This window comes from Streptomyces sp. NBC_00083, assembly GCF_026343295.1.
Lineage (GTDB): Bacteria > Actinomycetota > Actinomycetes > Streptomycetales > Streptomycetaceae > Streptomyces.
Window position 1 is genome coordinate 225832 of the sequence record NZ_JAPELY010000001.1, and the last position, 57333, is coordinate 283164.

The window sequence follows — 57333 nt, forward strand, 5'->3', positions numbered from 1 at the left end:
GGGCATGGCCGAGCCCCCTCGGCCGGGACGGCGGGCCAGTCGAGAGGGCTCTTGTCGGTACTGCGGGTATCACGATGACGGGTGGCGTGGTCAGCTGAGGGAATCCCGGGTCACCTCGGCCACGAACGCGTTCCACGCGCCGGGGGCGAAGCAGATCGAGGGGCCCTCGGAGACCTTGGAGTCCCGCACAGCGATGGCTTCCATCACGGGGGACTTGACCTCAACGCATGCGCCGTTTCCGGTGGAGTACGAGGACTTGGTCCAGGTGTCCGTGGCGCCCTGAAGAATTGCCATGTTCGCTCCGGTTCTTGCGAGTTGGTCGTTCTCGGCCAGCGGTCTTCGTTGGCGTGATCGACGCTACTCGCAGCCTCCCGGGTGCGGGGCGGCCATTCACTCGACCGGATGGCATATTCCGGTTGGGCCTTCCACCGCGGTACGCGTGGGGTGTACCGTGCCGCGCTTCAGCCCTCAGCCGGCCGTTTCATCGGCGTACTCCTTGGCGATCGCGGTGATGAATTCCCGGGTCTGGTCCACATTCAGGGCCTGCGCCCGCAGATGCTCGTACATCACGCTGTATTTCTGGACATCATTGGCCTTCTCCAGATACAGATCGCTGGTGATGCCTTCGATGTAGACGACGCTGGAGTCCGACGCGTCGGGGAATTCCAGGATCGCGTACTGGCCGTTGATTCCGGGATGCGCGCCCATGCTGAACGGCAGCACCTGCACGGTCACATGGGGCAGCTGGGACTGCTCGATGAGGGATTCCAGCTGGTCGATCATCAGCTGCTTGCCACCGACCCTGCGGCGCAGCGCCGCCTCGTCGATGACCACCCACAGGCGCAGCGGGTTCTCCGCCGCCTTCACGCGCTCCTGTCGGCGCAGCCGGACGTTCACGCGCTTCTCGACGTCGGTCGGCGCCGTCTCCGGGAGCGCGCCGGCGATCAGTGCCTCCGCGTACTGCCGGGTCTGCAGCAGGCCGGGCACGACCTGCGGATCGTAGACGCGCAGGCTCGCCGCGTCCGTCTCCAGGCCGATGTAGACGCTGTACGGGATGTCGCCGAACGCGTGCCACCAGCCCTGCTGGCGGGAGTCCTTGGCCATCTGCATCAGCGAATCGACGATGCGGTGGTCCTCGACCTCGTACACCCCGCACAGATCGCGCACGTCGCGCTGGCTGATGGAGCGGCGGCCGTTCTCCAGGCGGCTGATCTTCGACTGGGACACCAGCAGGCGCTCGGCGACCTCTTCGGCCGTCATGCCCTTCAGCTCGCGGAGTCTGCGCAGCTCCTGGCCCAGTCGGCGCCGCCTGACGGTGGGATTGACGTTGGACGCCACGGGTAACGCACCTCCGGCTCACGGCTTTTCTGTTCTTCTGCTCAGCTGTTCTGCTCAGCAGACTGCCACCAACATCCGGGCGCGCGCTGGAAAACGGCCACACACAGCTACGACGCGAACGCGCGGGGCTGTTGGGACAGCCCCGCGCGTTCTGGTGCGGCTCCCGAACCGGGTCATGGGGACGACGGTGCGGCGGTGGTGCGGTGCGACTGGGTGGTGCGGGTCCTGCTGGGCGCGGGTCCCGCCGAAGCGGGTCCCGCTAGTGGTGAACCACGGCCCTGGCCATCGCCCCGTGATGCGGCTGCATCGGGACGCCGGCCGCCGCGGCGTGGCGGCTTCCGTTGTCCGGCGTGGTGGTGCTGCGGCGCGGCTGAGCGGCCACACCGTTCTGGACGTCCATCACCGCGTGCGCGACGAGGCCGCCCATCGGGTCGTGCCTGATCAGATCCCTGAGACGGGAGCGCGATGACCGCCCCTCGTTGCCGGGATACAAGTGCTTGCCGAGCCCGACTGCGTGGGCCAGCGCGGCAAGCGCCGCGGTCCGCGGGTCCGGCGGTACGCCGGTGCGGATCGCGCTGTCCAGCCGGGCCCTGATGTCCCGGCTGATCGCCGTGTCCGTCGCTTGGTAGCGAGTCGTCGGCAGCACCCCGCACATCTGGCCCGACACGGCATGGACCATGCCGCACCGCTCCAGGTGCGCGAGGTAGATCTGACGGAGCCCGAGACGGGGCCCGCCGATCCAGTGGACCGCCCGAACCGGACTGCCGCGCCTGCGCAGCAGTTCCAGTGCGGAGTCCAGTGTCGGATCTCCTGTCGGCCGTGCCATCACCACGGCGATACGATCCCCGTCTGGGGCTATCCGTCCTGCCAGAGCCAGCTCCACTAGCTGGGCTCCGGCGAGGCCGAGGTCGAGCGACTGCGGCTGCGCTGTGGTACCCGTGGCCGGGTCCAGAGCGAGCAGCAACAGCTCTTCCGGAATAGTTCTGCGGCTCCTGCCCATCCATGCCTCCCCGCGTGGATGAATGACAGGGTGACCCCTCTCACATTCATCTGTCGAGAGCGCCTGGGTGGTTCGTACGGGAACCAACAGGTATGTCGTTCTCGTCTAGCCGGGGGGTCCTACCCGGCACACAGGACACTGGTACATGGTTCGGACAGTTTCGGATGACGCCACCCGGCGTCTGGAGGAGGCATCGGTGGCGGGCGAGTCCCCCGACAAGTCGGAGCAGAAGCAGTCGTCGGGGGAGACGACTACGAGCGAACGCGATCCGCGTCTCGCGCTCTCCCACTCCCCGGCCCCTTCCGGGTCCCCTTCCGGCGAGGAGAAGGACGGCGGGGAGGCGGTGAACGGTTCCGGGGTGGCTGCGGGTTCCGACTCCGGTACGCGTGCCGGAACTCCCGGCGGCTCCGGCGACCGCGCGACCGCGGTCTTCCGGGCCCCGCGCCAGGAGGACGGCGACAACCGGCTCCGGGCGGCGGTCGCCGCGTGGGTCGACCATGAGGGCGAGGCGCCGGGCGCCGGTGCGGACGCCGACGAGCGCGACCCCGCGGGCTCCGGTGCCGGTGGGTCCGGCGCGGAGGGCGACGCCGACGGCGGCTCCGACAGCGATGTCATCGCACGCGCCGCGTCCAGCTCCGCCGCCGAGCCGGGCACCCCGGGCGGCGGGGCGGCGCCGGCGAGCGCCGAGAAGCGTGCCGCAGCGGGCCCGGGTGCCGACGGGGCGAGTTCGGGTGCCGACGGGGCTGGTTCGGCCTCTGGCAAGGCGACCCCGGGTGCCGATGCGGCGACCCCGGGTGCGGGCAAGGCGAGCGGCGCTGACGCCGGGGCGAGCCCCGCAGCGAACGCGACGAGCTCGGCCGCCGCCGAGGCGACCCAGGCCGAGGGCAAAGCGAGCCCGGCCGTCCCCAACAAGAGCGCCTCCGCCGACACGGCGGCTGACGCCGACGAGACGGCTCCCGCGAAGGCCGCCGAGATCGCCCAGGCCGCCCAGGTCGCCAAGGCCGAAGACACCACGGATTCGGACGCGGGCTCGCAGACGGGCCCGGACACGAAGGCGGGCGCGAAGTCCGGCCCGGACACGGAGGCCGGCGCGAAGCCCGCCCCGGACGCGAAGGCGGGCGCGAAGCCCGTCTCGGACGCGAAGGCCGGTCCGGGCGCCGGCTCGGTGTCGGAGCGGGCCGGGATCGACCAGCCCACCGCCGTCTTCAAGGCGCCCGCCGCGCCCGCCGTCGACCAGCCGACGGCCATGCTGAAGCTGCCCGCGCCCCAGCGGGAGCCGGCCGCCGAGCGCACCTCGGAACGGACCCCCGAGCGCGCCCCCGAGCGCGCCAGCCAGTTCGTGCCGCTGCGCTCCGACGACGCGGGGGCCGGCGCTCCCGCGAGGAAGCCCGAGCCCGCCGCGCCCGCCAAGCGTCCCGAGGCGCCGAAGGTGACCCCGCCGCCGCCTCCGCCCGTCGGTGCCGGCACCACCGCCCCCGGCGCGGGCCCGGCCGTCCCCGAGCGCGCCGAGCGGACCAGACAGCAGCCGCTGCCGCCCAAGCCCCCGCTCGACCTGCTCGCCGAGCTGACCAACACCCCGCCCCCGGCGCAGACCGCGGTCCGCTCCACGGTGCGGCGGTTCAAGATCTGGACCCCGCTGGCCCTGCTCCTGCTGGTCGTCTTTGCGGTCGTACAGATCATGCGCCCGCTTCCCGAGCCCAAGCTCGACCTCACCTCCGCGGCCTCGTACACCTTCGACGGCGGCGCGCTGAACCTGCCGTGGCCGTCCGACGGCCAGTCGGCGATCACGGTGGACGGCGTGGGCAGCCTCGGCACGCACGGGGAGCAGAAGCCCGCGCCGCTGGCGAGCGTCGCCAAGACGATGACGGCGTACGTGATCCTCAAGGGCCACCCGATCTCCGGGAAGCAGGAGGGCGACAAGATCACGGTCGACCAGCAGGCCGAGGACGACGCGAAGAAGCCCGACGAGTCGACGGCGCCGATCCGCAAGGACCAGCAGTTCACCGAGAAGCAGATGCTCGAACTGCTGATGATCCCGTCCGGGAACAACGCCGCGCGCCTGCTGGCCCGTTGGGACGCCGGGAACGAGGAGGCGTTCATCGCGAAGATGAACGCCACCGCCAAGGAACTCGGCATGACCAGCACCACGTACACCGACCCGAGCGGTCTGAAGGAGACCACGGTCTCCACCCCGACCGACCAGCTCAAGCTGGCTCAGGCCGTCATGCAGAACGATCTGTTCCGCGGGATCGTCAACACGCCCCAGATCAAGATCCCGGGCATCCCCACGATGATCTACAACAACAACAAGATCCTGCTCAAGCCGGGCGTGAGCGGCATCAAGACCGGCTCGTCCACGCCGGCCGGCGGCAACCTGCTGTGGGCGGCCGACACGGTCGTCGACGGCAAGAACCAGCGGATCTACGGCATCGTCATGGGCCAGCGCACCGGCACCACGCTCGACGCCAAGCTGACCTCCGCGATCAACAACAGCTACAAGCTGATCCAGGCGGTGCAGAAGGCCGTCACCTCCGCGACCGTCGTCAAGAAGGGCGACCTCGTCGGGTACGCGGACGACGGGCTCGGCGGCCGTACGCCGCTGGTCGCGGCCAAGGACCTCAAGGCGGTCGGCTGGCCGGGCCTGAAGGTCGATGTCCAGCTGGGCGCGGGCGGCAAGCCGGTCCCGCACTCGGCCAAGGCGGGTGACGTGGTGGGCGAGCTGTCCATCGGCTCCGGCAACGGCAGGCTCACCGCGCCGGTCGAGCTGAAGAGCGCGCTCACCGAGCCGGGCCTGGGCGCCAAGCTCACCCGACTGGGCTGACCACCCCGAAGCCGTCGAGGGCGCCCCCGACCAGGGGGGCGCCCCCGTGCTAGCTTCGGGCAACTGGGCGCGCGGGGACGGCGTCCTTGTATTCGGGGGAGAATCGAGTCCTTCCCGTGCACAGCAGTACGGCCGGACCGGGCGGCCCCGCGCCCACCGTGTGCATCTGCACACGGTGGCGCACATTCCAGGTGAGACAGCGTGAGGCGGGAGAGCCGCAGTGACCACCGCTGAGCCGACGCCGACCCGCGCCGACAGCAGCACGAGTACGAGCACGACCACGGGGACGACCACGGGGACGAGCGCGGACGCGGAGCCGGGCCCCAAGGGGCCGGCCCCTTCGGGCTCCGGCCCGGCGTCGAGCCCTTCGGGCTCGGGCTCCGGCCCGGCGTCGAGCCCTTCGGGCTCGGGCTCCGGCCCCACGGCGCGAATAAAGGGCCTTCTGGGCCGCCTGCGCCCGGCCCCGGACTCGTGGCCGATGCGCCACCCCGTCGCGTTCATGACGATCGCCGGGGCCGTCACCCACGTCCTGTGGTTCTTCCTCTTCGCCAACAGCGGCGGCGACCTCGCGGCGCAGGACGCCTGGACGGAGTTCGTCGGCCGCAACCCGGAGTCCGCGTACAACCTGGCCTGGTACGGCGGGATGCACCCGGTCTCCTACAGCGTCGTCTCGCCGTACCTGATGGCGCTGCTCGGCGTCCGTACGACGATGATGATCGCCGGGACGGTCTCCGCGGGGCTGACCACGCTGATCCTGGTGCGCGTCAAAGCGGTCCGCAACCCGCTGGCCTGCTCCTTCGCGGCGCTCTTCGCCTTCCTGTGCAACGCCATGTCGGGCCGGGTCACCTTCGGGCTCGGCACGATGTTCGCGCTGGGCGCGGTGGCCGCGGTGTTCTGCTGGCCGCACAACAAGCGCGAGAACCGCTGGCCGAAGGCGGCCGTGGCCGCGCCCTGTGCGGCGCTCGCCACCGCCAGCAGCCCGGTCGCGGGCCTGTTCCTCGGGCTCGTCGCGGCCGCCCTCTTCCTGAACAAGCGCCGCCCCGGCGCGTACGCGATCGGCCTGCCGCCGGTCGTGGTGGTCGCCCTGTCGGCGTGGCTGTTCCCGTTCTCGGGCACGCAGCCGATGTCGCTGGCGACCACGTCGGGCCCGTTCCTCTTCGCGGTCCTCATCCTCTTCCTCGTGCCGAAGGACTGGCGCACGGTCCGCACGGCCGCGGTGGTGTACGGCGTCGCGGTGCTGCTGTGCTTCGCGATCCAGTCGCAGATCGGCTCGAACATCACCCGGCTCTCGATGCTCTTCGCGGGGGTGGTGCTGCTCGCGGCGCTCCCGTACACCGTGCCGAAGACCTTGAAGTGGTACGCGGTGGTGCTGGCGTTCGTCGGCCTCAACGGGTGGATCGGCTTCAAGTCGGTCGACGACATCGTGCACACCGCCCCCGCCGCGACCTGGGCCCGCGATCTGGCGCCGCTGGTCGACCAGTTGCAGGGGCGCGACGCCTCGACCGGCCGCGTCGAGGTGGTCCCGGCCTCCAGCCACCGCGAGGCGTCGGCGTTCACCCCGTACGTGAACCTGGCCCGCGGCTGGAACCGGCAGGCGGACATGGAGCGCAACCCGCTCTTCTACGACGACACCCTGAACGCGGACAACTACCACGCCTGGCTGGACCGCTGGGCGGTGCGGTACGTGGTGCTGCCGCTCGGCCCGGCGGACCGCAACGGCGCCGTCCAGGAGGGCAAGCTCATCGAGCAGGGCCTGCCGTATCTGAAGCAGGTCTGGTCGAACGAGCACTGGCGGCTGTTCGCGGTCGACGACCCGACCCCGCTGGCGGACCCGCCGGCCACCGTCAAGCACGCCGGCGAGGGCGAACTCACCGTGGACGTCCGCTCGGCCGGCACGGTCCTGATCCGCATCCCGTACTCGCCCTGGCTGAAACTGGTCGACGAACACGGCAAGGGCGTCGAGGCGCCGCAGGAGACCCCGGAGTCCAAACTCCGCGGCCACGGCACGAAGACGTACACCAACCTGAACGGCTGCCTCCGCAAGTCCCCGGCGACGGCGTCGGGCGACGAGTGGACGGAACTGGTCGCCCCGAAACCGGGCACGTACCGGGTCGCGGCCCCGTACAGCATCCCCCGCGGATCGGGGTGCCCGGAGGGCGACCTCGTCGATCCGTGACCGGCTGACGGCGATCACGCCGGTGTGGCCGGCCGGAGGTTGTGCCGACCACGGGGCCCTCCGTACGTTGGGGCCATGGGACTGTTCGACAAACTCACCGGCACCCGGCGCCCGCCCGCGGAGGTACAGCCGGTCCCCGCTGACGAGCTCCGGGCCGCCCTGCTCGGCCTCAGCCGTCCCGAGGTCGCGTACGTGGTCCGTTACGGCGGCGGCGCGGGGTGCGACGTGCTGGCGGAGTGGCGCCTGACGGAACCCGCTTGGCGCCGGACCTTCGAGGAATCGCGGATCAGTCACGCCGTACGCATCCGCATGCGGCTCGACACCGCGAAGCACGAAGTGCGAGCCCTGGAGGAACAGTGGGAGCTGAACCGGACCGGCTCTCCCACGTCGCTGGGGATGTCGCGGCAGTACACGCGGGGTGCGAGCCGGACGGTCAGCCGCCAGTGGACCATCGGCGGCTCGGCCGGCCGCCCGGAACTCCAGGAATCCTTCCGCTTCGACAGCGCCCAACTGCGCGAGCCGCTGAGGGACATGGTGCTCCGGTCGGGCTGGACATGGCGCGGAGTCTGGCTCGGCCGGTCTCTCTGACCCGGGCCTGGTCCAAGGCCCACGGCTCGTACCTGGTTCCTTCACTTCCAGGTTCTGCCTGTGGTCCAGGGCGGGTGCAGGGCGTCTCAAGCCGCTTCGGCAGGTCGCTGAATCCGTCACTGAATCGATCACAACTGGTCGTCTAGGGTTCCGTCATGACGACTACGGAGCCCCGCCCGGACCTTCGGCCGCCCGGCCTGAACGCCGACGAGCGGACCACCCTGCTGGCCTTCCTGGACTACCTGCGCGAGTCCGTCCTGGTGAAGGCTGCCGGGGTTCCGGAGCCGGCGGTCCGCACGGCCGGTGTCCCTTCCGGGACCAGCCTGCTGCACCTGCTCAAGCACCTGACGGCGGTCGAACTCAACTGGTTCGTCTGGGCCTACGCCGGCGTCGACGGCGAGCCGTGGGAGGACGAGGCCGCGGTGACCGCCGACGACACCGCCTCGGACTTGGCCCACGCCTATCGCGAAGCGGTCGCCCGCGCCAACGAGGTCGCCCTCGCCTGCACCGACCTGGACCGCCCCGGCGCCCGCTCGCTGCGCGAGACCCCGCCGCCGTCCATGCGCTGGGTGCTGGTCCACATGATCGAGGAGACCGCCCGGCACGCCGGTCACGCAGACATCCTGCGCGAGCAGATCGACGGCTCGACCGGGCGGTGACGCACGGGCGGGCGATGCACGGGCGGCGATGCACGGGCGGTGACGCGGGTGAACCAGGCTGCGATCGCGCCCCGGGTGGGTCCGACAGCCGACGAACAGCACGCTCGGGTGCACCCTGCGCGCTCAGCTCCTCCGCTCACCCAGGACACAGAATTCGTTGCCCTCCGGGCCGAGGAGGATCACCCAAGGCTGCTCGCCCTGCGCGATGCCGGCGGGCCGGGCACCGGGGGAGAGCAGCCGGGCGACCTCGGCCTCCTGGTCGTCGGGGCGGAAGTCGGGGTGGAGCCGGTCCTTCGATGTCTTGCCCTCGGGGACAGGCACGAAGAGCAGCCCTGGCATCCGGTCCGGCTCGGCCGGATTCTCGATGATCTCCCCGGTCTCGTCGACTACCGGGACACCAGAACCCGGTCGCGGCCCACGCCGTGGCCACAAAGACCGGCGCGCCCACCCCGGAGAGGATGAGCGCGCTGGTCGGACCGTGTGCCCCCGGCAGGATCCGAACCTGCGACACCCGCTTTAGGAGTTCGATCGCAGCCCAGTGCGGCCTGCCGGAACGGGGCCTGCTGGTCGCCCATGGATCCGGCCGCAGCCACCGCCGTATGTCATCGTCCGCCATCGTTGATGTCATCTGGTGATGTCAGATCGGTAGACGGTCTACGCGCTGACGTCCAACTCTCGTGCGCGCTGCCGAGCTCGCTTAACTCGCCGCGGGATGAGACTCGTTCGCCGGGCCGGAGACGCCCAGCAGCCTCGCCGAGTGCAGTATGCCGTCCAGGGAGAGCAGCAGGCCCGTGCCGCCCTGCGACCGCAGCATGTGAGGGCGCGGCAGCTCCTCGTCCAGGGCGCGGAAGACGGCCGCGACCCGGGCCGTGTCGCCCCCGGCCGCAGGTATGCGCCACAAGGCGAGCTGCATCAGCAGGGCCGCCCCGGAGCGCAGCCACCGGCAGTCCTGAAGGAAGAACAGCGTCAACGAAACGATGGACTCGGGGCGTTGCAGGGATAGCTGTGGGCCGTGGCGCAGCAGCAGCCGGAACACCGTCCGCGAGCAGAGAGCCATCGCGGCCTGCGGGACGGGATCGTCCGGTGAGGCGAGCGCGGCATCGCGAAGGGCGGTCACCATGGAGCAGACCGAGCCGCCGACGGCCCGCGCCTGGTCGAGCCGGCAGAAGCAGACCGCGTCGAGGATGTCATGCCGGCCGGCGCACGACGTCGGCATGCGGGTTGTCAGGGAGCGGCAGTCGCAGGTGTCGCGCGCTGCGGTGAAGATGCCCGCGTCCAACGGGCGCCCCGCGTCGGCCGGGAACGGTGGGACGGCGCTCTCCCCCCGGGCATGTTGCCACTCCGGGGCGACCAGTTCGGCTGCGGCGAGCAAGGACTGCTCCTCCTCCCGGAGCATCTGCTCACGGGTGCGCGCGGTGAGCCCGCCCCACGCCGAGGCCGCCCGGTCCAGCCGGACGCGGCGTCTGGTGACGTGTTGTGCGGCAGCCGATTCCGCCGCGGCGAAGGCCCGGTCGAGGCCGGCCTCCGTAGCCTCTTCGGGAGCAGGCCCGTCGGGAAGAGGGCTTTCCGGAAGGGCGCCTTCGGTGAGGGCGGCGATGTGGTTGACGTCGGAGTCCGCCCTACCGATCTCGGTTCGGAACGCCCGGCGCAGCGCCTTCTCGTAGGTGGCATATGGTTCGTCGGCGCTCCCGCAGGAAGAGGGCCGCACCGCGCCGGCCAGGAACATGCCGAGGACCGCACGGTGCGCCGAACGTCCCTGCCCCGTCAGCGGGGCCAGCGCTTCCAGATAATTGACCAGATCCGCGGCAGGCTCGGAACGCGAGCCGTGTCCGCGGCCGAGCCCGTGCCGCGTGTTGCGTGGCAGGAGACCGGCGGTGCGCAGCCTTTCGAGCCGGGGGTAGGTCAGCGCGACACCGCGGTCGGCCACGGCGGCGAGAAGTGCCCGGTCTGTACTGCTCGGTGGGGTCCTCGGCATACGTGCCAGGTTAGAACCCCGCGAAATGAAAGGAGTTGGGCGTGTACCGACCGAGGACCGTGAAGGGCATGAGCGATGTGCATGTGATCAGAGCCCTTCTCGTCCTGGTCGCCCTGCTCCTCGGGGCCCTCGTCGGCGCGGTCGCCGGATTCCTCGCCCGGCTCGGCGGCGCCCCGCCTGCGGCAGCCGTCCGCCAGGCCGGCGTGGGTTTCGCCGCGACGGTGACCCTGGCCGTCGTCGTCGGCACCGCGCTGGGGTGCTTCTAGGGCCTGTCCGGCGGATCAGGTCGGCGTGCCAGACCCCGCGTCCGCGACAAGATCCGTCGGACAGGCCCTAGCCGCCTACCGAACGCCGCCGCTTTGTAAGGGCGGACGTGGTTGACGGCGTGTTCACCAAGTTCACTAAGGCTGTGGCGGCAGCCCCAGCGAACGGTGCATCTCGGCTGCGGTGGCTGTCGTTGACCGTGGTTGATCGCCCGAAATGGCACGACCCGACGACGGGCTCCCTGTACACGGGATCAGCGAACGTCTCTTCGGAAGCCCATCACTCCAGGTGCCGAGAGCTAGTTCCTAGAAACGGGCGAAAGTATGAGACCGGGAGGGATATCATCCGTCTCAAAGTCCCACTTGAGGGAGATAGTGTGATTCTGCGCGAATTCCTGTATGTAGATACCGACAAGGTGAGAGCTATGCTGGCTCAACTCGCCGGGGGAGTTGCGGAAGAAGAGCACGAAACGAGTCGACATGAGAAACGGAATACAGTCGGCCCAAGAAGTGTTGCGCAACACCTCCAGGTGACTGGAGGGGAGAGATACACGCAGAAGTCGCTAGGTGACGCAATTTTCCCCACCCTCGAAGATGAACTGGAAGCACAGGGTCTGTTGCGAGATATTTCGGAAGAAGTTTCCGAAGGCCTGGAATGGACTTCTGGGAACTTGAAGAAAATCGCTCCCCCCGGTTCCCTGGTTCGCGTCACGGCGATGGGGTCACTCACCGACGCCCGCTACACGGCAAGCGTCTTCGCTGGCTTTGCCTCAGTGGCTCTGGGCCTACAAGGGCTAGGGGTCGACTTCGGACCAGCAGCCCCTCCTATCCCTCCCGGGAAGGGAAAGTCTAAGGGTTCTAGTCCGCGACCTGGTAAGCAGGATCCGACATACCATGAACGCCAACTAGAGGACTCGATCCCGGATTTTGAGGGGCCTAGCGGCGCCGACGGGAAGTCGCTTCGCGCTATCACTCGCGTAGCAAGAGGCGTATTTACTCCTGGTCTCCACCTCAACCTTTTCCCGGTGGATTCCGGAGAGGCTCTGATTAGCGCCCGCCTGCAAGAAGGCCGACAGTACCTAGACACTGAGGCCGACGTCCTATTCGCTCGCTACGGAATGGAGCGACAGGAGTGGACGATGGTCGGCAGCATTGGAAGTTACGGCCCAGAAGACACATCAATGCCGGACATGGATTTCGTGCGGCCAGGTGGCGCCGTGGATCGTGGCAGTTTGGCCGAAGGGATCAATGCACTCATGAAGCATTTGGGAGGTCTTGGCTTTGTGGATCTCCCTCAGTACCCTGGATTTTCTATCATTCCGTTTGCCGTTTATCGGGGTATCCCGCGTAGCCCGGCCTTGTTGGCGCTCCGTGAGTGATAGGTCTTCGAAGTCTCAACGGTCGAGTCTGGTCGCAGACGGTCTTGAAAACCGCCGTGGCGCGAGTCACCGTGGGTTCAAATCCCACACCCACTGCCCCACTGCAGTGGTTGAAGGCCCCTGACCAAGAACATCGGTCGGGGGCCTTCGTCGTGCGTGGTCCCGCTCGTGACCGTGATTCCCCGTGAGTTCCCGGTCTATCGGGCACGCCGGGGGCACGGTCAGTCTTCGGCGGGGCTGGGTGCGGTGAGGTCGACCCATATCCACGGCTTGCTGTGCCAATCGCGTACCTCGCCTATGACTAGGTCGACAGTCGTCCCCACTGGCGGCAGCTCCTGTACGAGTCGCTTCATCCCCGGCCTTCGTGCTCGCCATCGCCATGAGACTGCGTCGTGGTGAGATCGTGGGCCTTCGCTGGTCCGACGCCGACCTCGACAACCGGGTGCTGTACGTCCGCAACCAGACGCAGCGCCGCCGGGGCGTGCTGTACGACGACGACCCCAAGAGCCGCCGGCGGCGGGCTGTACCGCTTCCTGGGCTGTGCATCGCTCCCTTGCGGTGGCATCGGATGCGGCAGGCAGCTGCTCGGACCAAAGCGGGGGAGAGGTGGCAGGAGTCCGGTTATGTCTTCACGACCCGCAACGGTCGGCAGGTCGAGCCGAGGAACGTCTACCGGTCCTTCACCCGCGTCGCCCAGGACGCCGGTCTCCGCGTGGTGCGTCTGCACGATGCTCGCCACGGCACGGCGACGCTTTTTACCGCAGCCGGCGTCGCGCCCCGCGTTGTGATGGAGATCCTCGGGCACAGCCAGATCAGCATCACCATGGACGTGTACACGCACGTCGTGAGGGACACACAGCGCGAGGCCATGAGCCACATGGACCGGCTGCTCAGGAAGCGACCCGGCCGTCGGTGACCGCCCTCGTTGATGTCATCCGTGGATGTAAAAGACCACACCTGAACGTTCAGGTGTGGTCTTTTTGCTGGTGCCCCCGGCAGGATTCGAACCTGCGACACCCGCTTTAGGAGAGCGGTGCTCTATCCCCTGAGCTACGGAGGCGTGCTGCCGATGGCAGACCTGGACAGGGTAGCGGATCAGGGTGTGGGCTCGCTGGCGGGGAGGGAGGGGGGAAGGAATTCGGGGTGTGGGGGCGTGCGGGATCAGGGCCGGCCCCGCTGTCGGACGGCGCCGGGCTCGGCCCGAAGGCCTAGGCCGGGCTCCCTCGGTGCCCGCTAGGCGACCGCGCTCCCCGCAGTCCACTGCGCCCACGGCAAATTCCAGCCGCTGAGGCCGTTGTCCGGGGCGACCGTGCCGCCGCCCGTGGAGTTCTGGACGATCACCACGTCGCCGAGCAGGGAGTTGGCGTAGAACCAGGCCGCGGGCGCGTCCGGGTCGGCGCCGCCCTGGGTGTCCTGGATGCCGATGCAGCCGTGGCTCGACGCGCGGGCGCCGAACGTCGTGGGCGCGGCCCAGTAGTTGCCGTGGATGAAGGTGCCGGAGTTGGTGAGCCGCTGGGCGTGCGGCACGTCGGGGATGTCGTACTCGTCGCCCAGACCCACCGTCGTGCTGTTCATCTTGGTCTGCCGGTCCTGCTCGCTGATGACCATCGTGCCGTTGTACGTGGCGTACTGCGGCGAACCGGTGGAGACCGGCACCGTCCTGATCGTGGCGCCGTTCTGCTGGACGGTCATCTCCTCGGTGGCCGCGTCCACGGTGGAGATCTGCTCGCGGCCCACCGTGAAGGAGAAGGACTTGTCCTGAACTCCGTAGATTCCCTTGGCCAGTTCGAGCCCGTCGAAGTCGAAGGCGACGTCCACCTTGGAGCCGGGTGTCCAGTAGGTCTCGGGGCGGAAGTCGAGGCGGCGGTCGCCGAACCAGTGGCCGACGGCCCGTTGGCCGCCGCTGGACGAGATCTTCACCGCGGACTCGGCTGCCCTGCGGTCGCTCACCGCCTTGTCGAACCGGAACGAGACCTCCATGCCGACGCCGACGGTCGAGGCGTCCTCCGGGGTGTAGAAGGCGATCGCCGAGTTGCTCGCGGAGACCGTCGTGAAGTGGGTCGTCACGGTCGCCGTCCGTCCGTCCTGGTCCTTCGCCTCCGCGGTCAGCGTGTACGCCGTGCCGCGGGTCAGCGGCGCCGAGGGGTGCCAGGAGGTGCCGGTCGCCGACGTGGCCCCGGGCAGCGCCGGGCCGCCTTGGGCCATCAGGGTGACGGAGGTGAAGGTGCCGCCCGCGACGCTCGCGCCGACGTCCTTGACGGTGATGCCCACATGGCCCGCGCCGTCCTTGGGGGTCGTGGTGATGCGGGCCTTGGAGACGGTGGGGCTCGGACTCGGGGACGCGTGGTCGCCGCCGCCCGACGAGCAGGCGCTCAAGGCCAGTGCCGCCGCCGCGAACAGGGCGGGCGCGGCGCCGCGCCGGGGCGGCCGGGGCCGCGCCGCCGCCCGGCCCGGCGTCAGGGTGGATATCAGCCGGGCCCGCGCCGTGGCCAGCGCTCTTGCCGTCGCGGTGAAGATCACTGTGGACGTCTCCCCTCGGCAGCCCGAGCTGCCCGTTATGCGGGGTAATGCACCTTTCTTGTAGTGTGCGGTAACGCCCTGTGCGTACGCATGCCGAGTTCTGAGGTCTGGGGCTCGCGGAGCTCCGGGGGAGTTCTCGGGGTTGCTCGGGTCGCCGACGGACGGAGTCGAGGGATGGCACACGGACCTCGCTGGGGCCGGATACCCCGGTTCGGCCGCAGCGCCCGCACCACCGGCGCCGGCCGGACCTTCCCGCCACCCGGATCCGGCCTGACCCCCCGGACCCGCCGGCCTCCCCGGGCCCACCGGTTCAGCCGCACCACGCGCATCGTGGTCTGCTCCCTCCTCGGGCTCCTGCTGATGGCGGGCGGCGCGGCCGCGTACACCTGGCACCGGCTGAACCAGAACATCACCGGTGTCGAGCTGGGCTCGCTGCTCACCCCGGCCGCCTCGGCCACCTCCGACCTCAACATCCTTGTCGTGGGCTCCGATTCGCGGGCCGGCAAGAACGGCACCCGCGCGGGCGGCGGCGACGACACCGGCCGTTCCGACACCACGCTCCTGCTCCACGTGTACGGCGGCCGCAAGAAGGCGGCGCTCGTCAGCATCCCGCGCGACACCATCGTCGACCGCCCCGCCTGCACCACCGCGTCCGGCCGCAGGCTGGAGGCGCGCGAAGGCGTCATGTTCAACTCCGTGTACGAGACGGGCGGCGCCCCCTGCACGGTCGCGGCGGTGGAGTCGCTGACCGGAGGGCTGCGCGTCAACCACTACGTCGAGGTGGGCTTCAACGGCTTCGCGGAGCTCATGGATGCGCTGGGCGGCACCGACGTCACCCTGGTCAAGCCCATCGACGACAAGGAGAGCGGGCTCCATCTCGCGGCCGGAAAGCACCACTTGAACGGCCAGCAGGCGCTCGACCTGGTCCGCACCCGGCACGGCGTCGGCAACGGCAGCGACCTCGGCCGGATCCAGCTTCAGCACCAGTTCCTGACGGCGCTGATCGGGCGGATCACCGGGGGGAACCTCCTGACCGACCCGGCCAGGCTCTTCGACGCCGCCGACGCCGCGACGAAGTCCCTGACCACCGACACCTCCCTCGCCCACGTCGGCAACCTCGCGTCGCTGGCGTACTCGATGCGGGGACTCGGCGCGCGGGACGTCCAGATGGTCACGCTGCCGGCCCAGCTGGAACAGGGCGACGAGGACCGTCTGGTGCCGGACGCGGCCAGGGTCGCGAAGGTCTGGGCGGCCCTGAAGGCCGACCGCCCGGTCCCGGAGGACGCCCTGACCGGCACGGCGTCGGTACCGAACGGAATCGGCCAGGTCGTGATGCCGGGGTGAGGGCGGGCGTCGGGTTCCCGTCGGCCGTCGGGGTGCCCGCCGTCGTCGGGCCGCGCGCCGTGGTCGTCCGGCTTCCCCTCGGCCGTCGGGCTTCCCGCCCGGCGTCAGGCTTCCAGTCCGCCGAGTCCGCCGAAGCCCTCGTGGCGGCCCTCCTCGACGACGGGCATGGGGGCGGGCGGGACCGCATCCCCGTGCCACTTCTCCAGGAAGGCCGCCTGCCGGGTCACGTCCACCAACTCGACGCGCGCGCCGATGCTGTCCAAGTGGTGGTAGGCGAACGGCCGGCCGTAGGGGCAGCCGGAGAAGTCCGCGGGGAAGCCGGCGCCCTCCAGCCGGCGCGTCCCCTGCTCGACGGAGCTGGTCCAGTAGCCCAGATGGTCGAACCGGGCTCCCTCCGAGGCGTCCCAGGGGCTGCCGGCGGGCCCCTCGATCAGCTCGATGAACGGCGGGCCGCCGCGGGTGAAGGCGATGCGGAAGTCCCACGCGCCGATCCGGTCGGCCGCCGGGTCGCTCCACTCCGCGCCCACGGACCGGCCGAGGTCCGCCATGGCGCGCTCGATGTCCGGTACGGCGAAGCACACGTGGTAGAAGGCAGTCATCGGCTCATGATCGCGCAGGGCGCGGTCCGGCGTCCCGGTCCGCCCCCTACCCCATTCGGTTGTGTTCTACACCGACCTTGACCGGCGCGGGGGAGCGGCATAGCGTCGGGGACCACTGGGACTGAGCAGGCGCTTAGGAGGACTTCCCGTGGTGACGACAGGGGCGACCGGGGCGGCAGGGGCACGGGACGGTGATGCGCGGCCGGACGGCGCGGAGCCGCGGTCGGGAGGCCCGGAGCCGCGGCCGGACGGGGCGCGGCCGGGTGCGGCGCACATCGAGCCCCGCCGTGCCGAGGAGCTGCTCACCGCGCCGGGTGCGCCCTTCGCCGTCGTGCGGGGTGAGTCGGGCGCCCTCGAATACGCCACCGGGCCGCGCACCCTGCGGGAGTTCGCCGAGACGGTGTGGGCGTTCGGGGACCGGCCGTTCCTGATCGCCGAGGGCCGTACGTACTCCTACGCCGAGTTCTTCGCCGCGTCCTGCGCGCTGGCCCGCCGCCTCGCCGACGTCTACGGGCTGCGCCCGGGTGACCGTGCCGCCATCGCCCTGCGCAACCATCCCGAATGGCAAGTCGCCTTCTGGGCAGCGCAGTTGGCGGGTCTTGTCGCGGTGCCGCTGAACGCGTGGTGGACCGCCGACGAGATCGCGTACGCCCTCGACGACTGCGCGCCGCGGGTGGTGCTCGTCGACGGCGAGCGCCTGGAGCGGGTGGCCGGGTGGGCCCGTGCGCGGAAGGTGCGCGGCATGGTCTTCCACCATGCGGGCGGCGCGCTGCCGGACGGGTTCGAGCGGTGGGACGACGTCGACGAGCTGACCTCGCCCGACGCGGGTGCCGGGCCGCCCGACGTCGATGTCTCGCCGGACGCGGACGCCACCGTCATCTACACCTCCGGCACCACGGGCCGCCCCAAGGGCGCCGTCGCCACGCAGCTCGCGCAGGCCGGTGCGGTGATGAACCCCCGCTTCCAGGCGGCCATGTCGATGCTCGGACGCGGCGTCGTGCCGGGGCAGGGGCCCGCCCCCGTCACCCTCATGACGTTCCCGTTCTTCCACGTGGCGGCGTTCACCGCGGTGTACGCGGCGATGTCGGCGGGCGGGGCGCTCGTCCTGATGCACAAGTGGGACGCGGGGCGCGCGCTCGCCCTGATCCGTGCACACAGGGTTACGCACTACGCGGGGGTGCCGACGACGGCGCTCCAACTCCTGGCCGCTGCCGAGGAGTCGGGGGACGGGCTCGACAGTCTGGCCGCGCTCAACACGGGGGGCGCGGCGGCCCCGCCGGGGTTGGTGAGCGGTCTCTCCGCGCGGTACGGCTCCCGCATCGAGCCGCGCAACGGATACGGGCTGACCGAGACGAGCGGCGGCGTGCTGGCCAACTACGGTGCGGAGTACCGCAGTTGGCCCGACAGTGCGGGGCGTCCGACGCCGGCGACGGAGGTGCGGATCGCCGGGGCGGACGGTTCGGCGCTGCCCGAGGGCGAGATCGGCGAGCTGTGGCTGCGCGGACAGTCGTTGGTGCGCGGGTACTGGAACGACCCGGAGGCCACGCGACTCGCCTTCCAGGACGGGTGGTTCAGGACGGGGGACCTCGCGGTGGTCCGGGACGGCCGGGTCGGGATCGTCGACCGAATCAAGGACATGGTGATCCGGGGCGGCGAGAACGTGTACTGCGTGGAGGTGGAGGGGGTGCTCCACGACCACCCCGCGGTCCTGGACGCGGCGGTGCTCGGGGTGCCCCATCCGACGCTCGGCGAGGAGGTGGCGGCGGTGGTGCAGGTCCGGCCGGGCACCCCGGTGTCCCCGGACGAGCTCCGGGCCCATGTGGCCGGGGTGCTGGCGGGGTTCAAGGTGCCGGCGCGGGTGGTGGTGCGCGAGGACCTGCTGCCGCGCAACGCGACGGGGAAGGTCCTGAAGAGGGAGCTGAGGGCCGAGTTGGGCGAGGCATAGCCCTCGCGCGGAGCCCGCGCCCCGCTTACGACCCGCGCGGAGCCCGCGCCGGGCTGCGCCCGGCCCTCAGGAGCGGGTCACCTTGACGTGGTAGTTGCCCATCCCGTCCACGCCCGTCACCGCGATCCGGATGCCGCTCGCCCGGTCCGTGAAGGTCTCGCCGGTGGCGTACGGGGCGTCGGAGAGTTCGGCGTTGACGTTGGGGCGGCGGGTGCAACCGCCCGTGGTGGGCTCGCTGTCCGAGACGTTGACCGGGCCACGGCCGGTGTCGATGGTGCCGTCGACGCGGTAGATCAGGACGCCGGGTTTGCAGACCCCCTCGTCGTTGCCGGCCTGGGTGCGGACCTCGACCGCGTACCCGCTGTCCTTCGTGACCGGCACGAAGAGCAGTTTGGGGCCGCCCTCGGTGGCGAGCGGGGTCAGCGCGTACTGGCCCTCTCCGGTGCCGGTCACACAGGACACCTGGCTGTTGTCGAGCCAGCCGAGCTTCCACTTGTGCCAGCCCAGCATGTCGTTGTTGGCGCCCCAGTCCTCGGACATGATGTCCCAGTGCCCGACGGCCCCGCCGCCCTGCGCGGTGTAGAGGTCGGGCAGCCCGAAGACATGGCCGTTCTCGTGCGGCAGCACCCGGTAGCCGGTCTGGGAGTACGAGCCGGAGCCGTCGTCCTGGCGGCTGTAGACGAAGGACGTGTTCGACAGGGGGACCCCGTCGGCGTACGGGGCGTCCTCGTTGCCGGAGAAGGTCACCGACAGGACCGTGTCCAGCGCGGAAGGGCCCGCGTTCGGTGTGACCAGGACGTTCACCAGGTCGTACTTGGAGAAGTTCACCCGTGAGCCGGCCGCCGCGATCATGTCCTGCACCAGCCGGTGGTAGCCCGGCTCGTAGGGGGAGCCGCGGTCGATCCCGTACGCCGAGAACGCCTTGGGCATCCGCAGCCACTGGGGGATCGGCGCCTCGGGGCGGTAGTCGAGCCGGCCGTAGGAGGCGTTGCGGAACCAGTTGCTGGTCTGCGGGAAGAACTCCTTGTACCGGCTGAGCGCCGTCCCGCTGCCCGGCGCGTCCGGGAAGTCGATCATCAGCGTGAGGGCGCGGACGATGCCGGTGGAGTGGGCGTACCCGGGCGGCGTCGGCATTCCCTCCGACATCTGCACGCCGAGCGTGGCCGGGATGCGGCAGGGGTCGAGCGGAGACTCGCCGGGGGCGGCGACCGGCCCTGCGGAGGCGCGGGTCGCGATGGTCAGCGTGGTGGAACCGGTGGTCAGCGCGGCGAGCGCGACCGAGGCGAGAGCGGCGCCGAAGAAGGTGGTCCGGCGCCTGGGGCGTATCCGGCGTCGAGGCGCCCGGACGGGGCGGGACTGGCTGACGTCCTGCATGCGCACGCCCTCGCCTTCGGGTACGCGACAGCAGGCCGGTTCCTGGCTGCGCTCGTCTGATCACCCTGTGTCGGGCGGGTCGGAGGCGCGCGCTGGGTAGCCCGAATGTGGGTATCCAGGGACGTATCCCCCCAGAGTGAGCGCGTGGCGCAGGTCACATCCGGGCCGGGAAATAAACGGGGAGGCTTTCCCCGTTTGAACACGTGTCCCCGCTAAACGGGGAGTGCTTCCCCGCTTGGGCCCCGGTCGGGCCCGGGACCGTTCCCTACGAGTCGCTCCGTGTGAGTCGATCCGTACGAGTCGATCCGTACGGGCCGTTCCCAGCAGGACGAACCGTTTTACGAAGAAGGAGCAGAGCCGTGCAGACTGCCGCCGCACCCGTCGCCGCGGAACCGCGCCGCGCCCCGCGTCCGCGGGCCGACGCCCTGCGCAACCGGGAGCGGATCATCGCCGCCGCACGGGAGATGTTCGTCGAGTTCGGTGCCGAGGTGCCGCTGGACGAGATCGCCCGCAGGGCCGGCGTCGGCAACGCCACGATCTACCGCCACTTCGCCGACCGCACCGAGCTCGTCACCAGCGTCGTGCTCTCCGTCATGGACCGCGTCTCGGCGCGGGCCGAGGCGGCGGCGGCCGAGGAGGCCGACCCCTTCGACGCGCTGCGCCGCTTCGTGCACGCCGCCGCCGACGAGCGGATCGGGGCGCTCTGCCCGATGCTCTCCGACACCTTCGACCAGGACCGCGCCGAGCTCAACGCGGCCCGCGCGCGCCTGGAGCGCGACGTCGAGGGGCTCATGGAGCGGGCCCGCGCCGCGGGCCGGCTCCGCACCGACGTCGCCGTGGGCGACCTCATGGTCGCCCTCTCCCAGCTGACCCGGCCGCTGCCGGGCACGCCCTGTCCGAACATCGACCAGTTCGTCCACCGTCATCTGCAGCTGTTCCTCGACGGGCTTCAGGCCCCGGCGCGGTCCGAGCTGCCGGGCAGTGCGGCGACCTTCGCAGACCTCCGGAAGGGTTGACCGTCCTTCGGGGCTGATCGCCTTTCCCTCTCAACTCCCTGTTAACCCAACGTAGTTGAACCAGCTGAACCGTAGTTACAACACTTTTCTCGGTACTCCGCGTCCCAAGGTGGCTACCCCCATGTCCAAAACAGTCGGTCTGGACAAGCCGGACCAGTTCTCCCTCGCCCCGGATCCCAGTCGCTGGAAGGCGCTCGCCTTCATAGCCCTGGCCCAGCTGATGGTCGTGCTCGACGCGACGATCGTGAACATCGCGCTGCCCTCGGCGCAGCACGCGCTGCACATCAGTGACGCCAACAAGCAGTGGGTCATCACGGCCTACGCCCTCGCGTTCGGCGGCCTGCTCCTGTTCGGCGGGCGCATCGCCGACCTGTGGGGCCGCAAGCGCACCTTCGTCGTCGGCCTGCTCGGCTTCGCCGCCGCCTCCGCGCTCGGTGGCGCCGCCACCGGCGAGGCGATGCTGCTCGGCTCCCGCGCACTCCAGGGCGCCTTCGGCGCACTGCTCGCGCCGGCCGCGCTCTCGCTGCTCGCGGTGATGTTCACCGACGCCAAGGAGCGCGCCAAGGCGTTCGGCATCTACGGTGCGATCGCCGGTGGCGGCGGCGCCGTGGGCCTGATCCTCGGCGGCTTCCTCACCGAGTACCTGAACTGGCGCTGGACCTTCTTCGTCAACATCCCGTTCGCGATCGTCGCGGCCGTCGGCGCCTACCTCGTCATCCGCGAGCCGGCCGGCACCCGCAACCGCTCGCCGCTCGACGTGCCCGGCGTGCTGCTGTCCACCACCGGACTGGTCGCCCTCGTCTACGGCTTCACCCGCGCCGAGTCGGCCGGCTGGTCGGACACGCTGACCATCTCGATGTTCATCGCGTCCGCCGTGCTGCTCGCCGCGTTCGTCACCCTTGAGGCCAAGGTGCGGCACCCGCTGCTGCCCCTGCGCGTCATCACCAACCGCAACCGTGGCGGCGTCTACCTCTCGCTGGGCCTCGCGATCATCGCGATGTTCGGCCTGTTCCTCTTCCTCACCTACTACCTCCAGGTCGTGCAGGGCTTCTCGCCGGTCAAGACGGGCTTCGCGTTCCTGCCCATGATCGCGGGCATGATCACCGGCTCCACCCAGATCGGCGCCCGCCTGATGACCCGGGTCCCGCCGCGCCTGCTGATGGGCCCCGGCTTCCTGACCGCCGCCGTCGGCATGCTGCTGCTGACCCAGCTCTCCGTCGACACCTCGTACGCCGGTGTCATCCTGCCCGCGCAGATCCTGCTCGGCCTCGGCATGGGCACCGCCTTCATGCCGGCCATGTCGCTCGCCACGATCGGTGTCGAGCCGCGTGACGCGGGTGTCGCCTCCGCGATGGTCAACACCTCGCAGCAGGTGGGCGGCGCGATCGGCACGGCCCTGCTCAACACCATCGCCGCCTCGGCGACGACGGCGTACGTCACCGGTCACATGGCGCTCGGCGCCACCAACCCCGAGCTCCTGAAGCTCCAGGCCATGGTGCACGGCTTCACCGCCGCCATCTGGTGGGCCGTCGGCATCCTGGCGGCGGCCTCCGTCATCGCCGTGACCCTCATCAACACCGGGCGCCCCGGCGCGAGTCCGGTCGCCGGATCGGGCTCGGGCGAGGACGCCGAGGACGAGGTGCGCATCCCGGTGGTCGCGCACTGACCCCCCGGCAGCACCCCGGAGGACTCCGGTAGCACCCCGGACGCACGACCTGCCCTGGCCCCGCCGATCTCAGCGGAGCCAGGGCAGGTCCGCTTTCGCGTCGGTGGGCTGGAGGCCCTGCGCCATCACCCGCATGATCTCGCCGAGCTGGTCCACCTGCTCGGGCGAGAGCCGGTCGAACATCGCCTGCCGTACGGCGGCGACATGGCCGGGCGCGGTCCGCTCCAGGACCTCGTATCCGGCGTCGGTCAGCGCGGCGAGCTGGCCCCGCTTGTCGGAGGGGCAGTCCTCGCGCAGGACCCAGCCGTTGCTCTCCAGGCGCGCGACGGCGTGCGAGAGCCGGGAGCGGGTGATCTTCGCGTTCTTCGCCAGCTCCGTCATCCGCAGCCGCCGCCGCGGCGCCTGGGAGAGCTGCACGAGCAGCCCGTAGTAGACGTGCGGCATCCCGGCGTCGCGCTGGAGCTGCCGGTCGAGGTGGTCTTCGAAGAGCCGGGTGGCGTGGAGGTAGGCGCGCCAGGTGCGCTGCTCCTCGTCGCTGAGCCAGTTAGGTGCCGAGGTCATACATCTACTGTACGGACACTTCTTGAATGTTGAACTAGATCGCGTCCGGGGTTACGCTGGCTCCATAAGCTTGAGAGTTCAAGCAAGAGCTCTGGCCGCCGGAGCGCCGGCCGGTCAGCGAGTGAGCCGGAGATCGCCATGACCGTCGCCCGACCCGAGCGCATGCCCGCCCTGTACCTCTCCCACGGCGCCCCGCCGCTCGCGGACGACCCGCTGTGGCCCGCGCAGCTTGCCGCGTGGTCCGCCGGCCTGCCCCGCCCCACGTCGATCCTCATGGTCTCCGCCCACTGGGAAGAGGCCCCGCTCGCGCTCGGCGCCACCGAGGCCGTGCCGCTCGTCTACGACTTCTGGGGCTTCCCCGAGCACTACTACCAGGTGCGGTACGCGGCCCCCGGCGCACCCGAACTCGCGGACTCCGTCCGCAAGTTGCTGCGCGCCCCGGGCACTCCGGTGCAGGACATCCCCGACCGGGGGCTCGACCACGGCGCGTACGTCCCGCTGGTGGAGATGTTCCCCGAGGCCGACATCCCGGTCCTCCAGATCTCCCTGCCGACCCTCGACCCCCGCGGGCTCTACGACATCGGCCGCAAGCTGGCGCCGCTGCGCGACGAGGGCGTACTGATCGTGGGCAGCGGGTTCTTCACCCACAACCTGGCCGCGCTGCGGCACCCCGGCGGCCAAGTGCCGGGCTGGTCCGCCGAGTTCGACGACTGGGGCGCACGGGCGCTCGCCGCGGCCGACGTCGACGCCCTGCTCGACTTCGAGCACAAGGCCCCCGCCGGGCGCCTCGCCCATCCGCGCACCGAGCACTTCGCCCCGCTGTTCGTGACGATGGGCGCGAGCGAGGGCGAGGCGGGTGGCGTGCGCAGCGTCATCGACGGCTTCTGGATGGGGCTCGCCAAGCGGTCGGTGCAGTACGGCTGAGCGGGCGGGAGCCCGGCGGGGGAGCCCGGCTGACAAATCGGGCATCGCGAGCAACCGGAACGCGGGGTGAGCCGTCTTCAGGGGTGGCAGTACGACGGCGGCCGGCTTCGGCCGCCGGTGAGGGCGGCCGGGGCGCATGTGATGGCGGTCTCACGGGTGAGGAGCTTGTAAAGGCCGAGGGCGGGCACCAGAACGGCCTCCGTACCGGCTCTGACCTGCGCCTCTGTACGGCCCTGCGGCACCTGTCCCCCTCTCGCGGCGCGACAGGGTACTGCATGATCACGAAAATGGATGGGCGGGTCGGGAATTCTGTCCGGATTCCAGCCGTTGTTTCCATCGGATGCAGGGCACCCGGGAGGGTGTCGCGACCACTCAGTAAGGGAGCACGCATGGCAACCCGCGCCGTCGCCCGCCGACAGTCCGCCTCTGGCGGTTCGGAGTCGGGAAGCAGGGTCCGCGCAGTCAGCGGTGAGATCGCCGACCGAGACCTGGTCGGTATGTACCTCGACGAAATCGCGCGTACGCCGCTGCTCGATGCCGCCAAGGAGGTCGAGCTCTCCCAGACCATCGAGGCCGGTGTGTACGCACGCCAGATCCTCGACGAAGGCGTGGAGAGCAAGGCGGCAGGAGCCTCGCGCGAGGAGCTGGAGGCGCTCTACGCCGCCGGTGAGCGCGCCAAGGACCTGTTCATCCGATCCAACCTCCGCCTCGTCGTAGCCGTCGCCCGCCGCTACCCGAGGGCCGGTCTGCCGCTGCTCGACCTCATCCAGGAGGGCAACGCGGGCCTGGTGCGCGCGGTCGAGAAGTTCGACTACGCCAAGGGATTCAAGTTCTCCACGTACGCGACCTGGTGGATCCGCCAGGCCATCACCCGCTCCATCGCCGACCAGTCCCGCACCATCCGCCTCCCCGTCCACCTCGTGGAGGAGCTGGGCCGCATCCGCCGGATCCAGCGCGAGTTCAACCGGGAGAACGGCCGGGACCCGGAGCACACGGAGATCGCCGCCGAGCTGGGCTCCACTCCCGAGCGCGTCGGTGACGTGCTCGACTGGGCGCGCGACCCGGTCTCCCTCAACATGCCGGTCGACGACCAGGGCGAGACCCAGTTCGGCGATCTGCTCGAAGACACCTCCGCGATCTCGCCCGAGCAGTCGGTGCTCACGCTGCTGCGCAGCGAGGAGCTGGACGACCTGATCGGCAAGCTCGACCAGCGAACCGCCTCGATCATCAAGATGCGTTACGGCATTGATGACGGTCGGGAGCGTACGCTGACAGAAGTCGGTAAGGAACACGGGCTGACCCGTGAACGGATCCGGCAGATCGAGAAGCATGCCCTGCTCGAACTGAAGAAGATGGCACGAGACACGGGCTTCGACGCGGCGGCCTAGGCCCCGCACCCCCAAGACGAGCTCCGGCACCCTCCCCCCCCTGGTGCTGGGGCTCCCGGCCCCGGCACCTTCCCCCCCTGGTGTCGGGGCCCCTCCCTTTTCCTCCCCCTCCCGGGGCGCGGTTCCGGGGCGCGCTCACTCGTCCGGCGCAACCGGCGTCGCCCGGATCAGACGCTCGCCCAGATCGTGCAGGTACGCGCTCATCGCGGGCGGCCCCTCGACGGTGAAGGCGCAGTCCACCAGGGCGAGCCGCAGCCCCACCCACTCCAGGGAGTCGGTGCACGAGGTGCGCAGCCGGCAGCGGTCCGCGCCCAGGGGCTCGGGCGCGCCCAGCGAGGCGGGCAGGCGGGCGGTCACGAAGTCGGCCGGGGCCTCGAAGGTGACGTCGATCTCCAGGACGGGAAGAACGGGCCGGAGCCGGTTCATCGAGGCCCGCACGAACTCCGCCGCGTTGGCCTCGGGCAGCTCGCGCGGCGCGAACCGGGCCCCGGTCGCGAACGGCTCGGTGATCCGGTCGACCCGGAACGTACGCCAGTCGCCCCGCTCCACGTCGTACGCCACCAGATACCACCGGCGGCCCGTGGAGACCAGGCGGTACGGCTCGGCGAGGCGCTTGGTGGCGGTGCCGTCGCCGGAGACGTAGCCGAACCGCAGCCGCTCCTCGCCGGTGACGGCGGAGGCCAGCGTGGTCAGGGTGCGGGGATCGACGGTGGCGCCGTCGCCGCGCCAGGCGCCGGACAGCGGCATCGTGGCCGCCTGGAGGTTCGCGACACGGCGGCGAAGACGCGAGGGCAGCACCTGCTCCAGCTTGGCCAGGGCCCGCACCGAGGCCTCCTCCACACCGTCCACCGCGTGGCCCGCGCCCGCCCGCAGGCCCACCGCGATGGCCACCGCCTCCTCGTCGTCCAGGACCAGCGGGGGCATCGCCTTGCCCGCCACGAGCCGGTAACCGCCGTCGGCGCCGCGCGCCGCCTGCACGGGATAGCCGAGCTCGCGCAGCCGGTCGATGTCGCGCCGCACCGTGCGCCGGGACACCCCGAGCCGCCCGGCGAGCTCGCCGCCGGGCCACTCGCGCGGGGTCTGGAGCAGGGAGAGCAGTTGCAGCAGCCGTGCCGGGGTGTCCGTCATACCGTCCAGGATGCCCGGTCAATGAGGACACGGTCTGACCTATAGGCGGTCTAGTTTCCTTCCATGACTTCCACCACGACCAGCAGTACCCCAGAGGCCGCGGCGAGCGCCGCAGCCGACCGCCGCCGGTGGTTCGCCCTGGCCATCGTGATGACCGCGGCCTTCATGGACCTGGTCGACGTCACGATCGTCAACATCGCCATACCGTCCATCACGAAGGACACCGGGGCGAGCTTCTCCTCGATCCAGTGGATAACCGCCGGTTACGCGCTCGCGTTCGCCGCCGGCCTGATCACCGGCGGCCGGCTCGGCGACATCCACGGCCGCAAGAAGCTCTTCCTGCTCGGCATCGGCGGCTTCACCCTCGCCTCCGCGCTGTGCGGCTTCGCCGCCAACCCGGAGATGCTGGTCGCCTCCCGCATCCTCCAGGGCGCGATGGCCGCCATGATGGTGCCGCAGGTCCTCTCGATCGTCCACGCCACCTTCCCGGCGCACGAGCGCGGCAAGGTGTTCGGCCTGTTCGGCGCGGTCGTGGGGCTCGGCGCCGTCGCGGGTCCGCTGCTCGGCGCGCTGCTCACCGAGTGGAACCTGTTCGGTCTCGAATGGCGCCCGATCTTCCTGATCAACCTGCCGGTCGGCATCGCGGGCCTGATCCTCGGCACCAAGTTCATCCGCGAGTCCAAGGCGCCCCGGGCCCTCAAGCTCGACCTAGTCGGCGTCGTCCTGGTGACGCTCGGCCTGCTCATGCTGCTCTACCCGCTGACCCGCGGCCGCGAGCTCGGCTGGCCGCTGTGGGGCTACCTCTCCATGGCCGGCAGCGTCGTGGTCTTCGGCGGTCTGATCGCGTACGAGCGGATGAAGGCGGCCCGTGACGGCTCCCCGCTGATCGAGCTGTCGCTGTTCAAGGTGAAGAGCTTCGCCGCGGGCATCGCCGTGCAGGCCACGTTCGGCGTAGCGCTCGGCATCTTCTTCCTGGTGTGGACGCTCTACATGCAGATGGGCCTCGGCTGGAGCGCCCTGCGCGCCGGCCTGACCGGGGTGCCGTTCTCCATCGCCGTCTCCGTCGCGGCCGGCCTGTCCGTGCAGAAGCTCGTCCCGCGCTTCGGCCGCAAGGTCCTCCAGGCGGGCGCCCTCACGATGGCGGCCGGGCTGCTGATCTACATCTGGGAGGCCGGCCACTACGGCCTGGCCATCGCTCCCTGGCAGATGGCGCTCCCGCTGGTCGTGATGGGGCTCGGCATGGGTCTCATCGTCGCCCCGATCACCGACGCGGTGCTCTCCGAGGTCCCCAAGGAGCACTCGGGGTCTGCGTCCGGGCTCATCAACACCGTGCAGCAGATGGGCAACGCGCTCGGCCTCGGCCTGGTCTCCGTCGTCTTCTTCGGCTCGATCGGCGACGGTCTCACGCCGCCGCGGCTGAACCAGGCGTTCGTCGACGGCTTCCAGCACTCGCTCTGGTACGTCGCCGGGGTCCTCGCGGTGATCTTCCTCGTGATGTTCGCGCTGCCGGCCCGCCCCAAGCAGCACGTCGAGGGCGCGATCGACGAGAGTGAACTGCTCGACCTGACCAAGGACGCGCAGCCGGTCGGCTGAGGCCGAGGCCGAGCCGGAACCGAAGCCGGGCGAGCCGCCCCCGCTCCAGCGGGGGCGGCTCCCGCGCGTCCGCGCCGTGGGCAAGATCACCAGAGGCCGAAGCCCGTTTGTGCCCGCAGGGTCCTCCGATCGACGTACGGGGCGACCGCACGGTCGTAACCTGGCTGAGCAACCACAAGTTCGGGCAGGGAACGGACGTAATCAAACGTGTACGCACCGGAGCGGCAGCAGGAGATCCTACGGATCGCGCGGGAGAGCGGGCGTGTGGACGTGCTCTCGCTGGCCGAGACCTTCCAGGTCACCGCCGAGACCGTACGGCGTGATCTGAAGGCACTCGACCGGGCCGGGCTGGTCCGCCGGGTGCACGGGGGCGCCATCCCGGCCGGGCGGCTCGACTTCGAGCCCGACCTCGCCGAACGCGAGTCCACCGCCGCCGACGAGAAGAACCGCATCGCCCGCGCCGCCCTCGCCGAACTCCCCACCGAGGGCAGCGTCATCCTCGACGCCGGCTCGACCATCGCCCGGTTCGCCGCCGAGCTGCCCCTGGAGAGTGGGCTGACCCTCGTCACCCACGCCCTGCCCGTCGCCGCCCGGCTCGCCGACCACCCCGCCATCGACCTGCACCTCGTCGGCGGCCGCATCCGCCACCGCACCCGGGCCGCCGTGGACGCCTGGGCGCTGCGCGCCTACGGCGAGATCCGCGCCGACGTCCTCTTCCTCGGCGCCAACGGCTTCTGCGCCGCCCACGGCCTCACCACCCCCGACCTCGCCGAGTCCGCCGTCAAGCGCGCCGCGATCGGCGCCGCCCGCCGGGTCGTGCTGCTCGCCGACTCCACCAAGCACGGCCAGGAACACTTCGCCCGCTTCGCCGACATGGCCGACGTGGACGTCCTGATCACCGACACCGGGCTCGCCCCCGAGGACGCCGCCGTCATCGAGGCGGCCGGCACGTCCGTGGTCACCGTATGAACATCCTGACCGTCACGCCCAACCCCAGCCTCGACCGCACCTACGAGGTGCCCGGTCTGCGCCGCGGCGCGGTGCTGCGCGCCACCGGCGAGCGCGTCGACCCGGGCGGCAAGGGCGTCAACGTCTCGCGGGCCGTCGCCGCCGCCGGGCACCGCACCCTCGCCGTGCTGCCGCTCGGCGGTGCCCCCGGCGCGCTCGTCGCCGAACTGCTCGCCGCCGAGGGCATCGAGGTCGCCGTCGTCCCCGTCGCCGGGCGCACCCGCTCCAACATCGCGGTCGTCGAACCCGACGGATCCCTGACGAAGATCAACGCACCGGGGCCCGAACTGAGCGCGGCGGAGAGCGAGTTGCTCCTCGCCGCGGTGCGCGAGCACTCCGTGGGCGCCGACTGGATCGCCTGCTGCGGCAGCCTGCCGCCCGGCCTCGCACCCCGGTGGTACGCCGACCTCGTCGTCCGCGCCCACGAGGCCGGAGCCCGCGTCGCCCTCGACACCTCGGGGCCCGCCCTGATGGCCGCGCTGCGTGAACGCCCCGACGTGGTCAAGCCCAACGCCGAGGAGCTGGCCCGCGCCGTAGGCCGCCCCCTCGCCACCGTCGGAGACGCGGTCGAAGCCGCCGAGGAGATGCGGCAGTCGGGGGCGGGCGCCGTCCTCGCGAGCCTGGGCGCGGACGGCCAGCTCCTGGTCTGCGCGGCGGGCACCTACTTCGCCTGCGCGCCCGTCGACGCCGTACGCAGCAGTGTCGGGGCCGGTGACGCCTCGCTCGCCGGGTTCCTCACGGCGGGCGGCGAAGGCCCCCGGGCGCTCGCCGCGGCCGTCGCGCACGGCGCCGCCGCCGTCCGTCTCCCCGGCAGTGTGCTGCCGGTCCCCGCCGACCTCGCCCCGTCGAGGGTCACGGTCACCGAAGCGGTGCCGCTGGAGCGGCCGTTGCGGGAACCGGCGTCCTGACCGCGGTGCCCCGCCGCGGGGAGTCCGCCCGCGCGGGGCTCAGCGCGTCAGGCGGTTGCCCGGCCCGTCCGGCCCCGGGTAGTCGGGGTCGTCCTCGCCGCTCGGCAGCGGACGGTGCCCCTCCGACCAGTCGTTGGTCCAGCCGCACACCCCGCACGCGTACCGGCCGTCGAGCCCCGCCACACGGGTGCCGCACTTACGGCAGTCCGCCTCGGTGATCTCCGGTGTGAACACGGGCTCGGGCTCGGGCAGCGGTTCCAGTTCCGGCGGCCATGGACTCATGCCAGGGAGCGTACCGGGAGGGCGGCGGGGCGTTCCCGGGCCGTCGCCACCGCCCTCTTACGCCGGGCGTCTTCGGCCGTCATGACGTGACATGTACCACTTGGGGACCAAAGTCCCTGCACCCCCTGCCGTACGGCCCGGCGGTGTTGTCTACTGGGTCGCGTGGCTCAGAACATCACGATCATTCAGCAGATAGGCCTCTCCGTCCTCGCTGCGGCGAGTGTCGCCTGGGTCGTCGGACTGGTTCGCGTGCTGCGCCGGGAGCGCGCCGACCGGGCGGAGTGGCACGCCATGCGCTCGCTGCGGGCGGTGGGCCGGCAGGCCGGGCCGCCCGCGCAGGAGGCGGTGACCCTCACCGAGGCCGAGCACGCCGCCTTCGCGGGCCTGATGCGCCAGCTGGACCCCCGCCGCCCCTGACCGTGCGTACGGTCCGCGGACGAGGTGGCCCGGCGGGGTCGTGAGCGACCCGCGCCAGGGCCTCAACTCACGCGCGCGCGGCGCTCCATGGCGGTTCTGGCCGCCTGCTCGCTGCCGTACACCTCGCACATGTGGCGGCCGTCCGGCGTCGCCGTGTGCTCGACCTCCCACAGGCTCAGCTCGCTGCCGTCGAGCAGCAGGAACGCGTGCTCGTACAGCGTGAACGCGGCGTCCTGGCCGGCCGGACGGCAGTGGCTGCCGAACGCCTGGCTGATCCAGTGCGCGTGGGCCGCCCGCAGCCGCAGCGCGGTGCGATGGCCCGGCCGGTCCCGGTTCTCGGCCCGGCGCAGCAGCCGCCGCGCGTGGTCCGCGGAGTCGTCGGGCGCGTACGGGTGGAGGAGCCCGCCGCGCGGGGTGCCGCGCCGGGGCTCCACGAGGGCGTCGGGGCCGAGCCCCGCCTCCCAGCAGTCCTCGAAGTGGCCGAGGGCGTCGAGGCTCTCGACCTCCCTCGGCGCGGTCCGTTCGTCGTCGGCGCCGGCCGGTCCGTCCGGCGGGAGGTGCCTGCGGCGCAGCCGTGCGGCGGCGATGCGGGCCTCCTCCTCGGCCGGGTACACCTCGTGCGCGTACTCGCGCCCGTCGTGGTGGGCGACCTCCCACAGGGTGACGGTGGTGCCGTCCAGGAGCAGATAGCAGTGCCGGTAGGTCTCGCGGCTCAGGCGGTGCCCGGCGGCCGAGGTGTGCAGGGACGAGTGGAGCGAAGTGGTGTGCGCCATCGCGGAGTCGAGGCGCTCGACGAGCTCGTCCGGCAGGTCGAAGGAGTTCAGGGCCCGCCCGAGCAGTGCGGCCAGTTGGTCCTGGGCCGATTCTTCACCGGGGCCGCGCTCGCCGTCGAGCGGGTGGGGCACATGGAGCACCAAGGCTTCTCCTGGCCGTCGCTGTTGGTCACGTAGAAGGTGCTCAACGTAGCCCCTGAGGGCCGATCGCGCAGCGGGCATGGCCGAAACTTTTCCGGCCGGCAACCCACATTCGGGTTACCGGCCGGTGAAGTTCGTTCTGTGGAACGGGAGTTGGTCAGCCGACGCTGTCCGCCGTCCACTGCGCCCACGACAGGTTCCAGCCGTTGAGGCCGTTGTCCGGGGAGATGGTCTTGTCGGGCGAGCCCTTCACGACGACGACGTCACCGATGAGGCTGTGGTCGAACATCCACTTGGCCGAGGTGTCGCCCGCGGCACCCTTCACGTCCCGCATGCCGACACAGCCGTGGCTGGTGCCCTCGTTGCCGAACACCGAGGGGTCGCCCCAGTAGTTGCCGTGGATGAAGGTGCCGGAGGTGGACAGGCGCATCGCGTGCGGCACGTCCTTGATGTCGTACTCGCCGCCGAAGCCCACGCTGTCGCCGTTCATCCGGGTCTGCGTGAACTTCTCCGAGATCACCATCTGCCCGTTGTACGTGGGGTGCGCGGCGCTGCCGGTCGAGACGGGGATCGTCTTGATGGTCCTGCCGTCCTGCTGGACGGTCATCTCCTGCGTCTTCACGTCCACCGTCGAGACCTGGTTGCGGCCGATGGTGAAGGAGACGTCCTTCTTCTGTACGCCGTAGATGCCCTTGGAGCCCTCGACCTTGTCCAGGTCGATCTTCATCGTCACCTTGGACCCGGCCTTCCAGTACTCCTCGGGACGGAAGTCCAGGCGGGTCGAGTTGAACCAGTGCCCGACGACCTGCTGGCCGCTGCTGCTGGTGACCGTGATGTGGGAGAGGACGTCCTTCTTGTTGGTGATCGCCTTGTTGAAGGTGAAGGACACCGGCATGCCGACGCCGACCGTGGAGCCGTCGTCGGGGGTGTAGGTGCCGATGAAGCTGTCCTTCGCCGAGACGGTCGTGAACTGCGAGTTCTCCGTCGCCGGGCGGCCCTTGTCGTCCTTGCCGTTCGCGGTGATCTTGTACTGGGTGCCGCGCTCGACCTTGCCGGTCGGCTTCCAGGAGAGCCCGTCGGCGGCGAGCTGGCCGGCCACGGCCTTGCCGCCCTGCGCCTCGGTCATCGTCACGTCGGAGAGCTTGCCGCCGTCCGCCTTGACGGTGACGTCGTTGATGGAGGCGTTGGTGGACCCGTCCTTGGCCGAGATGGTGATCTTCAGCGTGGAGGCGTCCTTGGCGGCCGCGGCGTCCGAGCCCTTGCCGGTCTTGCCGTCGTCGCTGGCCTTGGCGTCGCCGCCGCAGGCGGTCAGCGCGAGCGCGCCGACCAGCAGGCCGGCCGCGCCCGCGACCAGCCGGACACGACGCCGGGCGTGCGGACGCGCGGTGCGCGGGGTGCTGAACTGCTGAGGCTGCGCTGCGTTGTCCGACGCGGGCGGTGTCACGGGCTGCTCCATGTCTGCGTGATGGACTGCGAATTGAATCCAGTACGGGCATAGAGCACCCAAATGGGCGTAGTGGTTGCGAGAGCGGAATGTGACGGCGGTCACAGTCGACGCTGTGTGCGTCTCAACTCCCGTACAGATCCCTATAAGAGGGGAATGTCCCCCCTGATGAGCCGTGCCCGTCGATGGTTTCGGCCGTGCGCACGCCCCGCACGATCGCCCGCGCCACGACGTCCGCCCCGGCGGCCAGGACGTGGTTCAGCTCCTCGGGTCCGAGCGGGCCGGGCCCGGCGCCACCGTCCGGCCGGTGCGTGCCCGTTGCCAGGGCGAACACCGTGTCCCCGTCGTGCATCAGATGGACGGGGCGGATCGCGCGGGCCAGCCCGTCGTGCGCGGTCCCGGCGAGCTTCTGCGCCTGCGGCCGGCTGAGCGGCGCGTCGGTGGCGACGACGGCGAGCGTGGTGTTGAGCGGCGGAAGGCCCATGCGCTCGCGGGAGCGCGCGATCCGCTCCTGCGCCGCCGCGTGGACGCCGGGGTCGGGGATGCGCAACGGGCCCGCCCCGTACTCCCCGTACAGCACTCCGGTGTACGGGTCGACCGGTGAGCCCACGGCGTTGACGACGGCGAGCGCCGCCACGGTGACCCCCGAGGCGAGCCGGATGCTCGCGGTGCCGACACCGCCCTTGATCCCGCCGACAACGGCGCCGGTCCCGGCCCCGACATTGCCCTCGCCGACCTCGGGACCTGCGGCCCCGGCGGCCTCGGCGGCGGCCCGCCCCACCGAGGCGTCGGGCCGGGCCCGCCAGTCACCGCCCCGTCCCAGGTCGAACACGCAGGCCGCGGGCACGACCGGCACCACCTGATGCGGCTCGGGGCCCACCCGCACCCCGCGCCCCTGCTCCTCAAGCCAGGCCATGACCCCGGCCGCCGCGTCGAGCCCGTACGCGCTGCCGCCGGTCAGGACCACGGCGTCGATGCGCTCGACGACGTTCCTCGGATCGAGCGCGTCGGTCTCCCGCGTGCCGGGCCCGCCCCCGCGCACCTCGACCGCGGCGACGGCCCCGCCGGACGGCGCGAGCACCACGGTGACCCCGCTCAGCGCACCCGCCCCGGCCACTTGGGCATGCCCCACTCGGACGCCGGGGACATCGGTGAGGGAGTCGGTGGTCATGGGGGCATGCCTACCACGGGGTGGGGCGCCTGTGTGCCGCACCGGAACCGCGCCGGCCTTACGGGACGTTCCACGCGGCGAGGACCGGCTGGTCGGCCTCCGTGGTGAGGACGCTCAGGGTGCCCGGGTGGGGGTGGCCCAGAAGGCGGCTCTCGGACGGGGGGAGGCCCAGCCAGCGGACGGTGAGGACGCGGGCCAGGTGGCCGTGGGCCACTACGGCCACGTCGCCCTCGGTCAGGAGCGGGCGGATGCGGGCCAGGGCGGCGTCGGTGCGGGCGGCGACCCGGGCGAGCTGCTCGCCGGGGTGGTCTGCGTCGCCCGGGATCACTCCGTCGCGCCACAGGTCCCAGCCCGGCCGCGTCGCGCGGATCTGCTCGGCGGACCGGCCCTCGTAGCCGCCGTAGTCCCACTCCAGCAGGTCGGGGTCGGGCTGGGCGCCGGTCAGCCCGGCCAGCTCCGCCGTCCGCAGGGCGCGGCTCAACGGGCTGCTGAACACGGCCACCAGCCGGCGCCCCGCCAGCCTCGGAGCGAGCGCACGGGCCGCGGCCTCGCCCGCCGCGGTCAGCGGCACATCGGTCCGGCCCGCGTGCTGCCCCGTCAGGCTCCACTCGGTCTGGCCGTGTCTGATCACCATGAGTTCACCCATGGCGGGGGACGTTGGTGAGCGTTGAGCCGGCTCCTCAAGGGCGGATGTGCGCAGGCGAGTTGGGACGGGCGGTCGATGTCAGTGGCGGATGCCAGTCTGGTTCCGGCGTCACCCCGAGCGGGGGAGACGGCTGAGCCTGGGCCGACGCTGCGTGTCGTCGACCACTGTCCTACCGGAAGGCCGCCATGAGCTGGGACGTGCTGCTGCTCCACCTGCCCGAGGGCTTCACCTCCGTCCAAGAGCTGCCCGACAGCTTCACCCCGCCCGCACTCGGCACACGGCACGACGTCCTCGCGGCGCTGGGCGAGGCTGTTCCCGAGGCCGACCTGTCCGATCCGGCCTGGGGTGAAATCGAGGGCCCCACCTGGTCCATGGACCTCAACATCGGCGAGGGCGAACCCGTGGACACGGCCATGCTGCACATCTACGGTTCCGGCGACGACGTGCTCGTCCTGGTCCTCCGGATCGCTCGGGCCCTTCGCTGCAAGGCCCTGGACATCTCCACGGGACGCCTGCTCAGCGGCCCCGACGTGGCGGGGTGGCACACGTTCCAGGCGTATCGCGACCGGGTGGCCGGCGGTGCCGGCTGAGCCGGCGGGTGCGGCGCGCCGGTCAGGGCGCCGGTGCCGGCTCGGGGTGGTGGCGGTTCAGGGTCCAGCCGATCGCCACCGTTGCCGCTGCCACCGCGCCGGCCAGGGGGACCGCCGTGTGGCCCGCGAACGTGCAGGCGAGGATGGCCAACGTCGCGACCGGCAGCACCAGTTGCTGTGCCTTGCCGCGTTTGAAGTGGCGGGAGTGCAGGAGCCAGACCGTCAGGAGGAACAGGGCCGCCGGGACCGTCACGGCGGAAGCCGCCGCGTTCGCCGAGATGTGGGCCTTGCCCACGGTCTGCTCGATCGCCACCTCCATGCCCGCGCCGATCGCCGCCGCCGCGGCCAGGACCACGTAGTGGCCGTAACCCCACACGAACGCCTGGCGGTTGGAGGTCAGGTGGTCGTGGATCGGGGCCGCGAAATAGATCCACCAGGCGGCGAACACGATGAGCAGGCCGCCCGCCGCGAGGGGCAGGAGGTCACCCAGCTCGTCGTGCTCGTCCAGGGCCTCCTGTACGGCGATGGTCGCCGCCGACACCGTCTCGCCGAGCACGATCAGCGTGAACAGGCCGTACCGCTCGGCGATGTGGTGCGGGTGCCAGGTGGTGGTGTGGACGCGTTCGGCGACCATCGGTACGGACAGCTCGGCGAGGGCGAGCAGCGGGAAGAGCCAGGACCGGGCCGCGCCGGGCACGAACAGCATGACCACCCAGCCGATCTGGCACACCACGAGCCCGGCCGCGTACCGCAGGCACATCGTGCGTTCGGCCCGGTCCTCGCAGGACATCCCGGCCCGCAGCCATTGGCTGGTCAGCGCGAGCCGCATCACGATGTAGCCGATGACGGCGAGCGTGAAGTCGTTGTCGAACGCGCGCGGTACGCCTGCCGCGAGGATCAGTACGCCGGTGATCTGGACCAGGGTCACCACGCGGTACAGGGCGTCGTCGGTGTCGTACGCCGAGGCGAACCACGTGAAGTTCATCCACGCCCACCAGATGGCGAAGAAGACGACCGCGTATCCGGCGAGGCCCGAGCCCACGTGGCCCTCCGCGAGGGAGTGGACGAGCCGGGCGCCGCCCTGGGCGACGGCGACGACGAAGCACAGGTCGAAGAAGAGCTCCAGCGGGGTGGAGGCGCGGTGGCCCTCGTGGCGGCTGCGTGCGGTCATGCGTGGCATGCGCACAGCACACCAGACGGGGCGGGGCGCTAGGCGGCCAACACCTCGGGCCGCACCGATTCGTACCGGTTCAGCACAAGGCGTGCGATGAGGGGGTGATCGGCGATCGGTGCCGATACGGCGTGCACGCCCGGGGTCGCTTCGAGTGCGCGGGTGAAGCGGCCCGGGGCCAGGAGGTGCGTGGCGATCGTGATCCGCCGGAAGCCGGCGCGGCGGAGCGCTTCGACGCGGTCGGGGACGGTGGGGCGTGCGGCGGAGCAGTAGGCGTCGACGACGGGGAGGTCGGGGTGGGTCCGGCTCAACTCCCTCGCCACGGCGCGGGTTCCGTCGATGCCGCCGGGACGGGTGGAGCCGGCGCCCGCCACGACGATCGCGTCGCCGGGGCCGCCGGCCGCCACGAGCCGCTCGTGCACGGCACGCGCCACGTCCGGCTCGCCGGCCAGCCCTTCGGTGAGGGTGCAGTGGTGGCGCCGGGTGAGCGCGGGGATGTCCACGGTGCGGTGGTAGCCGTTGCCGAGGAGGAGGGGGACGACGGTGGCGCCGGGGTGCCTCGCGAGGACGTCCGCGAGGGAGGGGCACTGGGCGTCGAGGTGCCCGACCAGGGCGGGGCGGTCCAGCCGCTGCACGAGGCGGGCGATCGTCCGGCCCGTGCCGGGGGCGGGGCTGCCGTGTACGGCGAGCACGAGCATGTGGGGCCTTCCGGTGCGGGGCCGTTCCCTGGCCGGGTGGGTGCCGGGGTGGTGTCGTGGCACCCCGGCGTCTTCACGCTAGCGCGGGGGGTGGTGTGCGGGGCTCGGCGAAAGCCCCCTGGTGGGGGGACGTTGGGCTCCCCTGTCCGGTGGGGGCGCGGTGGGGGCCGGCCCCGGGGGGTTTGCCCCGCCCCGCCCCTTCCCGAAACCCTCCGGGGGCGGGAGTTGGGCTGAGGTCCAGGCTCCTGGGGCTCCGCCCCAGACCCCGTTCGCGCCTGAAGGGCGCTCGTCCTCAAACTCCCCCAAGGCCTTAAGGGCCAGGGGGGACCCCCATGACGGGCTGAAGATGCTCATGCTGGCCGGCACCGATCCCGCCAGGGGCGCGGGGGAGTGCATGCCGCCCGGCATCGAGTAGTCAGGGGCGCGGGGCTGTGCCGTTTGCGCGGCTCCGCCGCGGTGGGCGCGCGGGGTTGGCGCCGGGTGCGCTACCAGGGGCGCGGGGAACTGCGCGAGGAGCGAGCACGGTCCGCAGGCGGCCGACGTTTCAGGGGCGCGGGGCTGTGCCGTTTGCGCGGCTCCGCCGCGGTGGGCGCGAGGGGTTGGCGCCGGGTGCCCTACCAGGGGCGCGGGGAACTGCGCGAGGAGCGAGCACGGTCCGCAGGTGACCGACGTTTCAGGGGCGCGGGGAACTGCGCGAGATCCGGGTACGGTTCGCGGACGACCGGCGCCGCCGGGGGCGTGGGGTTTCGCCCTCCCGGGGCGGCGCGCAGAGTAAGGGGATGACCGCGCACCCTTACTCGCTCCGCGACCTCGCCCGCACCCGCGCCTCCCTCGACGGCGACGAGGTGACCTACTGGTGGTCCGGCGACGTCTACTCCTGGGCCCCCGACGAGCCCTACCAGCGCCTCTTCGGCTTCGAGGGCGTCAACGTCGCCCGCCTCGTCCCCGACGAGGACGCCGGTCCGGACGCGTACCAGCTCCTCACCCGCGAGGCCGCCTTCTACCTCGACCCCGTCACCCGCCGCATCCTCGACAGCTGGCAGGACCTGCCCGTCGTGCACATCTGGAACGACCCGGCCAACCAGCGCTGGCGCCCCTTCCCCGTGCCCACCACCGAACTCGGCGGCCAGGTCTGCTTCAGCCTGGAGATCCCGCTCGCCTACCCCTCGCCCCTGCCGGTCGCCCAGTACCCGCTGCACTCCGCCGGCGACACGTACAAGGCCCTCGAACTGTTCCAGTTCTTCGCCGACCGCGTCGACCTCGCGGGCCCCGCGCCCAGCGTGCCGGCCACCATGTCGTGGACCCGGATGGCGCCCTGGCTGCCCTGGATGGCGCGCGGCCAGCGCCCCGGCGGGCTCACCTACCACTGCCGGGGCCGCAAGCTCGCCGCGCACGCCGAGGTCCCCGAGCGCACCCGCGCCCACATCGCCGACCACCACCCCGAGTTCGCGCACGCGCCCGAGAAGTGGAGCGAGCCCAACGAGACCAGCTGGACCTACTTCCGCAAGCTCAACCCGCCCGCGTAACCGGTACCGCACGGGACGGACTGCCCGGCCCCCGAGGGCCGCACGACCCTGGTGAGCAGGGCTTTTTCGGGAGCCGTGGCGTACGCGCCCGGTCTAGCTTCGAAGGAGAGACCCCTCCCGAGTTCCGGAGCGAAGCCATGGTGCAGCCCCAGCCCGCGCAGAACCTCGTGCTGATCGGTCACGGCATGGTCGGCCACCGGCTCCTCGAAGCCCTCGCCGAGCGGGGCGCCCTGGACGCGCCGGGCACCTCCGGTGCGCCCCGCTGGCGCGTCACCGTGATCGCCGAAGAGGACATCCCCGCCTACGACCGCGTCCACCTCTCCTCCGCCTTCACGGGCGCCACGCAGCAGCAACTGTCGCTCTGTGATGCCGAGTTCATCGACAGGTACGGCATCGATCTGCGGCTCGGCGACCCCGCCGAGGCCATCGACCCCGCCGGCCGCACGGTCACCACCACCTCCGGCGCCGTCGTCCCCTACGACGCGCTCGTGCTCGCCACCGGCTCGTACCCCTTCGTGCCGCCCATCCCCGGCGCCGACGCCACCGGCTGCTTCACCTACCGCACCCTGTACGACGTCGAGCAGCTCACCCGGTACGCCGGTGAGGGTGCCCGCCGGGGTGTCGTCATCGGCGGCGGGCTGCTGGGCCTTGAGGCCGCGGGGGCGCTGCGCACGCTCGGCCTCACCACGCATGTCGTCGAGTTCGCGCCGCGCCTCATGCCCCTCCAGGTCGACGACGGCGGCGCCGCCGCCCTGCGGGCCACCATCGAGTCCATGGGCGTCACCGTGCACACCGGCGTCGGCGCCCACGAGGTCGAGCTCGACGAGGCCGGCCGGGTGCGCGAGCTGCGGCTCAGCGACGGGCGCCGCATCGAGACCGACGTCGTGGTGTTCTCCGCCGGGGTGCGCCCCCGCGACCGGCTCGCCCGTGAGTGCGGGCTCGCCGTGGGTGACCGGGGCGGCGTGGCCGTCGACGCGTACTGCCGCACCACCGACCCGTACGTCTACGCCGTCGGCGAGTGCGCCCAGACCGTCGACGGCCGGGTGTACGGCCTGGTCGCGCCCGGCTATCAGATGGCCGAGACGGTCGCCGAGCGCCTCACGGGCGGCTCCGGCCCCACCTTCACCGGCGCCGACACCTCCACCAGGCTGAAGCTGATGGGCGCCGACGTCGCCTCGTTCGGCGACCCCTTCGCCGCCTCCGACACCGGCGCCGTCGAGGTGCTCTTCTCCGATGCGCGCGAGGGCGTCTACAAGAAGCTGCTGCTCGGCCCCGACGGGCGGCTCCTCGGCGGCATCCTGGTCGGCGACGCCGGAGCGTACGGCTCGCTGAAGCCCCACACCGGGCGCCAACTGCCGGGCCCCGCCGAGGTGTTCGTCGCCCCGTCGGGCGGCGAGGCGCCCGGCGCCGACGCGCTGCCCGACGAGGCCGTCGTCTGCTCCTGCCACAACGTCACCAAGGCCCAGGTCCGCGACGCCGTCGCCGAGCACGGGCTGACCGACGTCGCCGGCGTCAAGCGGTGCACCAAGGCCGGCACCGGATGCGGCGGATGCGTCGGCTCGCTGCAAGCGGTGCTCGACGTCGAACTCGCGTCCTCGGGTGTCACCAAGCCGCGCGGGCTCTGTGAACACTTCGCCCTGTCCCGCGCCGAGATCTATGCCGTCGTCAAGGCTCAACACATCGTCAGCTTCGCCGAGTTGATTGAGCGTCACGGTCTCGGCGGGGACGGCTGCGCCGTCTGCAAGCCCGTCGTCGGCAATGTGCTGGCCACGCTCGCCCCCGAGCTGGGCATCGGACACGTCCTCGACGGCGAGCAGGCCACCCTCCAGGACTCCAACGACCTCTTCCTCGCCAACCTCCAGAAGGACGGCACGTACTCCGTCGTCCCGCGCGTGCCCGGCGGTGAGGTCACCCCCGAGCAGGTCATCGCGGTCGGCGAGGTCGCCCGCGACTACGGCCTCTACACCAAGATCACCGGCGCCCAGCGCATCGGCCTGTTCGGCGCCCGCGCCGATCAGCTCCCCGACATCTGGCGCCGCCTCGGCGCGGCAGGCTTCGAGTCGGGGCAGGCGTACGGAAAGTCTCTGCGCGCCGTCAAGTCCTGTGTGGGCGCCCGGTTCTGCCGCTTCGGGCAGGGCGACTCGATCCGGCTCGCCATCGACCTGGAGCTGCGCTACCGGGGGCTGCGCACCCCGCACAAGTTCAAGGGCGGCGTCTCCGGCTGTCTGCGCGAGTGCGCCGAGGCGCGCGGCAAGGACATCGGCGTCATCGCCACGGCCGGCGGCTGGAACCTGTACGTCTGCGGCAACGGCGGAGCCCGCCCCCGCCACGCCGACCTGCTCGCCTCCGACCTCTCCACCGCCGAGCTGTTCAGGACCGTCGACCGGTTCCTCATGTACTACGTGCGCACCGCCGAACGCCTGGAGCGCACCGCCGCCTGGATCGAGCGCATCGACGGCGGCCTCGGCCACCTCAAGGACGTCCTCCTGGAGGACTCCCTCGGCATCTGCGCCGAGCTCGAAGCGCAGATGGAGCGGCATGTGGCCGCCTACCGCGACGAGTGGGGCGCCGTCCTCGCCGACCCCGCCGCCCTCGACCGCTTCGGCCACGTCGACTTCGGCGCCCACGACGCCCTGGAACCCGGCCGGGGCCGCCCCGCCAGACTCCCCGACGGCGGCGAGGCCGCGCTCTTCAAGTCCCGTACGGGGGAGGTGTACGCGGTGTCCAACCGCGATCCGTTCTCCGGCGCCGACGTCATCGCGGGCGGCATCATGGGCAGTCGCGACGGGGTGCCCGTCGTCGCCTCGCCCCTGCACAAGCAGGAGTTCGACCTGCGCACCGGGCAGTGCCTCGACGACCCGGACGTCAGCCTCCCCGTCCTCGACCTCGCCGACCTCCCCGCGACCCGGTTCTAGACCCCGGCCTCGCTTCTCCCGGCCCCCTCCGCCCTCCGCCCCCTGCGGGCCGGGGGCGGAGGGGGCCGTACGGCAGGCAGGGGCGGGTCCTAGGGCCGCCCGCACTCATGGCGTTCGCCTCTCACCGCCACCCCCGCCCCAGGCGCACCGTGGATATGTCAGGACTCGTCTCAACCCCCTGGGAAGCACCATGAGTTCCGCGCTCCAGCCGTCCGCCCGGCACGACACCGGCCCCGTCGCCGCCGACGTCTCCTACGATCCGGAGAACTACCGCCCCGGCCGCACCATCACCGCGTGGGAGCCGGAGAACGAGGTGTTCTGGCGCTCGGTCGGCCGGAAGGTCGCCACCCGGAACCTGTGGATCGCCGTCCCCGCCCTGCTCGTCGCCTTCGTGGTGTGGCAGGTCTGGTCGGTCACCGCGACCAACCTCAAGGACGTCGGATTCTCCTTCTCCACCTCGCAGCTGTTCTGGCTCACCGCGATCCCGGGCCTCACCGGCGGCACGGCCCGCATCCTCTACACCTTCCTCGGCCCGATGATCGGCCAGCGCCGCTTCACCGCGCTCTCCACGGTGATCCTGATCGTGCCGCTGATCTGGCTCGGCATCGCCATCCAGAACACCTCGACCCCGTACGGCGTCATGGTGATCATCGCCGCGCTGTGCGGCATCGGCGGCGCCAACTTCGCGTCCTCGCTCGCCAACATCGGCTTCTTCTTCCCGAAGAAGGAGAAGGGCAACGCGACCGGCATCAACGGCGGCCTCGGCAACCTCGGCGTCTCCGTGGTCCAGCTCCTGACCCCGATCGTCATCACCTTCTCGACCATCGCGATCGGCACCGCCCAGCACAAGAAGGACGGCACCCCGGTCTACCTGCAGAACGCCGCGTTCCTGTGGGTCCCGGTGCTCATCGTGCTCGCCCTGATCGCCTGGTTCGGCCAGAACGACCTGAAGGTCGCCTCCACTCCGTTCAGCCGCCAGAAGGTGATCTTCCAGCGCAAGCACAACTGGCTGATGACCTGGCTGTACGTCGGCACCTTCGGCTCCTTCATCGGCTTCGCCGCCGCCCTGCCGCTGCTGATCAAGACGACGTTCCCGGCCTACTCCGTCGCCACCTACGCCTGGATGGGTCCGGCGCTCGGCGCGCTGGCCCGCTGGGCCGGCGGCTGGATCGCCGACAAGCTCGGCGGCGCGAGGGTCACGATCATCTCGTTCGTCGGCATGGCGGTCTCGATCATCGGTGTCATCAACTTCCTTCCCACGGGCGGGGGTTCGGGCAACTTCTTCGGCTTCTTCGGCTGCTTCCTCGCCGCGTTCTTCTTCTCCGGAGTGGGCAACGGCTCGACCTTCCGGCAGATCCCGGTGATCTTCCGCAACCAGCACCTCAAGGGGCTGGAGGAGGGAACCCCGGAGTACGCGAAGGCGCTGAAGCAGGCCGAGATGGAGGCGGGCGCCGTCACCGGCTTCACCTCCGCGATCGCCGCGTACGGCTTCTTCTTCATCCCGGCGATGTTCGCCAACTTCGCCGTCACCAGCGCCATGTGGGGCTTCGTGGCCTTCTACGTCAGCTGCATCGTGGTCGCCTGGTGGTACTACGCCCGCAAGGGCGCGGAGGCGCCCAGCTAGGCCGCGCACGTTCCGGAACAAGGGCCCGCACAGAGACTGTGCGGGCCTTCGTCGTAGGCCGCCTTCCGGGGGCCCTTTCCGGGAGTTCCCGTCCGGGCATGGTGAGCTCCGCTCGGAAATTCTTGTGAATGCATTCACAAGCGAACCAGGGGCCAAGGTCCCGAATGAAAGCGCAGGTCAGGATGGCTGTCAAGGAATTCCCCGACCCGAGAAGGGGGCCTTGGTCCCGGATCTGGTGACCTATGCCGCCGCAATCGATCGATCAAAAGGAGTGCAATGGAGGCAGCCGGAGGGCGACCGCGAAAACTCGTGAAGAAGCCCCGCCCGCCGGTGCAGGACGTACCAGTCGAAGGCGATTCGGAAGGGTGCCCGCCATGACCGCGACCCCCGCAGAGGCGACGAAGAACCGCGAGGCCTGGGACGGCTTCAAGGGCGGAATGTGGCGCGACGCCATCGACGTCCGCGACTTCGTCCAGCAGAACTACACCCCCTACGAGGGCGACGCCGGCTTCCTCGCCGGGCCCACCCCGCGCACCACCGCCCTGTGGGACAAGCTCCTGTCGATGTTCCCCCAGGAGATCGAGCAGGGCATCTACGACGTGGACGTGACGACCCCGTCCCGCATCGACGCCTTCAAGCCCGGCTACATCGACGGCACCCCCGCCGGCCACAGCGACCTCATCGTCGGCCTCCAGACCGACGCCCCGCTGAAGCGGTCGATCATGCCCAACGGCGGCTGGCGCATGGTCGAGAACGCCCTCAACGCCTACGGCTACGAGGCCGACCCCGGCGTCCGCGACGTCTACACCCACCTCCGCAAGACCCACAACGAGGGCGTCTTCGACGCGTACACCCCCGAGATCCGGGCCTGCCGCTCCTCCGGCATCATCACCGGCCTCCCCGACGCCTACGGGCGCGGCCGCATCATCGGCGACTACCGCCGCGTCGCCCTCTACGGCGTCGACCGGCTCATCGCCGCCAAGGAGGCCGACAAGGCCCGCCTCGGCGAGGACTGGGCCACCGAGACGGTCATCCGTGGCCGCGAGGAAGTCTCCGAGCAGATCAAGGCCCTCAACGAGCTCAAGGCCATGGCCCTCTCGTACGGCTACGACATCTCCGGCCCCGCCACCACGGGCCGCGAGGCCGTCCAGTGGCTGTACTTCGCCTACCTCGCCGCCGTGAAGGAGCAGAACGGCGCCGCGATGTCGATCGGCCGCATCGACAACTTCCTCGACATCTACCTCCAGCGCGACATCGAGGCCGGCCTCATCACCGAGGAGCGGGCGCAGGAGTTCATCGACGACTTCGTCATCAAGCTCCGCATCGTCCGCTTCCTGCGCACCCCCGAATACAACACGCTGTACTCCGGCGACCCCACCTGGGTCACCTGGTCCATGGCCGGCATCGGCGAGGACGGCCGCCCCCTGGTCTCGCGCACCACGTTCCGCGCCCTTCAGACCCTGTACAACCTCGGCCCCGCACCCGAGCCCAACCTCACCGTCTTCTGGGACGCCCAACTCCCCTCTGGCTTCCGGGACTTCGCGTCGAAGGTCGCCATCGACAGTTCGGCGATCCAGTTCGAGTCGGACGCCCTGATGCGCCCCAAGTACGGCGACGACACCGCCATCGCGTGCTGTGTCTCGGCGATGGCCGTCGGCAAGCAGATGCAGTTCTTCGGCGCCCGCGTCAACGTCGCCAAGGCGCTGCTGTACGCGATCAACGGCGGCCGCGACGAGAAGAGCGGCAAGCTCGTCGTCGAGGGGTTCACGCCCATCGAGGGCGAGTACCTCGACTACGAGACGGTGTCGCGGCAGTACGACGCGATGCTGGACTGGCTGGCCAGGACGTATGTCCACGCGCTCAACGTCATCCACTACATGCACGACAAGTACGCCTACGAGCGCATCGAGATGGCCCTGCACGACCAGGACATCCTGCGCACCATGGCGTTCGGCATCGCGGGGCTCTCGGTCGCCGCCGACTCGCTGTCCGCGATCAAGCACGCCAAGGTCAAGGTCGTACGCGACGAGACCGGCCTCGCCGTCGACTACGAGATCGAGGGCGACTACCCGGCCTACGGCAACAACGACGACCGCGCCGACGCGCTCGCCACCCGGATCGTGCACGACTTCATGGAGAAGGTCCGCAAGAACCCCACCTACCGGGGCGCCGTCCACACCCAGTCGGTGCTGACCATCACGTCGAACGTCGTCTACGGCCAGAAGACCGGCAACACCCCCGACGGCCGCCGCGCCGGCCTGCCGTTCGCGCCGGGCGCCAACCCCATGAACGGCCGCGACGAGCACGGCTACATCGCCTCCGCGCTCTCCGTCGCCAAGCTGCCCTACGACGACGCCGAGGACGGCATCTCGCTCACCAACACCATCACCCCCGACGCGCTCGGCCGCACCCCGCAGGAACGCGTCGACAACCTGTCCGGTGTGCTCGACGGGTTCATGGCGAACAACGGCTTCCACATGAACGTGAACGTCCTGGACAAGGCGACCCTGGAAGACGCCATGCGGCACCCGGAGAACTACCCCCAGCTGACCATCCGGGTCTCGGGCTACGCGGTGAACTTCGTCCGCCTCAGCCGCGAGCAGCAGCTGGATGTGATCAACCGGACGTTCCACGAGGGGCTCTGAGATGGCCGTCCTGCTCAGCCCCGAGATCCCCGTCGGCCGGCCCGCCCGCGCCGACGGGGGCGAGGGTGCCGCCCTGCCCGCCAGCACGCCGGCCGGCGCCGCCACCCGGCGGCCGATCGCCGGTTCGGTGCACTCCTGGGACCTGTCGACCGGGGTCGACGGGCCGGGCACGCGCTTCGTCACGTTCCTCTCTGGCTGCCCCCTGACCTGCCTGTACTGCCACAACCCCGACACCTGGCGGATGCGCGACGGCAGGCGCACCACCGCGGACGAGGTGGTGGCCGAGGCCGCGAAGTACACGGCGTTCATCCGGGCGGCGGGCGGCGGCGCCACCGTCAGCGGCGGCGAACCCCTGCTCCAGCCCGTCTTCGCCGGTGAACTCCTCCACCGCTACAAGCACGAACTCGGGCTGCACACCGCCCTGGACACCTCCGGGTTCCTCGGCGCGCGGGCCACCGACGCGCTGCTGCGCGACGTCGACCTGGTGCTGCTCGACATCAAGTCGTGGGACCGCGACACGTACCAGGAGGTCACGGGCCGGCCGCTGCGGCCGACCCTGGACTTCGCGCACCGCCTCGCGGACCTGGGCAAGGAGGTCCACGTCCGCTTCGTCCTGGTGCCGGGCCTGACCGACGACCCCGCGAACGTCGAGGGCGTGGCCTCCTTCGCCGCGTCCCTCGGCAACGTGTCCCGGGTGGACGTCCTGCCCTTCCACAAGCTGGGCGAGGCCAAGTGGGAGTCGCTGGGCAGGACCTTCACCCTGCACGACACCCCGTCACCGGGGGCCGGGCAACTGGCCGCGGCACGAGAGGTGTTCGCGGCGTACGGCCTGAACGCGGTCTGACCGACGGCGGACACCCCGAAGTGCCGGGCCCGCGCCGGGCCCGACCGCCAGCAGGAGGTTCACCGGGGGACGGGCCCGGGATGCGGTGGCGCCCGATCGTGCGGCGGGATGCCGAGCCTCCGGTCGATGCGCGTCGCTGTACTCGTGTCCCGCTCCACGCCGCACCCGGGCGCCACGCCGGACCCCGGCACCACGCCGGCCGGGCCCGCGTTCTGCGGGGGCCGCTCGGCGCGCTCCCGCACGGAGGGAATGCGTCGGGGTACATCGGGCGACTCACCCTGTTGATCCCTAAAACGAGTGGTTCGGACCGGAACATCCCTAACGTGAGGGGGTGACCGAGCCACCCGCACCCCCCGCAGCCGCGCCGGACGCCGCCTCGACGGCCGTGGTGCCACCGACGGCGCCGGTTCCCGCGCCCGCCCGAGGCTCCGTGGCGCTGCGCGCGACGCTGGCCGGGGTGGTCGTCTCCGTGCTGCTCGTCCTGGCCATCGTCTTCGGCAGCCGGCTGCTCCGGGACTTCGACTCCGCGCTCCTTCCGTACGCGGTCGCCACCGTCTTCCTGGCCTTCGGTGTCGCCTACCGCTACACCGTGTGGATCTCCTCTCCCGGTGCGCGCCGCCTCTTCAAGCAGGGCTGGCGCAGCCTGTTCTCGGCCGCCAACTTCCGCAAGGCACCCACCGCCCTGCCGAAGATGATCGCCACCTACCTCGGATTCCAGAAGTTCCTCGGCGCCCGCTCGCACGCCCGCTGGGCCGCCCACCAGCTGATCTTCTGGGGCTGCATCCTGGCCGCAGCGATCACGTTCCCGTTGACCTGGGGCTGGTTCACCTTCACCTCGGCGTCCGGCTCGGGCCCCGGGTACGAGATGCGGATCTGGGGGTTCAAGATCCTCGGCTTCGACGCCCTGAGCGTGGTCGGCTGGCTGATGTTCCACGGCCTGGACATCGCCGCCGTCCTGGTCATCCCCGGCGCCTCGTACTTCCTGTGGCGCCGCATGAAGGACCGCGGGGCCATCACGGGCCAGCGCTTCGGCTACGACCTCGTCCCGCTGATCGCGCTGATCGTCATCTCCGTGACCGGGCTCCTCCTGACCTTCTCGTCGATCTTCCTGCACGGCGGCGGCTACGAGTTCCTCGCCGTGCTGCACATGGTCTCGGTGGTGTTCACGCTCATCTACATCCCGTTCGGGAAGTTCTTCCACATCGTGCAGCGGCCGGCCGCCGTCGGCATGCAGCTCTTCAAGTACACCTCCCGCCAGGACGAGCAGGTCTTCCCGTGCAAGCGCTGCGGCGAGCCGGTCGACACGGCCCCGTACGTCGAGAACCTGCGCGGCACCATGCGCGACCTGAAGCTCGACTTCGACGCCTGGGCCGAGTACTGCCCGCGCTGCAAGCGGGTGCTGCGCGGCACCGCCTACCTCAGCCACGTCAAGAAGGGCTTCAAGTGAGCAGTCCGCACATTCCGCTCGACCCTTCGATCGCGCCGCCCGGCACCCGCAACTTCCGCGACGCGGGCGGCATCCCGGCCGACCAGTGGCACGCCGACCAGAACGGCGAGACCCTCGTGCCCACCCACTGCTGCTTCTGCGGGGTGCAGTGCGGCATGTATCTGCGGGTCGACCGCGCGGGCAAGGTGTTCGGCGTCGAGCCCCGCAACCACGACATCAACCGGATGCGCCTGTGCCCCAAGGGCATCAACGCCTATCAGCAGGTCAACCACCCCGACCGGCTGACCGCGCCGCTGATGCGCCGCTCCCGCGACGAGCCGTTCCGCGAGGTGTCCTGGGACGAGGCGCTCGACTTCACCGTCTCCGAGGTGCGCCGCATCCAGGGCGCCCACGGCAATGACGCCTTCGGTCTGCTCGGCGGGGCGAGCCTGTTCTCCGAGAAGACGTACCTGGTCGGCAAGTTCGGCCGGGTCGCACTCAGGACGCGGCACGTCGACTACAACGGCCGGCTCTGCATGGTCTCCGCCGCCGGCGCCAACAAGCTGGCCTTCGGCATCGACCGGGCGGGCAACCCGTTCTCCGACATCCTGCTCACCGACTGCCTCCTGATCGCCGGGTCCAACGTGGGGGAGTGCTTCCCCGTGATGACCCAGTACCTGTGGGGCGCCCGGGACCGGGGCGCGACGCTCATCGTGATCGACCCGCGCGAGACGGCCATCGCGCGCACCGCCGACATCCACGTCGCCCTCAAGCCCGGCACGGACGCTGCCTTCTTCAACGCTGTACTGCACGTCGTCATCCGGGAGAACCTCGTCGACAAGGAGTTCGTCGCCGAGCACACCACCGGCTGGGACGAGGTGCGCGACGCCGTCGCCGAGTGCACGCCCGAGTGGGCGGGCGACATCTGCGGGGTCCCGGCCTCGCAGATCGTCCAGGTCGCGCGGGCCTTCGCGGGCGCGGGCCGGGCGATGGCCTGGCACGCGCGGGGCATCGAGCACCATTCGCAGGGCGTCGAGAACTGCCTGACCGTCATCAACCTGTGCACGGCCACCGGCAACCTCGGCAAGCCCGGCGCCGGCTACGGCACCATCACCGGCCAGGGCAACGGACAGGGCGGCCGCGAGCACGGACAGAAGTCCGACCTGCTGCCCGGCGGGCGCTCCATCTCCAACCCGGAACACCGCCGGCAGATCTGCGAGATCTGGGGCATCGAGGAGAGCGAACTCCCGCCCGCGGGAACCTCGATGATGGAAATGGTCTGGCAGATGCAGCGCCAGGAGATCCGCGGCCTCATCGGCATCTGCAACAACCCGTTCGTCTCCCTCCCCAACTACGCGACGGTGAAGTCGGGTTACGACTCGCTGGAATTCCACGCCCAATTCGACTTCTTCCTCTCCGAGACCGCGACCAACGCGCACGTGGTCTTCCCCGTGACCACCTGGGCCGAGGACGAGGGCGTGATGGCCAACGCCGAGGCGCGGGTGGTCAAGCACAACAAGGCGCAGGAGCCGCCGCCGGGCGTCCGCACCGACACCTGGGTGATGTGTGAACTCGCCAAGCGCCTGGGTGTGGGCGACAAGTTCAGCTATCCGGGCTCGCGCGAGGTGTTCGAGGAGCTGCGGATCGCGTCGGCCGGAACCGTCAACGACTACTACGGCATCACCTACGAACGCCTGGAGGAGACCGGCGGCATCGCGTGGCCCTGCCCCTCCACCGACCACCCGGGCACGCCCCGCCTGTTCGAGGGCGGCACGACCGCGCACCCGGACGGCAAGGTCCACATGCAGGTCGTCGAGTGGCATCCGCCGATGGACCCGTACGACGAGGACCATCCGATGTCGCTGACCACGGGCCGTACCGTGGCGCACTTCCTGTCCGGCAACCAGACCCGCCGGCTCGGCGCGCTCGTCGAGCAGACGCCGCGCCCGTGGGTGGAGGTCCACCCCTCGCACGGCTTCCGCAACGGCGACCCGGTGCGGGTGGTGACCCGGCGCGGCAGCGAGGTCTTCCCCGCCCTGGTCACCGAGGCCATCCGCCCGGACACGGTGTTCATCCCGTACCACTGGCCGGTCCCCACGGCCGCCAACGCGCTCACCATCGACGCCCTCGACCCCCGTTCGAAGATCCCCGAGTACAAGGTGTGCGCCTGCCGGATCGAGGCCGCCGACCGGATCGACGAGGTGCCGGCGCCGCCGACCGCCCCGGGCCACACGGCGTATCCGGCCACGCAGGTCTCGCGCACCGACCCCCTGCCCCCCACGTCCCCGCAGGGCCGTGGCACCGCGGAGAGGAGCTGACGCCCCATGATGGGCAGAACGATCTTCATCGACCCGGGGCGCTGCATCGGCTGCCAGGCCTGTGTCTCCGCCTGCCGCGAGTGCGACTCGCACCGCGGCAAGTCCATGATCCATCTCGACTATCCCGACGAAGGTCACTCCGTCGCCTCCCTTCCCACCGTCTGCATGCACTGCGAGGACCCGGTCGCACCCTGCGCCGAGGTGTGTCCCGCCGACGCGATCCTGGTGACCGCGGACGGCGTGGTGCAGCAGGCCGACACGACCCGCTGCATCGGCTGCGCGAACTGCGTCAACGCCTGCCCCTTCGGCGTACCGAAGATCGACCTCCAGGCGAAGCTGCAGATGAAGTGCAACCTCTGCTACGACCGCACCGCCTACGGTCTCGCCCCCATGTGCGCCACGGTCTGCCCGACCGGCGCGCTGTTCTACGGGACCGTCGAGGAGCTGCGCGCCGAACGCCCCGGTGTCCAGGTCGCCGACTCCTTCACGTTCGGCGATGTCGTCGTCTCCACCGGTGTCGCGATGGTCGTGCCCGCCGACAAGGTCCAGTGGCCGGTGCCCGGCGGGCTCCCGATCGTCGAGGTCAACGGGAAGGACGTCACCCGATGAGCGTCACCGACCAGTCGCCGGCCGCCCCCGACCCCGCCGCGGACCCCGCCGCGGACCCCGCCCAGGCCGCCCTCCACGACCGCATCGCCGCCGACTCCCTCACCACCCGCCGCGACTACCTCCGCATCGTCGCCACCGTCTCGGGCGGTCTCGCGGTGGGCGGCCTCGCGGTCGCCGGGGGAGTGCTGCACCGCCACGGCGACAGCGACGGCCCGCCCGACCCCAAGCGCGTCGCCCCCGTGCTCGCTCCCGGAGAGTCCGTCGCTTTCCGCTTCCCCGACGAGGACGACCGGGCCGTAGCCGTCCGCCTCAAGGACGGCACCCTCGTCGGCTACTCCGCGGTCTGTACGCATCTGGCCTGCGGGGTGCTGTGGCGCGCGGACCGCGGCGCCGAGGGCGAGCTGTACTGCCCCTGCCACGAGGGTGTCTTCGACGCCCGCACCGGCGAGGTCACCGCGGGACCGCCGCCGCGACCGCTGCCCAAGGTGCTCCTCGTGGAGGAGGCCGACGGCAGTGTCTGGGCGGTGGCCACGGCGCGCTCCGGCGAGAGCACCAAGGACGCCATGTGCCGCGAGTTCGCCGGCAAGCGACCCGAGCTGGCCGGCCGCCTGGGCTGCCCCGCAGCCGACGCCAGGGCGGCGGCCGATGCGGCGGCCGATGCGAGGGGCGCTGCCGGTGCCGGTGCTGGTGCCGGGGTCGCCGGTGCCGGGGCGGCCGAGAGGAGCGAGCGGACATGAGCGCCGAAGACCGTGGCCACTCCGGGCCCGACGACCACGCGTACCCGGCCCGCGACGGCCTCCCCGACCCCCACGGCTCCGGCCCCGGTGGGATCCGGGGCTCCGGCGGACCCCAGGGTCACGGCGACCCGGGCGGCTCCGGGGGGCCCGACGGCCGCGGCCACGGCGGGTTCGGCGGCACGTCCGGTCCCGGTGGGCTGCCGGGGCCCGGCGGGCACACCGGGCACGAGGCCGCGGAGCCACCCGGCGGGTACACCGCCGGTGCCGCCGGTGCCGCTAGGCACACCGGGCCGGGTGAAGCCCCCTCCGTTCCCGCGCGGCCGGCGTACACCCCCGGCTCCGCTCAGCCCCGGCTGAACCGGCCGGTGCGCGAGCGCTATCCGCAGATCCGCCCGACCAGCGGTTACGGCGACCCCCGTGTCCGGCACACCGGGCCGGGACCGGGTGCGGGCAGTGAGCAGGAGCCGGAGCGCTCATCGAAGCTGACGGCCCGCCTCACGCTGGCGATCACCGTGGTCATCGGCCAGCTGTGGGGGCTCAGCGTGGTGGTCAACGAGTGGATGCGGGGCAACACCGGCACCGCCTGGTGGGGCGCGGGGTTCCTGTGCCTGTCGTTCCTGGCGGTCCTCGGCCTGTGGGCGCTCGACCCCAAGGACCGCTGAGCGGGGCGCCGCCCGACGCGGTGGCGGCCGGGGCGATGGAAACCGGGGCCGTGGTGGCGGCAGCCGGGGCCGTGGTGATGGCAGCCGGGGTCGCCGTGGTGGCGGGCGGGCGGCGGGCAGGACGGCCGGCCGGGGCGCGGGTGGCACGGCCGCCCGTACCCTGGAGGCATGAGCACCGCCCCCGCCCCCGGCCCGCGCGACCGGGATGCAGCGCCCCAGGAGCCGTCCGAGCCGAAGCCGAAGCCGAGGCTGGTCTTCGACGACCCCCTCGACCAGCAGTCCGCCGACGACACGGACCGCGGGTGGGGCGAGCGTCCGGCGTCCGCGGGCAGCGCCGCCGACCTGGCACGCTTCCTCGACGAGAAGCCGCCCCACCACATCTGAGGCCTGCGCGGGAGCGCTAGAGCGCGGGGCCCGAACCCGGACTGGTGAAGGGCCCGGGGCCGTCGCCGGGGGAGCCGGTGCCGATACCCGAACCGCCGCCGGGGCCGCGCTGGGAGATCAGGGCGTCGCGGATCTCCTTCAGCACCTCCAGCTCGCTGACCTCCATCGTCTCGCGCACCCCTTCCTTGGCCGCGTCGTGCCGGGCCCTCTTGGCGAGGATCCTGGCCATCGGCAGCACCATCAGGAAGTACACGACGGCGGCGGTGATGACGAAGTTCAGGATCGCGCTGAGCACCCCGCCCCAGAGGATCTGGATGCCCGAATCGGCGGTGCAGGGGCCCTTCAGGCAGGAGGTGTAGCCCTCCAGGTCCTTCGTGCCGAACGCGCCGACCAGCGGGTTGATCACGCCCTTCACCACGGAGTTCACGATGGTGGTGAACGCGGCGCCGATGACCACGGCGACAGCCAGGTCGATCACGTTTCCGCGCATCAAAAAGGCCTTGAAGCCGGCCAGCACGCTTGTCTTGTCCTCGCTCACCAATGAGCCCTTCTTCGCATGTCCAGGGGGCAGAGCAAACCTCTGCGCCACCTTGGACAGGGCGGACGGGCGCTGTCCAATCCGTGCACGCGAACTGGTGACTTGACCGTTCAGCCGTACGAATCAGCACAGCGTCACCGCCAGCCTCGACGTGGTCCCCGCCCCTGCCAGCACCCGCGCCGTCTCGCGCGGCACGGCGAGGACGACGAGCGCCCCCGCGTCCGGCGCGACTCCGCGCGCCGCCGGAACTGCCGTGACCCGGACGCCCGTTGCGACCACACGGGCCTCGTCGGCGCCCGGCGAGGGCGAGTTGGCGGACGCGATCACATCGACGCGGTCGCCCGGCCGCAGCAGACGTACGGTCTCCGCGTCCGCGATCCGCACCGGGGCGGAGACCAGCGGAGCCGGGGCCGCGGCCTTCCGCGCCGGCCCGCGTTCGCCGGGCGCCGGTGTCGCGGCCGTCGCCGCGGTGCGAGCCGCCGGCGGATGCGTACGCTCGGCCGCCTGCGTGCTGGAGACGGCGAGGGCCGCGGCCGTCACGGCGAGCCCGGCGGCCACCGCACGCCGTCGCCTGCGCATCGCGCGGCGCAGCCCGTGCCGACCGCCGCGCACCCGCAGCGGCGGGAAGAACGGCACCGTGCCGGGCTCGGGCGCCGGCATGGGCAGCGGGAAGGGGAAGCGGAACGGCGCGGACGCGGGTGCTGTGCGGTCTGCGGACATGGTGACCCTGCCGATCGTGGAGTGCCTGTGCTGCTCGGACACCCCACGATCCCCCGCCCCGCGCGATCTCGCCGGAGCCTGTGGACCGCCGCTCGCTTGTGGACAACTCCCTCACTCAGGAGGGTGGTTGCTCACGGCAGTTCGATGCCCAGGTCCCAGCCGTCGTGCGCGTGCGTGCACAGGCAGGCGCGGTTCTCGGTCGCGGGCAGGGCCGCGACCGCGTCGAAGAGCACCTCGCGCAGCCGCGCCACGTTCTCGCCGAACACCCGCAGGACCTCGGTGTGCGAGACGCCCTCGCCGGTCTCCGCGCCCGCGTCCAGGTCGGTGACGAGGGTCATCGAGGTGTAGCAGAGCCCCAGTTCGCGGGCGAGTACGGCCTCGGGGTGTCCGGTCATGCCCACGACCGACCAGCCCATCGCCGCGTGCCACTGCGATTCGGCGCGGGTGGAGAAGCGGGGGCCCTCGATGACGACCATGGTGCCGCCGTCCACGGCCTCCCAGCCGCGTCCCTGGGCCGCGGTGAGGGCGGCCTTGCGGCCGTCGGGGCAGTACGGGTCGGCGAACGTGGTGTGCACGACGTTGGGGACCGTGCCGTCCGGCAGGGGCAGCCCGTCGAAGAAGGTCTGGGTGCGCGCCTTCGTACGGTCGACCAGCTGGTCCGGCACGAGCAGGGTGCCCGGCCCGTACTCGCGGCGCAGGCCGCCGACCGCGCACGGGCCGAGGACCTGGCGCACCCCGACGGAGCGCAGCGCCCACAGATTGGCGCGGTAGTTGATGCGGTGCGGCGGCAGATGGTGGCCGCGGCCGTGGCGGGGCAGGAACGCCACGCGGCGGCCGGCGATCTCGCCGAGGAAGAGTGAGTCGCTGGGGGAGCCGTAGGGAGTGTCCACCTGGACCTCGGTGACGTCCTCCAGGAACGAGTAGAACCCCGAGCCGCCGATGACGCCGATCTCTGCGTTGGTCATGCCGGTCACACTAACGGTGGGCCGGAAACACGAAACCCCCGCCGGGGGACGGCGGGGGTGGTGCGCGGCTGGGGGTCAGGCGGCCGGGCTCGCGCTCGACGTGCTCGACGAGGACGAGCCGGAGCTCGATGCCGCGGCCGGCTTGGAGTCCGAGCCCGACGACGACTTGGCCGTCGACGAGGACGACGACGCGGGCGAGCTGCTCGACGACGAGCCGCGGCTGTCGTTGCGGTAGAAGCCCGAGCCCTTGAAAACGATGCCGACCGCCGAGAACACCTTCTTCAGGCGTCCGTCGCAGTTCGGGCACACGGTCAGGGCGTCATCGGTGAACTTCTGCACCGCCTCGAGGCCCTCGCCGCACTCGGTGCACTGGTACTGGTAGGTCGGCACTTGTCTTCCTCCTGGCACTCTCACTCGATGAGTGCTAACGACGGTCCATAGTGACGTATTCCTCGGGATCAGTCCACCGTGACGGGAACACGGTGACCGACGCCACGCGCCACGGTACGGGTCGGAGCGGACGGAGCGAGCCGCGAGCGCAGGGCGACCAGGGTCACCAGGGCGAGCGCGGTGCCGCCCAGCGGCACCAGGAATCCGGCGGTCGAACCGTGGGCGTCGGTGAGGCGTCCCGCCACGGTGACGGCGGCGGCCTGGCCCAGGGCGACCGCGCCGGTCAGCCACGTGAAGGCCTCGGTGCGGGAGGTGGCCGGCACCAGGGACTCGACCAGCGTGTAGCCGGTGATGAGGGCCGGGGCGATGCACAGGCCGACGATCAGGCCGAGGCCGCCGAGCAGCAGGGCGGAGTGGGCCGCCCACAGTCCGGAGGCCGCCAGGGTCAGCGCCGCGTAGCCGGCGATCAGCCGGACGCGGGGCGAGGACTTCCACGCGATGGCGCCGCAGGCGATGCCCGCCAGCATGTTTCCGGCGGCGAAGACGCCGTAGAGGATGCCGTTGATGCCGGGGTTGCCGATCTCCTCCGCGAACGCGGTCAGGGAGACCTGCATGCCGCCGAAGACCGCGCCGATGCCGAGGAAGGCCATCGCCAGGACGCGTACGCCCGGGATGGACAGCGCGGAGGTGTGCTCGGTCTGCTCGCGCTCGGCGGCGCTGCGTACCGGCGGCTGGGTGGCGCGCCGGGCCGCGAACAGGAGGCCGCCGACGAGGGTCAGGGACGCCTCGGCGATCAGTCCGGCCGCGGGGTGCACGCCGGTGCACAGGGCGGTCGCGAGGACGGGCCCGATGACGAAGGTGAACTCGTCGGTGACGGACTCGAAGGCCGCGGCCGTCGCCATCAGGGGCGAGCCGTCGAGCTTGTTCGCCCAGCGGGCCCGCACCATGGGGCCGACCTGCGGCACGGAGGCGCCGGTGGGGACGGCCGCGATGAACAGGGCCCACAGGGGGGCGCCGGCCAGGGCCAGGGCGGTCAGCACGGACACGGAGGCCGCGTGGATCAGGACGCCGGGCACCAGGACCGCGCCTTGTCCGTAACGGTCCGCGAGCTTGCCGCTCTGCGGGGCGAACAGGGCCATGGACACGCCGGTGAAGGCGGCCACGGCGCCGGCGCCGCCGTACGAGCCGGTGGTGTGCTGGACGAGCAGGAGGATGCCGATGGTCAGCATCGCGAAGGGCTGCCGGGCCGCGAAGCCGGGCAGGAGGAACGACAGTGCGCCGGGTGTGCGCAGAAGCTGGCCGTATCCGGGCCGCTTGTCAGAAGTGACCGTGGATGCCACGGCCCCTTGCCTTTCTGCCGCCTGGTAGCGCGCCCCGTGCACGTGAGTGGGTGCGGGCGTTGCCGAGAGCTGTCCTCTTGCGCGGAACTGCGGTAGATGCCGAGGGCTGCTGCGGGGAGCTCCCGACCGCCATACGGTCGCGCCAGCTCTGCGTCAGGCAGAGTTGGTCGATCAGTGGTGTGCC

48 protein-coding genes, 2 tRNA genes and 3 pseudogenes are annotated in these 57333 nt (G+C 71.4%); 30 read left to right on the forward strand and 23 right to left on the reverse strand.

All coding sequences use genetic code 11. The features are described 5' to 3' along the window. Positions 1-90: 90 nt before the first annotated feature. The 3 genes from OOJ98_RS01045 to OOJ98_RS01055 form a co-directional block, all read right to left on the reverse strand. Positions 91-294, reverse strand: a complete 204-nt coding sequence (locus tag OOJ98_RS01045) for a DUF397 domain-containing protein (protein ID WP_267052705.1) — start codon at positions 292-294, stop codon at positions 91-93. Positions 295-468: 174 nt separating this feature from the next. Then, positions 469-1338, reverse strand: coding sequence for a helix-turn-helix transcriptional regulator (locus OOJ98_RS01050; protein ID WP_267052706.1), 870 nt, complete (start codon positions 1336-1338; stop codon positions 469-471). 259 nt (positions 1339-1597) lie between these two features. Next, the gene (locus OOJ98_RS01055) at positions 1598-2338 is read right to left on the reverse strand and encodes a GPP34 family phosphoprotein (protein WP_267052707.1); all 741 of its coding nucleotides are present in this window, start codon (positions 2336-2338) and stop codon (positions 1598-1600) included. A 145-nt stretch (positions 2339-2483) separates the two neighbouring features. Here OOJ98_RS01055 and OOJ98_RS01060 point away from each other — a divergent pair, with 145 nt between their 5' ends. The 4 genes from OOJ98_RS01060 (at position 2484) to OOJ98_RS01075 (ending at position 8582) form a co-directional block, all read left to right on the forward strand. Further along, entirely contained in the window at positions 2484-5159 is a 2676-nt protein-coding gene (locus OOJ98_RS01060) for a serine hydrolase (RefSeq protein ID WP_267052708.1), read from the forward strand. A 220-nt stretch (positions 5160-5379) separates the two neighbouring features. Next, a complete protein-coding gene (locus OOJ98_RS01065; protein ID WP_267052709.1) occupies positions 5380-7335 on the forward strand; it encodes an MFS transporter in 1956 nt (651 codons plus the stop codon). 75 nt (positions 7336-7410) lie between these two features. Continuing rightward, entirely contained in the window at positions 7411-7923 is a 513-nt protein-coding gene (locus OOJ98_RS01070; protein ID WP_267052710.1) for a hypothetical protein, read from the forward strand. Positions 7924-8078: 155 nt separating this feature from the next. Beyond that, complete coding sequence (locus OOJ98_RS01075; protein ID WP_267052711.1) at positions 8079-8582, forward strand: DinB family protein; 504 nt, start codon at positions 8079-8081, stop codon at positions 8580-8582. A gap of 123 nt (positions 8583-8705) precedes the next feature. Here the strand turns inward: OOJ98_RS01075 and OOJ98_RS01080 are convergent. Together OOJ98_RS01080 and OOJ98_RS01085 are read right to left on the reverse strand one after the other, a co-directional pair. Continuing rightward, positions 8706-8972, reverse strand: a pseudogene (locus OOJ98_RS01080) (VOC family protein); the annotation flags it as partial. A gap of 307 nt (positions 8973-9279) precedes the next feature. After that, a complete protein-coding gene (locus OOJ98_RS01085) occupies positions 9280-10557 on the reverse strand; it encodes a hypothetical protein (protein ID WP_267052712.1) in 1278 nt (425 codons plus the stop codon). Between the two features lie 41 nt (positions 10558-10598). Between OOJ98_RS01085 and OOJ98_RS01090 the strand changes: the two genes are divergently transcribed. The 4 genes and pseudogenes from OOJ98_RS01090 to OOJ98_RS01105 form a co-directional block, all read left to right on the forward strand. Continuing rightward, a complete protein-coding gene (locus OOJ98_RS01090) occupies positions 10599-10823 on the forward strand; it encodes a hypothetical protein (protein ID WP_267052713.1) in 225 nt (74 codons plus the stop codon). Between the two features lie 119 nt (positions 10824-10942). Continuing rightward, positions 10943-12199 (forward strand): hypothetical protein, encoded by a 1257-nt coding sequence (locus OOJ98_RS01095; protein WP_267052714.1) that lies wholly within the window; start codon positions 10943-10945, stop codon positions 12197-12199. Next, positions 12191-12295: transfer RNA gene (locus OOJ98_RS01100), tRNA-OTHER, on the forward strand. Before OOJ98_RS01095 ends, OOJ98_RS01100 begins: the two co-directional genes overlap by 9 nt. A 262-nt stretch (positions 12296-12557) precedes the next feature. After that, positions 12558-13115: pseudogene (locus tag OOJ98_RS01105) on the forward strand (tyrosine-type recombinase/integrase); the annotation flags it as partial. Positions 13116-13183: 68 nt separating this feature from the next. Here the strand turns inward: OOJ98_RS01105 and OOJ98_RS01110 are convergent. Next, positions 13184-13259, reverse strand: a tRNA-Arg gene (locus tag OOJ98_RS01110). A 173-nt stretch (positions 13260-13432) separates the two neighbouring features. Next, positions 13433-14719, reverse strand: a complete 1287-nt coding sequence (locus tag OOJ98_RS01115) for an Ig-like domain-containing protein (protein WP_267052715.1) — start codon at positions 14717-14719, stop codon at positions 13433-13435. 174 nt (positions 14720-14893) lie between these two features. Between OOJ98_RS01115 and OOJ98_RS01120 the strand changes: the two genes are divergently transcribed. After that, the gene (locus OOJ98_RS01120; RefSeq protein WP_267052716.1) at positions 14894-16063 is read left to right on the forward strand and encodes an LCP family protein; all 1170 of its coding nucleotides are present in this window, start codon (positions 14894-14896) and stop codon (positions 16061-16063) included. Between the two features lie 104 nt (positions 16064-16167). On the opposite strand, the gene OOJ98_RS01125 is transcribed toward OOJ98_RS01120, so the two are convergent. Continuing rightward, positions 16168-16662, reverse strand: coding sequence for a VOC family protein (locus OOJ98_RS01125; protein ID WP_267052717.1), 495 nt, complete (start codon positions 16660-16662; stop codon positions 16168-16170). Positions 16663-16936: 274 nt separating this feature from the next. Between OOJ98_RS01125 and OOJ98_RS01130 the strand changes: the two genes are divergently transcribed. After that, positions 16937-18607 carry a class I adenylate-forming enzyme family protein gene (locus tag OOJ98_RS01130; protein ID WP_267055456.1) on the forward strand — a complete coding sequence of 557 codons (1671 nt, stop codon included), beginning with the start codon at positions 16937-16939 and terminating at the stop codon, positions 18605-18607. Between the two features lie 66 nt (positions 18608-18673). On the opposite strand, the gene OOJ98_RS01135 is transcribed toward OOJ98_RS01130, so the two are convergent. Next, positions 18674-19981 carry a M6 family metalloprotease domain-containing protein gene (locus OOJ98_RS01135; protein WP_267055457.1) on the reverse strand — a complete coding sequence of 436 codons (1308 nt, stop codon included), beginning with the start codon at positions 19979-19981 and terminating at the stop codon, positions 18674-18676. A 359-nt stretch (positions 19982-20340) separates the two neighbouring features. Here OOJ98_RS01135 and OOJ98_RS01140 point away from each other — a divergent pair, with 359 nt between their 5' ends. Both OOJ98_RS01140 and OOJ98_RS01145 read left to right on the forward strand, forming a co-directional pair. Then, positions 20341-20997, forward strand: a complete 657-nt coding sequence (locus tag OOJ98_RS01140; RefSeq protein WP_267052718.1) for a TetR/AcrR family transcriptional regulator — start codon at positions 20341-20343, stop codon at positions 20995-20997. Between the two features lie 121 nt (positions 20998-21118). After that, positions 21119-22663 (forward strand): MFS transporter, encoded by a 1545-nt coding sequence (locus OOJ98_RS01145; protein ID WP_267052719.1) that lies wholly within the window; start codon positions 21119-21121, stop codon positions 22661-22663. Between the two features lie 69 nt (positions 22664-22732). Here the strand turns inward: OOJ98_RS01145 and OOJ98_RS01150 are convergent, their stop codons facing one another. Then, the gene (locus OOJ98_RS01150) at positions 22733-23224 is read right to left on the reverse strand and encodes a MarR family winged helix-turn-helix transcriptional regulator (RefSeq protein ID WP_267052720.1); all 492 of its coding nucleotides are present in this window, start codon (positions 23222-23224) and stop codon (positions 22733-22735) included. A gap of 138 nt (positions 23225-23362) precedes the next feature. On the opposite strand from OOJ98_RS01150, the gene OOJ98_RS01155 reads away from it, so the two are divergent. Next, on the forward strand, positions 23363-24148 hold the full coding sequence (locus OOJ98_RS01155) for a dioxygenase (protein ID WP_267052721.1): 786 nt from the start codon (positions 23363-23365) through the stop codon (positions 24146-24148). A gap of 389 nt (positions 24149-24537) precedes the next feature. Next, positions 24538-25536, forward strand: a complete 999-nt coding sequence (locus OOJ98_RS01160) for an RNA polymerase sigma factor RpoD/SigA (protein ID WP_267052722.1) — start codon at positions 24538-24540, stop codon at positions 25534-25536. 135 nt (positions 25537-25671) lie between these two features. Here OOJ98_RS01160 and OOJ98_RS01165 read toward each other — a convergent pair whose 3' ends face one another. Then, complete coding sequence (locus tag OOJ98_RS01165) at positions 25672-26664, reverse strand: YafY family protein (protein WP_267052723.1); 993 nt, start codon at positions 26662-26664, stop codon at positions 25672-25674. Positions 26665-26727: 63 nt separating this feature from the next. Between OOJ98_RS01165 and OOJ98_RS01170 the strand changes: the two genes are divergently transcribed. The 3 genes from OOJ98_RS01170 to pfkB all read left to right on the forward strand — a co-directional run bounded on the left by OOJ98_RS01170 (position 26728) and on the right by pfkB (position 30173). Then, positions 26728-28257 (forward strand): MFS transporter, encoded by a 1530-nt coding sequence (locus OOJ98_RS01170; RefSeq protein ID WP_267052724.1) that lies wholly within the window; start codon positions 26728-26730, stop codon positions 28255-28257. A 207-nt stretch (positions 28258-28464) separates the two neighbouring features. Continuing rightward, the gene (locus OOJ98_RS01175) at positions 28465-29226 is read left to right on the forward strand and encodes a DeoR/GlpR family DNA-binding transcription regulator (RefSeq protein WP_267052725.1); all 762 of its coding nucleotides are present in this window, start codon (positions 28465-28467) and stop codon (positions 29224-29226) included. Continuing rightward, positions 29223-30173, forward strand: coding sequence for a 1-phosphofructokinase (gene pfkB, locus OOJ98_RS01180; RefSeq protein WP_267052726.1), 951 nt, complete (start codon positions 29223-29225; stop codon positions 30171-30173). The genes OOJ98_RS01175 and pfkB overlap by 4 nt, the downstream gene beginning before the upstream one ends. 39 nt (positions 30174-30212) lie before the next feature. Here pfkB and OOJ98_RS01185 read toward each other — a convergent pair whose 3' ends face one another. After that, positions 30213-30455, reverse strand: a complete 243-nt coding sequence (locus tag OOJ98_RS01185) for a hypothetical protein (RefSeq protein ID WP_267052727.1) — start codon at positions 30453-30455, stop codon at positions 30213-30215. A 162-nt stretch (positions 30456-30617) separates the two neighbouring features. Between OOJ98_RS01185 and OOJ98_RS01190 the strand changes: the two genes are divergently transcribed. Then, on the forward strand, positions 30618-30872 hold the full coding sequence (locus OOJ98_RS01190) for a hypothetical protein (protein WP_267052728.1): 255 nt from the start codon (positions 30618-30620) through the stop codon (positions 30870-30872). A gap of 62 nt (positions 30873-30934) precedes the next feature. Here the strand turns inward: OOJ98_RS01190 and OOJ98_RS01195 are convergent, their stop codons facing one another. The 4 genes from OOJ98_RS01195 to OOJ98_RS01210 all read right to left on the reverse strand — a co-directional run bounded on the left by OOJ98_RS01195 (position 30935) and on the right by OOJ98_RS01210 (position 35047). After that, the gene (locus tag OOJ98_RS01195; RefSeq protein WP_267052729.1) at positions 30935-31786 is read right to left on the reverse strand and encodes a DUF6227 family protein; all 852 of its coding nucleotides are present in this window, start codon (positions 31784-31786) and stop codon (positions 30935-30937) included. A gap of 157 nt (positions 31787-31943) precedes the next feature. Beyond that, positions 31944-33242 carry an Ig-like domain-containing protein gene (locus tag OOJ98_RS01200; protein WP_267052730.1) on the reverse strand — a complete coding sequence of 433 codons (1299 nt, stop codon included), beginning with the start codon at positions 33240-33242 and terminating at the stop codon, positions 31944-31946. 112 nt (positions 33243-33354) lie between these two features. Further along, the gene (locus OOJ98_RS01205; protein ID WP_267052731.1) at positions 33355-34401 is read right to left on the reverse strand and encodes a P1 family peptidase; all 1047 of its coding nucleotides are present in this window, start codon (positions 34399-34401) and stop codon (positions 33355-33357) included. A 58-nt stretch (positions 34402-34459) separates the two neighbouring features. After that, positions 34460-35047: a histidine phosphatase family protein gene (locus OOJ98_RS01210; protein WP_267052732.1), complete on the reverse strand. Its 588-nt coding sequence runs from the start codon at positions 35045-35047 to the stop codon at positions 34460-34462. A 185-nt stretch (positions 35048-35232) separates the two neighbouring features. Between OOJ98_RS01210 and OOJ98_RS01215 the strand changes: the two genes are divergently transcribed. Continuing rightward, positions 35233-35637, forward strand: coding sequence for a hypothetical protein (locus OOJ98_RS01215; RefSeq protein WP_267052733.1), 405 nt, complete (start codon positions 35233-35235; stop codon positions 35635-35637). Positions 35638-35659: 22 nt separating this feature from the next. On the opposite strand, the gene OOJ98_RS01220 is transcribed toward OOJ98_RS01215, so the two are convergent. Both OOJ98_RS01220 and OOJ98_RS01225 read right to left on the reverse strand, forming a co-directional pair. After that, on the reverse strand, positions 35660-36817 hold the full coding sequence (locus OOJ98_RS01220; protein WP_267052734.1) for a low temperature requirement protein A: 1158 nt from the start codon (positions 36815-36817) through the stop codon (positions 35660-35662). A 29-nt stretch (positions 36818-36846) separates the two neighbouring features. Then, a complete protein-coding gene (locus OOJ98_RS01225; RefSeq protein WP_267052735.1) occupies positions 36847-37506 on the reverse strand; it encodes a sirohydrochlorin chelatase in 660 nt (219 codons plus the stop codon). A 779-nt stretch (positions 37507-38285) separates the two neighbouring features. On the opposite strand from OOJ98_RS01225, the gene OOJ98_RS01230 reads away from it, so the two are divergent. The 11 genes and pseudogenes from OOJ98_RS01230 (at position 38286) to OOJ98_RS01280 (ending at position 53196) form a co-directional block, all read left to right on the forward strand. Next, on the forward strand, positions 38286-39032 hold the full coding sequence (locus tag OOJ98_RS01230) for a DUF1838 family protein (protein ID WP_267052736.1): 747 nt from the start codon (positions 38286-38288) through the stop codon (positions 39030-39032). 137 nt (positions 39033-39169) lie between these two features. Beyond that, positions 39170-41947 (forward strand): nitrite reductase large subunit NirB, encoded by a 2778-nt coding sequence (gene nirB, locus OOJ98_RS01235; protein ID WP_267052737.1) that lies wholly within the window; start codon positions 39170-39172, stop codon positions 41945-41947. Positions 41948-42137: 190 nt separating this feature from the next. Further along, a complete protein-coding gene (locus tag OOJ98_RS01240; RefSeq protein ID WP_267052738.1) occupies positions 42138-43571 on the forward strand; it encodes a NarK family nitrate/nitrite MFS transporter in 1434 nt (477 codons plus the stop codon). A 374-nt stretch (positions 43572-43945) separates the two neighbouring features. After that, a complete protein-coding gene (pflB, locus tag OOJ98_RS01245; protein WP_267052739.1) occupies positions 43946-46216 on the forward strand; it encodes a formate C-acetyltransferase in 2271 nt (756 codons plus the stop codon). Position 46217: 1 nt separating this feature from the next. After that, entirely contained in the window at positions 46218-47060 is an 843-nt protein-coding gene (gene pflA / locus OOJ98_RS01250) for a pyruvate formate-lyase-activating protein (RefSeq protein ID WP_267052740.1), read from the forward strand. A gap of 385 nt (positions 47061-47445) precedes the next feature. Then, positions 47446-48507, forward strand: a complete 1062-nt coding sequence (locus tag OOJ98_RS01255) for an MFS transporter (RefSeq protein WP_267055458.1) — start codon at positions 47446-47448, stop codon at positions 48505-48507. Further along, positions 48504-50804 carry a molybdopterin oxidoreductase family protein gene (locus OOJ98_RS01260; protein ID WP_267052741.1) on the forward strand — a complete coding sequence of 767 codons (2301 nt, stop codon included), beginning with the start codon at positions 48504-48506 and terminating at the stop codon, positions 50802-50804. The genes OOJ98_RS01255 and OOJ98_RS01260 overlap by 4 nt, the downstream gene beginning before the upstream one ends. A 6-nt stretch (positions 50805-50810) precedes the next feature. Continuing rightward, positions 50811-51413: a 4Fe-4S dicluster domain-containing protein gene (locus OOJ98_RS01265; RefSeq protein WP_100574070.1), complete on the forward strand. Its 603-nt coding sequence runs from the start codon at positions 50811-50813 to the stop codon at positions 51411-51413. After that, positions 51410-52150 (forward strand): ubiquinol-cytochrome c reductase iron-sulfur subunit, encoded by a 741-nt coding sequence (locus OOJ98_RS01270; RefSeq protein ID WP_267052742.1) that lies wholly within the window; start codon positions 51410-51412, stop codon positions 52148-52150. Before OOJ98_RS01265 ends, OOJ98_RS01270 begins: the two co-directional genes overlap by 4 nt. 320 nt (positions 52151-52470) lie before the next feature. Further along, positions 52471-52812: pseudogene (locus tag OOJ98_RS01275) on the forward strand (hypothetical protein); the annotation flags it as partial. 168 nt (positions 52813-52980) lie between these two features. After that, complete coding sequence (locus tag OOJ98_RS01280; protein ID WP_267052743.1) at positions 52981-53196, forward strand: hypothetical protein; 216 nt, start codon at positions 52981-52983, stop codon at positions 53194-53196. 16 nt (positions 53197-53212) lie between these two features. On the opposite strand, the gene mscL is transcribed toward OOJ98_RS01280, so the two are convergent. The 5 genes from mscL to OOJ98_RS01305 form a co-directional block, all read right to left on the reverse strand. Further along, positions 53213-53734, reverse strand: a complete 522-nt coding sequence (gene mscL, locus OOJ98_RS01285) for a large conductance mechanosensitive channel protein MscL (protein ID WP_267052744.1) — start codon at positions 53732-53734, stop codon at positions 53213-53215. A gap of 123 nt (positions 53735-53857) precedes the next feature. Then, on the reverse strand, positions 53858-54496 hold the full coding sequence (locus tag OOJ98_RS01290; RefSeq protein WP_267052745.1) for an RcpC/CpaB family pilus assembly protein: 639 nt from the start codon (positions 54494-54496) through the stop codon (positions 53858-53860). Positions 54497-54585: 89 nt separating this feature from the next. Beyond that, a complete protein-coding gene (locus OOJ98_RS01295; protein ID WP_267052746.1) occupies positions 54586-55419 on the reverse strand; it encodes an S-methyl-5'-thioadenosine phosphorylase in 834 nt (277 codons plus the stop codon). Positions 55420-55494: 75 nt separating this feature from the next. After that, the gene (locus OOJ98_RS01300; protein WP_267052747.1) at positions 55495-55809 is read right to left on the reverse strand and encodes an FmdB family zinc ribbon protein; all 315 of its coding nucleotides are present in this window, start codon (positions 55807-55809) and stop codon (positions 55495-55497) included. 68 nt (positions 55810-55877) lie between these two features. Next, the gene (locus tag OOJ98_RS01305) at positions 55878-57149 is read right to left on the reverse strand and encodes an MFS transporter (protein ID WP_267052748.1); all 1272 of its coding nucleotides are present in this window, start codon (positions 57147-57149) and stop codon (positions 55878-55880) included. Positions 57150-57333 lie beyond the last annotated feature (184 nt).

Coding starts and splice junctions, on each gene's coding strand:
- OOJ98_RS01045 (WP_267052705.1), bottom strand. CDS start 294: ATGGCAATTCTTCAGGGCGCCACGGACACCTGGACCAAGTCCTCGTAC.
- OOJ98_RS01055 (WP_267052707.1), bottom strand. CDS start 2,338: ATGGGCAGGAGCCGCAGAACTATTCCGGAAGAGCTGTTGCTGCTCGCT.
- OOJ98_RS01060 (WP_267052708.1), top strand. CDS start 2,484: ATGGTTCGGACAGTTTCGGATGACGCCACCCGGCGTCTGGAGGAGGCA.
- OOJ98_RS01070 (WP_267052710.1), top strand. CDS start 7,411: ATGGGACTGTTCGACAAACTCACCGGCACCCGGCGCCCGCCCGCGGAG.
- OOJ98_RS01075 (WP_267052711.1), top strand. CDS start 8,079: ATGACGACTACGGAGCCCCGCCCGGACCTTCGGCCGCCCGGCCTGAAC.
- OOJ98_RS01085 (WP_267052712.1), bottom strand. CDS start 10,557: ATGCCGAGGACCCCACCGAGCAGTACAGACCGGGCACTTCTCGCCGCC.
- OOJ98_RS01120 (WP_267052716.1), top strand. CDS start 14,894: ATGGCACACGGACCTCGCTGGGGCCGGATACCCCGGTTCGGCCGCAGC.
- OOJ98_RS01125 (WP_267052717.1), bottom strand. CDS start 16,662: ATGACTGCCTTCTACCACGTGTGCTTCGCCGTACCGGACATCGAGCGC.
- OOJ98_RS01135 (WP_267055457.1), bottom strand. CDS start 19,981: ATGCAGGACGTCAGCCAGTCCCGCCCCGTCCGGGCGCCTCGACGCCGG.
- OOJ98_RS01145 (WP_267052719.1), top strand. CDS start 21,119: ATGTCCAAAACAGTCGGTCTGGACAAGCCGGACCAGTTCTCCCTCGCC.
- OOJ98_RS01150 (WP_267052720.1), bottom strand. CDS start 23,224: ATGACCTCGGCACCTAACTGGCTCAGCGACGAGGAGCAGCGCACCTGG.
- OOJ98_RS01155 (WP_267052721.1), top strand. CDS start 23,363: ATGACCGTCGCCCGACCCGAGCGCATGCCCGCCCTGTACCTCTCCCAC.
- OOJ98_RS01160 (WP_267052722.1), top strand. CDS start 24,538: ATGGCAACCCGCGCCGTCGCCCGCCGACAGTCCGCCTCTGGCGGTTCG.
- OOJ98_RS01165 (WP_267052723.1), bottom strand. CDS start 26,664: ATGACGGACACCCCGGCACGGCTGCTGCAACTGCTCTCCCTGCTCCAG.
- OOJ98_RS01170 (WP_267052724.1), top strand. CDS start 26,728: ATGACTTCCACCACGACCAGCAGTACCCCAGAGGCCGCGGCGAGCGCC.
- pfkB (WP_267052726.1), top strand. CDS start 29,223: ATGAACATCCTGACCGTCACGCCCAACCCCAGCCTCGACCGCACCTAC.
- OOJ98_RS01185 (WP_267052727.1), bottom strand. CDS start 30,455: ATGAGTCCATGGCCGCCGGAACTGGAACCGCTGCCCGAGCCCGAGCCC.
- OOJ98_RS01200 (WP_267052730.1), bottom strand. CDS start 33,242: ATGGAGCAGCCCGTGACACCGCCCGCGTCGGACAACGCAGCGCAGCCT.
- OOJ98_RS01205 (WP_267052731.1), bottom strand. CDS start 34,401: ATGACCACCGACTCCCTCACCGATGTCCCCGGCGTCCGAGTGGGGCAT.
- OOJ98_RS01210 (WP_267052732.1), bottom strand. CDS start 35,047: ATGGGTGAACTCATGGTGATCAGACACGGCCAGACCGAGTGGAGCCTG.
- OOJ98_RS01215 (WP_267052733.1), top strand. CDS start 35,233: ATGAGCTGGGACGTGCTGCTGCTCCACCTGCCCGAGGGCTTCACCTCC.
- OOJ98_RS01220 (WP_267052734.1), bottom strand. CDS start 36,817: ATGCCACGCATGACCGCACGCAGCCGCCACGAGGGCCACCGCGCCTCC.
- OOJ98_RS01225 (WP_267052735.1), bottom strand. CDS start 37,506: ATGCTCGTGCTCGCCGTACACGGCAGCCCCGCCCCCGGCACGGGCCGG.
- OOJ98_RS01230 (WP_267052736.1), top strand. CDS start 38,286: ATGACCGCGCACCCTTACTCGCTCCGCGACCTCGCCCGCACCCGCGCC.
- nirB (WP_267052737.1), top strand. CDS start 39,170: ATGGTGCAGCCCCAGCCCGCGCAGAACCTCGTGCTGATCGGTCACGGC.
- OOJ98_RS01240 (WP_267052738.1), top strand. CDS start 42,138: ATGAGTTCCGCGCTCCAGCCGTCCGCCCGGCACGACACCGGCCCCGTC.
- pflB (WP_267052739.1), top strand. CDS start 43,946: ATGACCGCGACCCCCGCAGAGGCGACGAAGAACCGCGAGGCCTGGGAC.
- pflA (WP_267052740.1), top strand. CDS start 46,218: ATGGCCGTCCTGCTCAGCCCCGAGATCCCCGTCGGCCGGCCCGCCCGC.
- OOJ98_RS01265 (WP_100574070.1), top strand. CDS start 50,811: ATGATGGGCAGAACGATCTTCATCGACCCGGGGCGCTGCATCGGCTGC.
- OOJ98_RS01270 (WP_267052742.1), top strand. CDS start 51,410: ATGAGCGTCACCGACCAGTCGCCGGCCGCCCCCGACCCCGCCGCGGAC.
- OOJ98_RS01280 (WP_267052743.1), top strand. CDS start 52,981: ATGAGCACCGCCCCCGCCCCCGGCCCGCGCGACCGGGATGCAGCGCCC.
- OOJ98_RS01295 (WP_267052746.1), bottom strand. CDS start 55,419: ATGACCAACGCAGAGATCGGCGTCATCGGCGGCTCGGGGTTCTACTCG.